Source organism: Aestuariibaculum marinum (genome assembly GCF_014596975.1).
Taxonomy (GTDB): domain Bacteria; phylum Bacteroidota; class Bacteroidia; order Flavobacteriales; family Flavobacteriaceae; genus Aestuariibaculum; species Aestuariibaculum marinum.
Genome location: NZ_JACVXD010000014.1, coordinates 1 through 55,401, shown reverse-complemented (window position 1 = coordinate 55,401; position 55,401 = coordinate 1). Strand labels below are relative to the sequence as shown.

Here is a 55,401-nt window from a genome sequence, read left to right as displayed (position 1 = left end):
TATATGCCCTTGCCTAAGGATGATATAGAAATTGAACAAGCACTACTTCAAAAGGCAGAAGCCCACCCAGAAGAAGGCTTTTGGAAAGCTTTTGACCGATTAAAAGGAGAAGGTTATTATTGGAACCATAAACGGGTACACCGTGTTTATAAAGCTTTAGGATTACCTCTAAGACGTAAGGCTAAAAAACGTTTGCCAGCGAGAGTAAAAGAACCTTTAGATATCCCTAAAACACTTAATCATACTTGGAGTATGGATTTTGTTACTGATGTGCTTGAAAATAAAAGGCGTTTTAGGGCTTTTAATATTATTGACGATTACAACAGAGAGGCATTGCATATTGAAATCGATTTTTCTTTAACCAGTAACCGAATTGTCTGGGTTTTGAACCATTTAGTAAATAAACGAGGGAAGCCTGAAAAAATACGCATGGACAACGGTCCTGAGTTTATTGCCAATATTACATCTGAATGGAGTGAGATGCATGGTATTATATTTCAATATATACAACCAGGAAAACCTACCCAAAATGCTTTTATTGAACGCTTCAATGGTTCTTACAGAAGAGGTGTGCTTAATAGATATATTTTTGAGACTATAGATCAAGTAAGAGAGCAAACTTCCTTAGAGGCTAGACGTGATTATTTCAGTAAACGATTTAAAACCGTCGTTAAAGATCATTTTGGTTTTAATCAGGATTATGGTTTATATAGCTTTAGACATACCTATATCACGAAAGTCTACAGAGCACTAGTAAAAGAATCGTCACCATTTGCAGCTAAGAGTAAACTGATGCAAATAACTGGACACACCACCATGGGAGCTCTTGAAAAGTATTTGCGAGATATTGATGCCGAACTGCCAGAGGATTATTCACAATTGTTAAATACTAAAGCATGACCCACGGCAATGATTTAGAAGTGTTGGTACAAGGTATATACCGACCAAGCCTGTTTTATATCCCCAATAATATTTTCCCGGATTTAACCCCAGAACAGGAAAAGGAATTTAACGACTATAGAGTAATAAATGCTGTAGGGGTTTTAAAAGCTAATGGTGATACCACCTATGCTAATAAATGCTCACCAACGGTTGAGCTCTTAAGCAAACCAACCCAGCTTGAAAATAATGTATATCAGTTACAGAAACTAAGAGACGAACTTTCAAAAGAGACATTTGATTATTTGCTTGGGGAATATCAAAAACATATACTTACCTGCAAGTATGTTTATGATTGGTTATTAAACAATACCAATGAAGCGATTAACGAAGTTACAAAGGAAGAATTAAGCTTGTTTAAACTACAATTAGATTGGATTAGTAGCCATATTGATAAAGTTCAGGCTGTTTTTTGTTTAGATAGAAAACAAACAGAAGAAACTCCAGAAGAATTAACAGAACTTCCCAATTCGGTTTTCAATAACAAAGCCTATAACAATATTTTAAAGAAAGAGAACTTATCGAAAGATAAACCTACTAAAGTTAAAAAGTCAAAAAAGGCAAATTTACCTAGCGAACAAGATGTTGATGCCTATCTTTTAGAAGCCGTGTTTCAAGTCAAGTTAAAATAATAAACATCAAACTAAGCACCCAAAAATTATATGAGTAAAGAATACCCCGTAAAGAATACTGATCCATCAGTAAATTTACGTCTGTCGCAAGAATTAAAAGATACCATACAAGCCGAAGCAGGGAAGAGAAATCTAACTGTTTCAAAATACTTAAGAGAGTTGTTAGAGCAGATTTATAGCGGTGATTATTGCAGGTATGAAACGCTAAAAGATAAGGTTGAAAACTTTTTGTTTTGCAAAGACTTCGTGCAGCTTGTGGTCTGGATTTACAGCAAACGCTATAATAAAGAAAAAACAGAATCCAAAGAAGAGCTAGATAGGTATATCGCCACCTTAAAACAAGTTCATACTCATGTTCCGGATTATCTTGTTAAAGAGTTTGATAAAGTACTACAAGATGTTATGAAAGTAAGGTATGAAGAAAGTGAATATTCATATCAAAGTTTTTGGTTTTTAGAGAGTGGTTTGGATAAGAGTAGATTTAATTTAAAGCTTTTAGAGCAGTTTCTTTTAGATGATGAATCATTAAGAGACTAACAAATTGGGGTAAACTACATAGTAAACCAATCAAAATTATAACTAAATTTCTTGTGATATTTTTTGTGATAAAAAATTATCACAAAATAAAATTAGGGGTGGTGTAAATTGCAATTGTAGTCAATAATTGCCATTTTAAAGTGTTTTAGGGGGATTTGAGTAGTTGCACCCATTATTGGGTGTTTTTAATTTGTGTGATACAAAAAAAAGATTTTTTTGATAATTGGAAATCGATAGCTTCCTTATTATTCAAAAGGATTGAATTCATTAATCAAATGAAAATCTTAGAACTGAGATTTTGAATTGTTCTAATTTATAAATCATTTTTTTTGTTTTTTATTGCAAATTGACTTGGAGTTATCCCAAACTCTTTTTTAAAGCTTCTTGAGAAGTAGGATTGACTTTCTATTCCTACAGAAGTCATAATTTCACGCATCGATAGATCGGTTTCTATGATAAGGTGGGCTGCTTTTCGAAGGCGGTAATTTTTTATAAACTCTATGATAGAATTTCCTGTAATACTTTTTATTTTATTATACAATTTACTACGACTCATAGATACTTCGTTGGCAATATGGTTAACATCCATTTGAGGTTTGTCTAAATTTTTATCAAGAATGGAAATGAAAGTACGCATGAATTCACTTTCGCGTTCGTTTGTCGTAAGTTCATGACTTTGAGCAAAGAAATTTTTGGAGTAATATTCACGCATTTGCATTTGTTGCTTAAAGACATTTTTAACTGATAAAAGAAGGAGTTTAAAGTCTATTGGTTTTTCGAAATATATATCTGCTCCAGAATCAGCTCCTTCTAGTTTGCTATCAATACTTACTTTGGCTGTTAACAGAAGGAAAGGAATATGAGAGTAGTTAATATCTTCTTTGACTTCTTTACAAAAAGCAATTCCATCTTTTTCGGGCATCATTATATCGCTTATTATGAGGTCTATTCTCATTTTTTTTAAAAGATTTAATGCTACTAGACCATTTTCAGCCTCAATAATTTCGAAGTTAATAGATAAATAGTCAGAAATCATATTTCTAAGATCTTCGTTATCTTCGGCCAAGAGAATGCGCCTTTTATCCTTTACATAATTATTTTCTTGTGAGATTATTTCTTCCGAGGATTTTTGGATATCATAAGACTTATTTGCTATGGTAGGCTCTTTTCTGTTTGAGTCTTCAGGATTATTTAAGAATTCTGAATCTTTATAAATTTTTGGGTCTGTAGGGAAGCAAATTAAAAAGTCAGTTCCTTTATTTTCTTCACTATAGACTATTAGTTCAGCCTTATGTAACAAAATGAGACTTTTAACCAGAAACAATCCTATTCCCGTTCCAAAAATTGTATTGAACCCTTCAGAATTGGCCGTGTAAAATCTTTCAAAAATTTTGGGAAGGTTTTCTTGCGATATGCCAATCCCTGTGTCATTAATTGAAATGCAATAGCAGTTGTTTAGTAAATTCATTTCACCTAGATTAAATTTGTTTTGGTAGGATGAGTGAAACTTACTTTTGTTACTAATAGTTTTAATAGTTACTTGTCCACCCTTATTTGTGAATTTAAAAGAATTGTTAAGTAAATTCATAACAATTTTTTCAAGGATATGCTTATCAATAAATAAGAGGCTTGATAGATTTGGATCTAGTTCAATATTAAAATATATATCATGTTGATGAGCGTAATCTTTAAATCCGAAAGCAAAAGTTTCAATTTGTTCGTTAATATTAGCTTTGGTTACTTGGAGTGGTAATTTGCCGTTTTCTATAGCTTTAAAATCCATTAACTCATTGATAAGACCAAGAAGTCGTTTCGTATTTCCATTTAAAATTCTGTAATAATACTCTTTAAGTCCTTCATTTCTAAGTTTTTCTATAGAGGCGCTAATCAAAGAGAGTGGGGTTCTGAAATCATGAGAGATGTTTGTGAATAACCTTAATTGTGATTGATGAATTTCTTCTTGTTTTTCCTGATTAAGTTTATCTAGATAAAGTTGAAGTTTTAATTTTTTTTGAAAGCGATAGTATTTGAAAATAGTAAAAATTACCGAGCAAATAATTAGAAAATAAATGGTATATGCCCACCAACTTAACCATGGCGCCGGTAACTTATTTATGCTTATTCTAAGTGGGTCGCCCCAAATACCGTCGTTATTAGCTACGATAACTTCAAAAGTATAGTTTCCGGAAGGGACTTTAGAATAAAAGGCATTACGATTAAAGGCATCTACTTCTATCCACCGGTTATCATATTTTTTAAGTCTATATTTAAATCTATTTTTTTCAGGAACTAAATAGTTGTTAGATGAAAAGGTAAAGCCAAAATTAGACTGTTTGTAATTTAGTTCTATTGACTTAGGGAAGCTTATAGAGTTTTGATTGATTGATTTGTTTTTCGTTGTTGGATTTGAAGGGGTATTATCTATGTAAAAGTTAGAAATTATAGCTTTTGGTTTTATTATATTTTGATCAATATTTCTAGGGTTTACAATCGTGAAACCTTTCGTTCCTCCAAATAATAATTTTCCAGATTTATCAACAAAAGTTGAGAGAGGGTAGAATACCTGTCCTTGAACTCCATCTTTTTTGTCGAAACGAAAAAGTGAATTTGTAGAGGTGTTGTATTTGAATAAGCCATTATCTGTTCCCAACCAGATATTGTTTTCGAAGTCTAGTGAAATACTATAAATTGAAGATACTCCGAATTTTAATATTTCATCGAAGTTTTTAAAGGTATTTGTTTTCGTATTATATCTGTATAAGCCTTTGCCAATAGTGCCAATCCATAAATTCTCATTACCATCTAAACAAAAGGTTTGACCATAAAGTAATGAGTTGTTTGGTAGTTCAATTTTTTTTGTTTTTCCACTATCCTTATCGAAGGAATATAAATTATTATGGGTAAGAATCCATAGCTGATTATTTCCATTTTCACAAATGTCATAAATATAATGATAAGGCTCTTCGTCATCAATTTGGTAGTGATGGAATATGTCGTTGTTAATGGAGTATTTTGAAATTTCTAGGTTTTTATTTTGGTAAATTATCCAAAGATTATTCTTAGAGTCTAGTAATAACTTCCTGAGATTATTAACCAATATAGAGTTGTTGTCTCTTGTGTCATGTTCAAAATGTTTAAACTTTTTGTTTTTTTGATTGTAGTAACCGAGTCCTCCTCTAAATGTTGCAAACCAGAGATTTTTATTTTGGTCTATAAGTAAAGATTTTACATTGTTAGAGGATATCGTATAATTTTCATTTGAGTTTAAATAATAGTTATAGGTGCTCGTTCTTTTGTCAATTTGGTTTATTCCTCCACCTTCGGTTGCTATCCAAAGGCTATTGTCGTCTTCAGCAAATCCACTGACAAGGTTTTGATTTAAAGGACTGTTGGATGTAGAAAATGAAGTAAAGTGGTTTTTTTTATCAAGATTTACATAACAAAGGCCACCAGAATAGGTGCCTATCCATATATTTTTCTGTAAATCTTCTTCAATTGTCCAAATAGAATTATTGGGAAGACTAAAGGGGTCTGTTTTATCGTGTATATAATTTTTGCAAGTTTTATTTTTTGTATTGTAAACGAAAAGTCCTTTTTGAGATGCAATCCAAATCTTTTCATTTTTATCGGCTAAAATCATTTTTGGAAAAATGGATTCATTTAAGGGTTGGATTTCCTCTTCATTAATTATGTTTCCAGATGGAATATCCATTTTATAAAACGAGTTTTTTGCGGAAAGTAACCATAATGTATTATGGATTTTACAGGACCCTTTGATAAAATTATCATTCTTAAATGTATAAAAGGATGAGATTTCGTCTGTTTCATTGTTATATCTAAAAATGTTTCTGCCCCATGAAATAAAGAAAAAGCCTTTATTTTCGTTAATTACGTTTTGAACATTCGATAAAGGTTTCCCATTAAAAGAGAATTCGACAAAACGTTTGGTTAACGGATCATATTTTCCAAAATGGTTTGATTTGATTGCAAGTATTATATTATTTCTTGTAACCCATAATTGAAAAAAATCACCTTCTAAAACTTTTGTAAAAGAATCGGTTAATTTGTTATAAGTATAAAGACCACTTGATAGAGATACATAAAGTTGTCCTAGATTGTCAACAACAATACTTCTAAAGTTTTTTTCAAATAGATCTTCAGAATCTTTAAAATGATTATAGTATCGTTTGTAATTATAGCCATCAAAACGATATAAATCGTTTTCCATTAATATCCATATAAAACCATTTTGATCTTGTTTGATTTGTGCAATACCATCGTAATAGAATCCGCCTTCAGGAGAAAATGTATGAAACCTAAATTGGTTTTCCTGAGAAGTAACAATAGAGGATAGTAGAAGAAAAATAGTTAAAAATATAAGGAAGCTTTTAGATTTTAAATTAAGATTTGAATGCACTTTATAAGCTTTTTAATTACTCTTCGAATATACAATTTCAATTTTCTAGAATGAACATTTTTAATCGATTAAGTCAAATAGTGCAAAAGATTAGGCGAAATGGGCAAAAGTAGAAGTATGTGAAAGAATACATTTGTCAAAAACCAAAACTTAATCTCAATGAAAATAACCAAGTATTACGTTAAATTTGTTTCCTTTCTTTTGGTAGTATTAGTGTTTTATAACTGTAATTATCAAATAAAAAATTCTCAAAAATTAGTGAAAAGTGGAGAAACAAATTTATGTATTGATACAAATGGAATAACTGATGTTGCAAATAAATTAGCTTCTTGGCAAATACAAAATTTCTCATACAGTGAAACCCGAAACTTACATGATAATGGAATTGGAGCTTGGACTAATGCAACTTTTTATTTAGGGTTATTAGAATGGGCAAAAGCAAATGACTCCAACAGCAATAATAAGACATATATAGATTGGTTAAAAAATATTGGAGAAAAAGCAAATTGGGTTGTCCCTGGGAATTTTGAAAACTATCCACAATATCAATTATACCATGCTGACGAATTTTGTATTGCCCAATTATATCTTGGGCTTTATGATTTGTCTAAAGATGAAAAGATACTTTATTCTGTATTAAATAGAGCAAATTGGGTGATTAATAACCCAGGAAATTTGAATATGCATCATAGTAACAAGCAATCTTGGACATGGAGTGATGCTCTTTTTATGGCTCCCCCTGTGTATACCCAATTGTACGCTGTAGAGAAGGATGATAAGTATTTAGATTTTATGGATAAGGAATTTAAAAGAACTTATGATCACTTATATAGTAAGAAGGATAGTTTGTTTTTTAGAGATGATAGCTATTTTTCAAAAACAGAAAGTAATGGTGAAAAGGTTTTTTGGGGTAGAGGAAATGGTTGGGTAGCTTCAGCTTTAGTAAGAATCTTGAAGCAATTACCTCAAGATTCTGAGTATCGTTTGTTTTATGAAGAATTGTTTAAAGAATTTGTACCCAAGTTGGTTTCTTTGCAGGATTCATCTGGTTTTTGGCATGCCAGTCTTTTAGATCCAAATTCTTACCCAGCACCAGAAGCTAGTGCTACTGCTCTTATAGCTTATGCTATTGCCTATGGAATAAATAACGATGTTTTAGATAAAAAGACGTACTGCCCAATTTTAAATAAAACTTGGGGGGCTTTGCAATCTATTGTTGATAAGAATGGAAAATTGGGTTGGGTTCAGCCTATTGGAGCGAATCCTAAAAAAGTAAGTTCAGAAATGACAGCTACTTATGGAGTAGGAGCTTTTTTGCTAGCAGGTAGTGAAATCTATAAAATGAAACAGAATTTATTAAAATAATATTTCTTTCTAATTAAAAAAAGGAATAAGAGTATTTCAAACTAACAAATTAACTAAATCTATTAATTTATGAAACATGATTTTAAGCAGTCGCTCATAGGTGAATTTTTATCTATGAGGGGTATTTACTTACTGGCTTTTTATTTTATTTCTGTAGCATTTATTAATGCACAAGAAATAAAAGGAAAAGTTGTAGATGAGAACAATGTTCCCGTTCTAGGTGTAAACGTTATAATAAAAAATACAATCAGAGGAGTGACTTCAGATTTTGATGGGGGTTTTAGTATTGAAGCAGAAATTGGAGATGTTTTAGAGTTTAGCTATATAGGATTTAAAACAAAAGAAATTATTGTTGAAAACAGTGACTTTATTACGGTAAGCCTTCAGGAAGATGTAGCTCAGTTAGATGAAGTTGTTGTGGTAGGGTATGGTACCATGAAGAAAAAGGATTTAACAGGGGCTTTAGGGACTGTCGATGCAAAAAAATTAGAAAAGGAACAGCCTGCTACGGTACAAGATTTACTTCGTAATAACGTACCGGGGTTATCAATGGGTATTACCAATAGTGCCAAGGGAAATGCAGGTAATATTCTGATAAGAGGTAAAAATAATTTACGTGGTAGCACCACTCCTTTATTTGTCCTAGATGGTGTAATTTACCAAGGAGAATTGACAGATATCAATCCGCAAGACATAGAACGTATTGATGTGCTTAAAGATGCAAGTTCAGCCGCGGTTTATGGTGCTAAAGCAGCGAATGGAGTTATATTAATAACAACCAAAAAGGGTAAATCAGGAAAACCAGTCATTCGATTTTCTTCAATTTTAACAACAAACTTTGCGAATTCTCTTCCTGAGGTTTATCAAGGAGAAGACTATGTGTCTTACAGACAAGCTGTAATGAAAGCTCAGAATCCAGGAAAAGAGGATGGTTATTACGATAATCCGGATACTTTAAATAACAGGGATTTAGTTGATTGGATGGCTATAACCAATTCCAGTGGTAATCCTACGGCTGCATGGTTTACAAGGTTAGGGTTTTCCGATGTAGAACTTGATAACTATATAGCTGGTAATGTGTTAGATTGGAGAGATTTAACGTATAATACAGCGTATAGTAAGGATTATTCTGTTAGCGTATCAGGTCGTTCTGATAATTCGTCATATTACACTTCTTTAAATTATGTGGATAATGAGGCTAATTTAGTTGGAACAGGATATTCTGCTATTCGTGCTCGTTTAAATTTAGAATCTAAACCAAACGATTTTATTACTTATGGTATTAATACACAATTTACAAATAGGGATGAAGCTTACGTTAATGTTGGTGGTTATCGGCCATTATCTCCTTATGGAAGTTTATATGAAGATGATGGTGTAACTTATAAGTATTATCCAAACGACAATTTGAATGGGTATAATCCATTTATCAATAGAGAATATATTGATCGAACCAACGATATTAATGTTTTAAACTCTGCTTTGTATTTAAAGATCGATTTACCATGGGGTATTACAGCTCAAACAACCTATTCACCACGTTATCAATGGCGAAATTATTTAAATCATAAATCAACAGCACACCCACTTTGGGCTGATGCAACGGATACTGCTACTCGTACTAATTCAAAACAGTTTTATTGGCAGGTGGATAATACCATAAAATGGAATAAAGAATTTGGAAAACATGCTTTTGATATTACTTTTCTTGCTAACTGGGAAAAACTTCAGACTTGGTCGAATACCATGGTAAATAGTGGATTCCAACCTAGTGATGTTTTAGGAGCCCATGGAATTGAATGGGGAACAAACCCTAGAGTTTCAAGTAATGATACATATAGTACTGGAGATGCTTTAATGGGCAGATTACATTATAGTTATGATGATCGTTACATGATAACAGGAACGGTTCGTCGCGATGGGTATTCTGCATTTGGACAAGATAACCCTAGAGCTAATTTTCCATCGATAGCAGGTGCTTGGGTGTTTTCAAATGAAAGTTTTTTCCCTAAATCAAATGTTTTTAATTATGGGAAGTTGCGTTTATCATGGGGTTTAAATGGGAATAGAGATATTGGTATGTATCAGGCTCTTATGGAGTTGGATTCAAGAAAATATCTATACATAGATTCTAGTGGTCAACCAATAAGTATTAACGCTTATTATGCTTACCGCATGGCAAATTCTAAATTACAATGGGAGAATACGGAGTCTTATAATATTGGTTTAGATTTTGGATTTATCAATAATCGAATTAATGGAAGTATAGATCTATATCAAAAGAAAACAAATGATCTTCTTATTCAGCGTGATTTGCCGGACATAATCGGGTTTTCAAATGTTTGGAGTAACATTGGAGAAGTTGAAAATACAGGAGTTGAGTTTGCTTTAAATACAATTAATATTCAAAAAGGAGATTTCAAATGGGAAACATTTTTTGGCTTTTCACATAATACAAATAAAATCAATTCTTTACATGGTTTAATGGAGGATGTTTTAGATGGAGAGGGTAATGTTGTAGGTCAAAAAGAAGCTGATGATATTGGAAACGGTTGGTTTATAGGTAAATCAATTGATGAAATTTGGGATTATAAAATATTAGGAGTATGGCAACTCGGGGAAGAAGAAGAGGCTGCTTTATATGGGCAATCTCCAGGAGACTTTAAGTTTTTAGATAAAGATGGAAACTATAAGTATACCAATGTTGATAAGGAATTTCAAGGATCTAAAGTGCCTACAACACGTTTAAGTATGCGAAATACTTTTACAATGAAAAATTTCACTTTCTCTTTTAATATGTATTCATATTTGGGGCAAAAGAAATCATTTAACAGGGCTAAAAATGATGGGGCTTTAATTAATACCACAAATCAAATTATAACAGAGTATTGGAGTGAAGATAATCCAACAAATGATTATGCCAGATTAAGTTCTAAAGCTCCGAGCGGCATTAATTATAATGTTTGGAGAAAGGCAGATTTTATGCGTTTAGATAATATTTCATTAGGATATAAGGTGCCTGAAACCTATTTGAAACCATTGAAAATTTCAGATCTTAACTTAAATATGACTGTAAAAAATGCAGCTTATTTGAGTAACTGGCCAGGTGAAGATCCTGAAAATTCAGGTAGTAATACACCTATTAGTCTTTTGTTAGGATTTAATTTAACCTTTTAAAAAAAATAAAATGAAAACTATATATAAATTAAAATCATGTTTAACATTTCTAACAGCTGTTGTTTTATCTACTGGTTGTTCAGACGATTGGTTAGAACCAAAGCCATTATCATTTTATACACCTGAAAACGCTTTTCAAGATTACAAAGGGTTGAAAACAGGAACGGATATGTTAAATCGTGATGTGCGTTATTTGGAGTTTTATCCAACTAGTCTTTCTGCAGATCCGGCATATCTTACAGAAGTGTTTTTTTCAGATATTGGTGTGAATGGACGTGTTGATGACGCTCGTTCACCTCAGGATTTAGTTAGACAAATTACGCCTAGTGCAAACTTAGCAACCGGAACAAATATGGCTAGATGTCATTTCTTTTGGCAGTCGTTGTATAAAGGAATTAAAGATGCTAATACAATTATTTCGAGAGCAGAAAGTGCAGCTTTTGATAATGAGGATCAAAAGAAAGAAGTTTTAGCTTTAGCGTATTTTCATCGTGCTTATCGCTATTATAGATTAGTACATCAATTTGGAGATGTCCCCTTTATCGCTGAAGAGGTTACTGAACCGCGTTATGATTTTTTCACAACAAAGCGAGAGGTAATTTTAAGACAAATAAAGGAGGATTTAGATGAAACAGCTTCTTTTTTACCTAAGAATGTATATGCAGGTATGGTAAGCCAGGGAGCGGCATTTCATTTATTAACTAAAATAAATTTAGCATTAGGAGAGTTCGAAGATGCAGTAAATTCGGCGTCTGCTGTTATAGATGGTGGGCAACATGCTCTTATGACGAGTCGTTTTGGTACAGCTATTGGTTTCGATGACCCTACAAAAAATGTGGTATGGGATTTACATCAAACAGAAAATAAAGCATCTGCAGAAAATAGAGAAGCCTTATATGTGGTTATCGATCGTTATGACGATGAATCAGCAACCCCGGTAGGATTAGAAATTAAGCGTCAAGTTTTGCCTTGGCATACTTCGTCGGGAATGCTTAGAACTCCAAATGGCGAAAATGGCTTTGTAGATAACAATGAGGAGAAAAACCCTTATTTATCGGAGTATGGTCGTGGAATTTTTACGCTTCGCCCAACAGATTATCAGCAGAATCAAATATGGAAATTGGATAATTCTGATTTACGTCATGATCGCGAGTCTGATAATTGGATGCATGTTGAAGAATTGAAATATAATAATCCAGGCTTGGAAGGCACAGAGTGGTTTGGTAAAACAATTAAGGAAGCTTTGGCTGCTGTAAATGGAGATGCTACCGTTATTTGTAGAGATACTATTCGAGGTTGGGGCGGATGGCCAAACTATAAAGTTAATGTTCCAGATCAAAAAGCAGCAAGTTGGAGAGGAGGTAATGCGGATTGGTATATCTTTCGTTTAGGAGAAACCTATTTGTTACGTGCAGAAGCTTATATTTGGAAAGGAGAAACAGCAAAAGCCATGGCTGATTTGAATGCCATTAGAGAAAGAGCAGGAGCAAGACCATTGATGCTTAGTGAAGTTACGATGCGTCAACTAGTAGATGAACGTGCTCGTGAGTTATTTTATGAAGAGCCTAGAAAAACAGAATTAACTCGAATTTCTTATATATACGCTCAAACAGGTATACCGGCCGATAACGGCAAGACATATTCATTAAACAATTTTTCAGAAAATAATTTCTTTTTCGATCATATTTCCTCTGTAACAGATTTTTATAATAAAGGAGTTACAAATCAAATAGGAAATGAATATACTATGGGAGCATGGCATGTGCTATGGCCAATATCGGAATCAGCAATAAGTGTAAATGTTCAAGGGCATATTAATCAAAATGACGGGTATACTGGTTCCGAAAGTAATATAGAACCAATAGAAAGTGCTAATTAATAGATAACAATCAAAAGAACATTATTTATGAAATTTAAAAATTTTAATAAGAGTTTGGTGTGGATATATGCCTTACTAATGGTATTTATTGTCAGTTTTCAGTCTTGTGAAGATGATAAAATTGTAGAAGAGCAAGAAGGGTGGCTAAGAGTTTTGCCGTTAGATTTGAATTTTGACTCTAAAGGAGGGACTAAAGATATCTATTTGGTTTTAACAGGTAATGTGAACTCAGAAGAAGTTAGTTATGATATAGCAGCTAATGGAAAGGATTGGTGTTCAGTTGTTTTGGAAGGTGAGTATTTGCATGTTACAACGATGCCCAATTATATTGAAGCTCCAAGAAATACCGTAATAACCTTAGATTATGGGATTTATAGTCGTAAAGTACCCGTAAGTCAAGAGCAAGCAGTAGGTGACCAGCTTATAGGTATAGTAAGTGCTAAAGCAACTTCAGAGGAAACTGAAATAGAAAATCGTGGTTTAGAATTTTCTTATGATAGTGATTATGAAACTTATTTTAATTCAAAATTTGGAGCAATTTCAGAATGGCCATTTCAAATAGAATATACACTCGAATCAGGTTATACTTTAAATAGAATTATTTATCATCCTCGTACAGATGCAGGAAATAAGTGGGGAGCATTTAATGAATATGAAGTTTGGGTGTCTACGGAAGCGGCACCAGAAACCTTTACAAAGGTAGGTGAGTATTCAAGAGGAGATGCTAATTTTAACGTTACCGTGATGAAGTTTGAAACTCCTTTAGAAAATATAGCAAAGGTTCGCTTCGATGTTTATTCGTCTTATCAAAATAGAATAAGTTGTGCAGAAATGGAGTTTTACCAAGATGGAACAACCAACTATGATTATTCAGGTATTTTTGTAGATGATATGTATTCTGTTTTAAAAGAAGGTGTGTCAGAAGCAGAATTAAAAGCTATTCCAGATGACCAGTTACGCAATTTGGCACTCGATCTATTCGTAGGCGAGTATAGTTCAGAATTCAGAGCTGCATCTTATCGTCCATATCAGAACCCATCAGTACAGAGTGCTATTAATAAGACATCAACTTATAGTAAGCGAGATAATCCAACAGGTATTTACGTAGAAGAAGGTGAAGAACTTTTAGTAATTGTTGGTGATACAAAGGGACAAAATATAACAATTGATGTACAGGATTTAAATGTCGGTTTTGGTAGTGCGAAAAGTTACCCACTTTTAGAAGGTGAAAATCGTTTGATGATGGAAAACAGTGGTTTAGTATATGTGCAAAACATAACAAATGATAATATCCCCTTAATTTTAGAAACAGATGAAGATAAAGAACTCGCTCAAGCAAAAACAGTAAACATACATTTTGTAAATGCTAAGGTTAATGGATATTTTGATTTAGCTAAACATAATGTTGAAGATTGGACGAGAATATTAGGAAACGCTGTTTATCAGGATCTTGATGTAATGGGTTTACGTTCACATATAACATGGACAACAGAAAATTTTAAAAGTTATAATACAGATATAGTAACTGTATTAGAGAAATATGATCGTTTAGTTTATTTGGAGGAGGAGTTTGCCGGGTTAGAGAAGTATGAAAAAATGTTTAACAACCGAATGTATTTTCATATCGATTATAACGGAGCAAGTCCTTATGCTACCAGTTACAGAACAGCATATACATCAAGCTATGCAGAAATATTTTGTAATGCCAGTCGTTTTGAAGCTAGGCTTTGGGGACCAGCACATGAGGCAGGTCATGTTAATCAGTTGCGTCCAGGTTTAAAATGGGCAGGTACGACAGAAGTAACAAATAATTTAATGTCTTTGTATGTACAAACTGAATTTGGAGAACCATGTAAGTTATTGGTTGATGGTACTTATTCTGTAGCTAAAAATAATATTATAGCAGGAAATACCCCTCATGCTACAAGTGATTTTTTATCTAAACTGGTTCCTTTTTGGCAACTAAAATTATATATGGTAGATGCTTTAGGGAAAACAGATTTTTATAGAGATATTTATGAGCATTATCGTGTAACTCCTAATTTAACGACAAATACTACTACACAAGGCATTCTTCAATTAGATTTTGTGCGTCAGGTTTGTAGAATTTCAGGATTAAATATGCTTGATTTTTTTCAAAAATGGGGATTCTTAACACCAGTCGATACTACATTAAACGATTATGGAAATAAAGCTTTTAAAATTACCCAAGCCCAAATTGATGCTTTAAAAATTGAAATTAACGCAGCAGGATATAATATGCCTCATGATAACGTTGAAGATATTCAGGATGATAATATAAGTGCTTATAATTAATTAATTATTAGATACATAATGAAAAATAAACATAAAACTATGAATATGAAACGAGGTATGTTGTTTGCGCGAATAGCTCTATTATCTCTTGCGGTATTAGTAATGTCGTGTGATTCTGATAATGATGAGAAAGATGATACTATAAAGGTTACAAGAATAGATGTTGATGGTGTTAATGATGATATTTTAGAATTGGAAGTAGCCGATGAGTACAATTTGAGTTTGTCTCTATTTCCTGATACAGCTCAAGATAAAGATGAGTATGATTATATTTTTTCGAGTACAAATGAAGAAGTCTTTAAGGTAAGTGATCAGGGTGTTATTACAGCAATAGGAGTTGGAGAAGCAGCTTTAAGAATAGATCCCGTAAATAATAACGATTTATGGACAGTGATTACAGTAAAAGTGAAAAGTAAATTGTTTTTAATTGAATCATTACAGGTAGATTCAAAGTATCAGGATTTTTATATCGGTATGAACAAGACTATAGATTTAACAGAAATAATTACCATAAATCCGGAATATGCAACAAATCAAGAGTTACTTTACTCCTCAAGTGATTTAAATGTAGCTACAGTTACAAGACGAGGAGTCATAACAACTTTAGGTCTAGGGGATACCAATATTACTGTAAAAACAGATGATGGTAGTGCCTTGGAAGCTACAATTACAATTCATGTAAGAAATACGTCTTATGAGGATTTAAGTCGTGAAGGTTGGGGTGTTACTACTTCCCATCAGTATTTTGAAGATGCAACTGTTGTTGGATCCCCTGAAAGTCTAATTGATGATCCTGATGCTTATGGAACTAAAGAAGGAGAGCCTACATGTCTTTGCCTAGTTAAACCGGGTAAATCTTTAGGAGGTATAACCGTTGGAGCATCTGAAGAGGTGTATTTTGTAATTGATATGCAAAAGGAAGAGGAGTTTAGTGCATTTCGCTTACGTCATCGACTTTTAAATACATCGGCAAATCTACGTTTGGCAGAGGCAAGTGTCTATGGCAGTAATGATGGAGAAAACTTTACTTCAATTGCAGCTGGTATAGCAGTAAATGTTGAAGAATCCGAAGTTACCGTAGATTTACCAACAACCGTACATTACAGATATTTTAAATTGGTTTATACTAAATGGGGAGCCTCAGGAAGTACAGTTCAAATATCAGATTTTAATATTGTTAAGCTTGTTTACGAGGAACTTTAATTTGAGTTAGAGTTAATTGAGTTAATTGTTGATTAAAGTCTGGGCTAATTTTAGTCCAGACTTGATTTTTATGTAAAAACCAACTTATGAATATAAAATATTATGTTTTTATCTTTTTATTGTTTTCAATGCCCAACCTTTTTTCTCAAACTTCACGGGAAGTGATTTCCTTTAATGATAATTGGGAGTTTAAAAAAGGGGAGGGTACAAATAAGGAGATTAGTATTACAGAAGCTAACTGGGAAACAGTAACAATTCCGCATACCTATAATGCAGAAGATATGCAAACCACCAAACAATTTTATACAGGTGATGCTTTTTATCGCAAAAAATTTAAAGCCCAAAAAGCCTGGCAAGGCAAACGTGTATTCTTACGTTTTGAAGGTGTTGGTAATGTAGCAAAAGTTTATGTAAATGGTAAGTTTTTAACTGAACATAAAGGAGCATATTCTGCATTTTCATTTGAGGTTACCAAAGAATTAGTTTATGGAGTAGACAATACTATTCTTGTAAAAACTAATAATGATGCACGGGCAGATGTTATTCCTGTAAACCATTTTCTTTTTCCAATCTACGGTGGAATTTATCGTCCGGTAAGTTTAATTGTTACCAATTCAGTTAACATAACAGTAACCGATTATGCATCGCCTGGTGTTTATATTACACAAGATAATGTGTCTAAAAAAAATGCCGATATTCATGTGAAAGTTAAACTTGAAAATAAAGAATCAGTCTTTAAAACGGTTGTTTTACGGACGGTTGTAAATGATCGTGACGGTAAAGTAGTAAAAACTATTCAAAGCAACGTAACGGTTAGTCCACAGGGTATGCAAATCGCTAATCAATCATTTACACTTAATAAACCGCATTTGTGGCAAGGTGTAAAAGATCCATATTTATATACTTTAACGACATCAATCCTTGAAAATGACAAAGAATTAGATGCGGTTGTTCAGCCCTTGGGAGTGAGAACTATCCAGTTAAAAGCAGGTGAGGGCGTTTTTTTAAATGGCGAAAAGTATAATATGTATGGGGTTACGCGCCACCAAGACCGTTGGGGATTCGGTAGTGCATTATCTAAAACGCAAGAAGATGAAGATATGGCTCTTATGGAAGAAATGGGAGTTACCACAGTGCGTTTAGCGCATTATCAGCAATCAGAACATATTTATAGTTTAGCCGATAAGATAGGTTTTTTGGTTTGGGCAGAAATACCTTTTGTAAATACTTACACAAAAGAGGAAAGCGAGAATGCCAAGCAACAAATGGTGGAGTTAATTCGTCAAAATTTTAATCATCCTTCAATCTATATTTGGGGGCTGCACAACGAGGTGTATGCTAAAACGTCCAACGAATATGTTGCAGTTTTAACAAAAGAGTTAAATGATATCGCAAAAACCAACGATCCAAATCGTTATACTGGTGCCGTTAGTGGTTATGGGGCTATGGATAAACCAGCTAATTTAATGAGTGATTTGCAAGGTATGAATCGTTATTATGGTTGGTACGAAGGGCAGATAGGCGATTTAAAACAGTGGGCAGAAGGCTTAGAAGAAAAGTATCCTAATTATTTGGTTATGCTTACTGAATATGGCGCCGATGGAAATATCGATCAACCTACCGAACGCTTACCTTTGGTCAAAGATATCGATCCTGTAAACGGTCAATTTTCACCCGAGGCGTATCACACCGAAACACATATTCAACAATGGGCAATTATAGAACAACATCCGTATATTTTAGCATCGTATTTATGGAATATGTTCGAGTTTGCAACACCTATGTGGAATAGAGGGGGTGTAAAAGCACGAAACCTTAAAGGGTTAATAACTTTCGATAGAAAGCAAAAAAAGGATAGCTTCTTTTGGTATAAAGCTAATTGGAATCCAGAACCTATGCTGTATATTGCTAATCGTCGAGATAGCATAAGAACGCAATCTGAAACAAGTGTCCAGGTGTTTTCAAATGCACATAAGGTAACCTTAACAGTAAATAGCAAAACATTTGAAGGGAAACAAGGTGTGAATGTGCGGCACTGGGTGTTCGATAATGTTGTATTACAAAAAGGTGATAACCATATTGAGGCTATAGGAGAGGTCAATGGAAAATTTTTAAGTGATACGATAACTTGGAAATTAAAATAAAATTAATCTTTAAAAACACAGAAATATGTAAATATGTAATTGGCTAATGTCTAACGCATGTAATACTGTCTTAAGAATGTTAAAAGTTAAAGATTTTGATGAAGAAAAGTGAATAGAGCAAATATAAAATTGATTGCGACAATAGTTAATTAGTGAATAATTCTAGATTGCTCAGGTCTAAAACACAGAAATGTTTTAGATGTTTTTTACTAATCACTAAATTTTTTTGTATGAAATTTAAACTACTAATTATTGTGTGTATTGCATTTTTGTATGGAACAAATTCACTACATGCACAACAAAAGGTTATAGTGCCTTTAACGGAAGATGGGGCTTGGTCTGTAAATTCCCAACCAAGTGCAATTTATTATAATGGTAGCTCTTACTTTGCTTGGGTAAATAGCAATAAGTCATTAGTAGCTGCTTCTTATAACCATACTACAGGTTATTACCAGGAGCAGGTAGTAGCTACAAGTTTTAGAGGAGACTTTGCATCTCCAGCCTTATTGGTAAGAGGGAATGGTCAAATTTTATTATTTTCATCAAAGAATGAAGGAGAAGCACACTATTATGTATGGGTAACAACAAATCCAGAAGATGTGTCTCAATGGTCAGCATCAAAAACAGGTACAGCTTATGGCGCGGGTGGTACTTTGCCATTTACTGTTGGTGATGATGTGTATATTTTAACCAGAAGTAAAAATAATGTTGGGGTTACCTATGCCTCAGGACTTAATGCTGACACTAGTGAAATTATAGAGGCTGATATGGGAAGTAGGACCGTACGCTCTGGACTATTTTCACCAGGGAATGGAAATGATTACACAACAAAATTGGATATTCCTTATATGACGGCATGTCAAGGTTCAGATGGGTCGATTCATATTGTATATACCCAGTTGGCAAGCGGGGGAACTCAAGGTAATTATTACGCCTATAACGAAGGGTCTATTCATTATGTGAAATTTGAGGGAACTTCAACAGCCGAGACAGGATTAAGTTATAATTTGTATAAGGCAAATGGAGAAACAATATCTAGTATTGATGCAGGAAATCCACCAGATATTATTTTTGGCGAAGCTGCTACTGGCAAGAAAGCTTGGGCTTACGATATTCAATTAGATGATGAGGGTTTACCAGTAGTCTTATTTGCTTCGTTTAATCCTGATGGTACCGAACATGTCTATAATCAGGCTCGTTGGAATAATACCTCAAATTCTTGGGAAATTTCCGAAATTACTACGGCTGGTGATGGTTTGTTAACAGATGCTTATTCTGCAAATCAATCTAAATTTCCAGCACACGCTTTGTCCTCTGGAGGAATGAATTTTGCTTCCGGAGATATTTCAACTGTATATTTGTCGAAACGTAATTCACAGGATATTTTCGAAATTTATAAATTTGGAACTAATGACGGTGGCGCAACTTGGGCTGAGACAGAGGTATTAACTACTGGTACGCCATCAAATAATGTTAATATTCGTCCAAAGCGAATCATGAATGCACCTGAAAATGCTCCAATAGATTTGATTTGGATGAAAGGGGCCTATACAAGTCCAGTCGATTTTTCGACGGCAATGGTGTCTAGAGGGAATGCCGTAGAACCCTTATCTATGAAATTTGAAGAGGATATCTATAATTTTGTGGTTAACGATTTAGAAACTTTAAATGTTAGTTTTTTTCCAATTTTTGTAGCGAATAGAGATTTTGCTTTAGAGTCCTCTAATCCTTCAATTGTTACAATAACTTCTGATAACAAGGTGAAATGTTTAGCTATTGGGGAAGCTACAATTACAGCAAAGGCTATTTCGAATCCATCAATAACCACAACATGTAAAGTTGTGGTACAAGATAGGTTAGTTTTTGATGTGTTTAAAGAACGCATAATTCAAGATTTAGTAAAGGATAATATAATAACTAGTACTGATTTAGATGCAGATGTGGCAGATTATTTGTCGCAAATTCAGGGAGATGGGGCTTTCTTAGATGTAGATTATAGTTCTACAGTTAGAACCAAATGGCCTCCAATGGTACATTTAGATAGGTTGCTTATAATGAGTTTAGCATATACTTTACAATCAAGTACGTATTATTCTAGTTCCGATTTGAAAGCTAAAATAGATAGCCTTCTTGAATTTTGGCAAAATACTAAACCAAGATCTAATAACTGGTGGTATAATGAAATAGCGGAGCCACAACGCATGGGGCAAATTTTAATTCTAATAGATTATTTGGGTAGTGAAAAGTTAACAAGTTCTCTTTTAGATCAATGTATAGCTCGTTTAAGAGACAATGGTGGGAATCCTGCAGCTCAAGCTGGAGCTAATAGGGTAGATGTTGCTTTACATTATATGTATCGGGCCTGTTTAACTAAGGATTATAACCTATTGAGAGAAGCGATGGATTTTATTTATTCTCCTTTAGTTTATACCCTTGGAAGTGAAGGTATACAGTATGACAATTCTTATACGCAACATGGTCGACAGTTGTATACCGGGCATTATGGTATTGTGTTTATGGAAGGTATAACCAAGGCTTGTATGTATGCGGTCAACACAGATTATCAAATTCCTGTAAAGAATTTAAAGGTGTTGAGTGGTTTGATTAAGGATTCTTATGCTTCTATTTTTAGGGGAGAATATATTTATTTTAACCCTATGGGAAGAGGCTCTACTAGACCTCAAGAGGTTAAGAAAACACAAGATACTGGGGTTTTTCAAAGGATGAAAATACTTGACCCAGGATATGAAGAGGAATATAATAATATAATTTTAAGAATATCAGGCGTTGAAGCACCTAATTATAATTTAACCCCAAGAAGTATACATTATTATAAAACCGATTATTCAGTCCATAATCGTAATGATTTTTCAATAGATCTTAGAATGGTATCAAATCGAACTGCCAGAAATGAAATTTTGGCAGATAATGGTGAAGGGTTAAAACAATATTTTTTATCTGATGGAGCAACCGGTGTTTATGTTGATGGAGATGAGTATTTTGATATTTTTCCGGTCTGGGACTGGGCTAAAATACCTGGAGTTACTTGTCCTGAATATACAACAATTCCGAAAGCTTCTAGTTATATAAAAATGGGAGAGTCGGATTTTGTGGGAGGTGTTACAGATAGTGTAAACATAGTGTCTACATATCAGTATAAAGATACCTACAGCGGCATTAACTCATCGGCAAAAAAGTCATGGTTCTTTTTTAATAACGAGGTGGTTTGCTTAGGAAATGATATTAAATCTACCTCAGGGTTAACAGTTAATACTACCGTTAACCAGTGTGCCCTTGATGGTGAGGTTGTGGTTTCTTCAAATGGAAATCAATCTAGTGTAAGTGAAGGTGATTATACTTATACTGATTTAGATTGGGTTTATCATGACCAAGTTGGTTATTTCTTTCCAAGTCAAGGAAGTATTGATTTATCAGCGAAGGAAAAAACCGGAGACTGGGGTAGTATTAACACCAACTATTTGGATAATCCTTATGTAACAAAAGGTGTTTTTACTTTAAATTTTGATCATGGAGTAGATCCGTCAGAGGCTAATTATGCTTATATAATGCTACCAGGAGTTTCGAAATCAGAAGTTCAAACTTATGATGTTTCAAAAATTGAAATATTAGTAAATTCAGATTCATTACAAGCGGTTTATCATCAGCAACAAAAGGTTTATGGTCTTGTGTTTCACAAAGCTGCATCCTTTACTCATAACGGATTTAGTATTGAGGCAGGAGCAGGCTGCACATTATTGTTGAAAGATGTAGATCAAGCAGAGCCTGTTTTATATGTTTCAGATCCACAAAATGGAACATCGGCAATTAATTTGGGAGTAGTAACGCCTTTAATTGCACAACCTCGATTAATAACTTACCAAGCAGAAAGCCCATATTTAGGGAAATCTATGAAGTTTGTTATAAATAAAGATTTGCCTGATTATACAGGGCGTGATACCTTGTTAAATAAATTAGGGTGGATTATTAAAACATCCATTGAAGGGCCAGAAGATGCCACTATAGGGGGGGATGAACCTGAATATATTATTGATGGAGATAATCAAACGGCTTTTGCTTTCGTAAAGCCAGGAAAATCGTTTGGAGGAATTGATGCCGCTATTAATTATGAGCCTTCATTTACTATAGATATGTTATCTGTTCAAAACTTTAGTTTTTTCACGTTCAGACATCGTACGGATCATAGCTCTTCGTTTTTGAGAGCATCATCTGTTGCATTTTATGGAAGTAACTCAGAAGAAGGTCCTTTTTTACCAATAGTAGAAGACGTTGTTTTGGCTACGGATGTATCAGAAATAAAAGTAGATTTTCCTCAAGTAAGTTACAGGTATGTTAAATTAGTTATTACTGGTTGGGATGAGGTTTCTGGTAGTACAATACAAGTTTCTGAGTTTAATATTGGAACTCTTGATAATACAACTTTAGATATTGAAGACTTTGATAAATATTATGATAAAAAAGTAAAGGTATATGGGTTTCCTAATCCAGTAAAATTGGGGCAAGATTTAACTTTAAAGTTATCGGTACCTCTATCAGATGTTAATATAGAAATGTATGATATAATGGGGAGAAGTTATAAAATAGATAATGAGGATTCTATTTCTACAAAGAATTTAACTCCTGGAATATATGTTTTGAAAATTTCAAATAAAAGAACTTTTAATCAAGTTTTGTTTAAATTTATAGTAAAATAATTTAGAATAGTATATATGTTATATTTAATCGTGCTTGATTTCAATCATGATAAGTTATTTTTCTTATAAATAATTATCTTTATTGAAAGAGATTTAAAAAAGTATAATTAATTTACATTTGTGAAAATTTAAATAACAAAGTGAACACAAAACTGAACACGTTTTGGAACACGAATTTAAAATATAGCATCTGGGAAGCCTTTATTTTGTGTTATGAATTTGTCAAGTGATGAACTCATAACCCGAAGGTCACAGGTTCGAGTCCTGTTCCCGCTACGAAGCTTAAGTCAAGCAAAATCAACGGTTTAGTTTTCACTAAACCGTTTTTTTATGGCTATAATTAAAGAAATTCTTACCTTAGCATACGTTTGTGAATACGAAAGTGCATACGATTTGTCCCAACAGAAGAAATTTTCTAACCCCAAAATATTTACGGCTAAAGGCGATTTAAGTAAACGCTGGTACGTCTATTTTTCTTATCGAAATCCTAAAACAGGAAAACTAAAACGGGTGACTCCCGTTTATGGCGAAGCCAATAGGTATAAAACAAAAGAAGAGCGACTTTTTGTTTTAACGAAATACCAGAAAGTGCTTCTTAAATTACTTAAAGAAGGATTTAATCCGTTTGAAGATAACAGTGAACTAATAGAGCAGCGTAAGGCTAAACAGGAAGATCTTCAGAATGAAACTAAGAATACTAATCCCAAAGAAGAAGAAAAGGAATTAGAAGCTCCTAAAATGACTATCAAGGAAGCATTCGACTTTGGCTTAAAATTAAAAGAGAAGTTACTTAGCAAAACGACCAAGCGAGCCTACGAGAATCGCTTAAAAAACTTTTTACTGTGGTTGGAATCAGATAAGCCAGATTTGAAAACCATTGATCAACTTGACGAGAGGGTTGTAAGCGAGTTTTTGAATAATGTATTAACCAAAACAAGTGCGCGTAACAGGAACAATTATCGAGTTGATTTAAGCAGCTTAGTTCAGGTGCTGGTTGATAATTATATCATAAGTCAAAACTATGTCAAGAAAATACCTGTACTTAAAACTATACCACAGCGTAACAAGACCTATACAGCAGAAAAACAGGAGGAAATTTATAGCTATTTAGAAAAGGAAGATCCAAGCTTATTGCTGTTTATTAAGTTTATATCTTATAATTTTTTAAGACCGATAGAAGTCTGTAGACTGAAGGTAGAAGATGTCGATTTGAATAATAAAACCGTTCGGTTTTTGGCTAAAAGCGGCGTGGTGAAAACGAAGATTATTCCAGACTTATTAATACAAGATTTACCGGATCTATCTCATTTAGATAAGAAACTGGATGTGTTTACACCCGATGGGATAGGTGGTAACTGGGATATCGATGAAGATAACAAGCGGGATTACTTTACGAAGCGTTTTAAACGAGTGGTAAAGGACCATTTTAAACTGGGAACTGATTACGGATTGTATAGTTTCAGGCATACGTTTATAACGAAACTTTATCGAGCTTTAGTTAAGGCCTCGTCGCCTTTTGAAGCGAAAAGTAGATTAATGTTAATAACAGGACATAGCTCCATGGCGGCTCTTGAAAAATACTTAAGAGATATAGACGCCGAACTTCCAGCAGACTATTCAGCGTTATTAAAGTGATATGAAGTGTAATTTAAAGCAAAACTTATGGAATTAGAGGAATTGTTTGAAGAACTTCAAATGAAGCTGTATAAGCCGTTTATTTTTTATATTCCTAGCTCTATTATACCTAAGGAAAAGAACCTCGAATTTCAAGATGCTAAGTATGCCGTTTATTTTAACAATGTCGTTTTAATAGATAGTAAGGGATTTGATAAGGAGCTTAAAGCTGAACCTTCGTACTATGAAATGATGACTAAAAAGGCTTCTCTGGATAAAAATCTTTTTAAGTTATTAGAAAAGAAGGAAGCATTAGAGGTAAACCAATTTGAATTTCTGTTAGAAAAGTATCTAGAGCATTTAAACTTTTGTGTGTATGTGTCGGAATGGTTATCTACAAACCTGGTGAATCATATTACTGGCAATAGTGAAGAAACTAAAAATACATTTAAGCTACAATCGGATACATTTGCCAATCATTTTAGGGATGTTAAAAGCAAATTGTTAATAACTGACCGTTTTGAAAACAAGCCCATTGATGTGCTTAAATTTGTTCAAAATAAAGTGCCTGTTGTTAATAACACATTGAAAACTATAATACCTGAAGACCAAGAGTTGAAACCAGAAAAGGAAGTCAAGAAAAGGTCTAAAAAGCAAATGCCTTCATTAGTGGATGAACAGGTTGAAGATTTTTTGTTGAAGACTGTTTTTAATGTAGATTAGCCTTATTTTCGAACGGGTCACAATATTGTTGGCAACGTGTTAGTATATGAATAGTGCGGTTTTGTGTCCGAGGATTTTCCGTAGGAAAATCAGAGGGACCAAATGCGTACTAACTTTGGTTTAGCTAAAACTAGCAATTTTTTTATACAGCTTAAGTTTACAATCTGTTAATTTTTGGTGAATCCAATATTTTCTAGTAACATTTCCCCCAGTGTCGTAATTCTAGTATATCTGACCTTTGGTAAACCTGTTGTACGCTCAAATTCAGGTTGACCTGTTTTACGATTTATTTCTAATTTGTTTACAATAAGCCCCAATCTTTCTAAATGTGTCCTGTAATTTTTTTGAATAGCAGATTGGTTTAAAGTTTCTTTATCCGCACCTATATATGGGTAAATAGACTTTAATACATTCTCGTGTTTTTTTCTAAATTCTTTATCCCCATTAACTGTAGGATCTAGATAGTATCTTAACCATATTATTTCAATGTCATTTAATTCTTGTAATATTTTTAAAAGGACTTTGGCGTTTTCCTGTTTAAGACCATCATCGGAAATTCCATTTATTACTATATTAATAATATAACTTCTCCTGTCACTTGATAAAGCTCTTGAAGCTTGATAAAAACTTTCTTCAATTAAATCTATACTTCTTGGATTTGTAGATAAATTTTCAAATTTATCTGTTGGGATTCTTGATATTCTTTCATCAAGTTCTTTAACATATTTTATAAGCCTATCAAAACGTTGGTTTGGTATTGTATTCTCAATTATTTCAGATAGTAAACTTCCTGCAAAAGGAACAGCACCTGCAACTGACTTAGTAATAGAAGTAATAATATCAGCCTTATTAATGCCGAGGTTTTTATTTTTGGGATTATCAGTCATTTTATTTTGCCTAACGAGTGTATAAACACAGTGGTGTTTTTGTTTTATAATGTACACACTCAAATATACATATTATTCTTACATTTAGTAAAAAGGAGTAGTATTAATTGTCTAACGGTAAAAAGGAATATTTTATGGTATTGGTATGCAGGTCAAAATAGGGTAGGGCACCATCTTGTCTTGGTGGGTGGTTTAATATTTTATGATAGCGCTTTGTTAGGTGTTTAGCCAATTCTACTAAGTCTCCTTTGGTAGCAGGTAGATTAACATCTTTCGTAAGTCCCAGTCTTATCCAATCTGCAAGTAGAGTTCCAAGAGTTGCATTTGCAACGCCCTGGTACGCTCATAGCTTCTACTTTCGTTTTGGTTTGTTCAGGATTAATATTTTTGGGAACAATGGTATCTTCAATTTCCTTAGTCGGTAATTTTGACTGTTTTGATTTCTTCGCATTGTGTGCTTTAGATCTGCAGGAGTTACAGCAAAATTTTTGAACGCGTCGTCTTGTAGGTTCAAATTCTTTATAGCAATAGTTACAAATGTAATATCTCATTTAAATAAATTTAGCGTCAATCTAACGTTAGATTGACGCTAAAATAGCATTTTTATGTGTGTTTAGAGTAATATTATCACATTGAAATGGGTTAGTTTATCTTTTTACAATTTTAAATGTACTAGTTTCTTGAGACGTTAGGTCTCTTACTTTTATAATATAAATACCAGCTGCTACATTATCGAAATCTATAGACTTAGAAAATGATTCCGTTACTTTTTCCCCCAGGATGTTATAAACAGTTGTGTTTATTTCTCCTTTATAGTTAATATCTAGTACCGATCGTACCGGGTTAGGAGCAAAGCTTATTTCAGAAGGATTTATCGTTTTTGTAGATAAGGTACTATTAACCAAAGATAGCAATGCGTTTTTAGTAAATAGTTTAACATTATCGTTAAAGTTTGCCGGGCTTCCATCAGCATACCAATCATACGATCCACCACCGTTTATGATAATGGTTCCATGACCAGTCGTTCTTGGGTTAAATCTAGCGGCTTGAATCTCATTTTCATTACAATTGGTTAGCAGTATCTCGGCATTTAAAATGGTTTCAAACTCACTTTGTTTTTGAGCTAAAGTTGCAGAACCTCCATTTTTTGTGTTGGCATCATCATTTATGCGACCAAAATCAAGATTGTATTGGCATGTTCTATTTTTTTTACCTGATCCAGAAGCTAAAAACTCAATATAAATACCATTGTTACAACCAGCGTCTGGAGTGCCCAACACAAAATCATTCATAATAGGGTCATTAGTTTCACCATGGTATAAATTGCCCCAGGCATTATCTACGGCCCAAGAATCTGTAATTGGAGCAGTTTCTCCAAAGGTTTGATTAGGTCTGTATTCCCATGGATTACTAAGACCATCAAAAACCCCAAAGACTTCCAATCCTTTGGCAGCGAAATTCCCTAGAAAAATGTTTCCTCCGGCTTCATAAAAACTTCGAATACTTGATATAAAGCTGTCTTCGAGTGAAATGCAATTGGCATCTCCGCCATTCCATTCAAAACCAACTTCTGTAATAATACAATGTCTTTCGCCACCGCCTTCAGAGGTGCCTCTTGGCCATTCTTCAAGTCTACCAGGCCAGGTGGCGCCATCGCTTTGTATCCAAAGAACATCGAAATTACTTAGGTCAGCTCCTTCGGCAATATCTTGAAAGGAAAAATAGCTACCATTAATGTTAGAATTTGCAGGAACAAAATCTTCCATAAACCATGTTGCTGCTGCACGGTCATCATCATACGTAAAGCCATCAGCTGCAGCTGGAATATTATCATTATAAGCGGGAGCTTGCCCTATAAATGCTATGTTTTTTGTCTGTGCGTTGAGATTCACAAAAGACATGATTAACGATAGGGTAATCAGTTGTTTTGTAATTTTTTTCATTATTAACTTAGTTTAGTGGTTATCGTTGTGTTTATATTTTGCAATGATTATTTAGAAACTTCATAATATCTTCTGTTAATATTTTAGGGTTTGCTCCTTTGTTTTGGGCAACTATAGAGCCAACAGCACAGGCAAAATCAATGGCTTCCTGCGGAGCCCCATTACTTAATAATTTTGAAATTAGTGAAGCTAAAAATGAGTCGCCTGCACCAACAGTATCTACAACATTGATTAAAAAACCGGCATTATGATACAGTTTACCTTTCCACAGTAGGACCGCGCCATGCTTTCCTTTTGTAACACATATAGCATTAGTTTTGGTTACTTGGGCTATGAAATGAATGTTTTCCTCAATAGATTTTGATGAAGAACCCAGTTCTTCTGAAATTTCAAGGAGTTCTTCATCGTTGAATTTTATAAAATCTGATTTGTCCATCAGATTTTTTAGCGTTTCTATATTGTAATGAGGTGGCCTTAAATTAATATCGAAAACCTTGAATGTGTTGTTGTATTCCAGAAGTTCGAATAGGGTGTTTTTAGAAACGAGGTCTCTACAGGCTAAACTACCGAAAAGCAAAACATCTGAGGTCTCAACTATTTTGCGAATAGTAGGAGTGATTTCAATTTTATCCCAAGCTACTGGATGTTGAATGGAATAGGTAGCAGAGCCTTTACAATCTAAAGTTACATTAACAATACCAGTAGCATAGTTTTCGGTAGTCGAGATTCCATTTATATCAATATTTTCATTTTTGATGTAGTTTGTTAATGATACACCATTGTCGTCATTACCAATGGCACTTATCATAGAAACAGGAAATCCGAAGGACTTTATTCTTAAAGCCAGGTTTAAAGGGGCTCCACCAATTTTTTTTCGGTCGTTAAAAACATCAAAAAGAATCTCTCCGTAGCTAGCAAATTTTATGTTTGTGTTTTCGAACATATTAGTAAGGGTTTTTTAAACTGATATTAGAAAATTCAACCTTGGCATTATTTGAGTAAATAGCCCATTGTTTTCCACTAGTATTGTAAAGTCTGTTACTAAAGGCTATTGTGTCATTTACATAAATCACACATACATCTTCATTTGTGGTTATCGTAATGTTATAACTTTCATCTGTTGAAAAACTAAATGGAATATGGTTGACATACTGATTAATACCATCAATAACATTATAAGCGGTGATTCTATTATTTTCTGGTTCGAAAGCTATATTGAAAGCAGAAAATCCTTCATTCTCATAATTTAAAAGTATCCCGGATTCACCTAAGGAATCGTATGAGAAATCAAATGCGATTTCATTTGATTTTTTGATACTATTGAAGACAACGCTAGCTTCATTAGAGGATCCATCAAGTGCGAATGTATTATTGGTTTGGTTAATAGAACCTGATGTTTCTACTGTTTCAAGAGGTACATCATTAGTGAATATTGAACTGATGGATTCTGGTTGTTGAACTCGCAATGAACCATCTGTGTTTTGAACAAGTTCATGTATTACTAAATTACCGGCCCATTCTTTATTGCCTGTATTGTTTTCTGGTGCTTTTCTTGCAGTCCAACCGAAAAGATAACGTTGGTTTCCATTGGTAGCAGTCTTTGCTGCATATAAATATTCACCATCAAATCGATCGGTTTCAGGAGTTGTCCATGGTCCGTAAGGAGAGTTGGCTATACGGTATCTAGTGCCCTTATAGTTACTCCAGTTTTCAGAGAAAACCAAGTACCAATAAGATCCCATTTTAAACATATCGGCACACTCAAGCATTAAATAATTTTCTTCAGAAGTTGTAGTGTAAACAGGATTTTGAACTTCCCAGTTATTTGTTGAAGGATCGCTAGTTGTAAATAGAGCTACCACAGCCTTTCTTCCAGGGTTTGTTTGAGTAGACATTAGCATCCAATATTTACCTTCTTCTTCGTTGTAGAACACATGAGGATCTCTAAAATCGAAATCGTAGTATCCAGCAGGTGCAGTTAATTTAAAATCTTCAACTTTTGTCCAGGTTTTAAGGTCTGTACTTGTAGCACAAAGAACACTTTCTCTTGGGTTATTTTGAAGGAATGATGGAATACCATTATGTCCCGTATAGTAGAAATAATAAAGGTTTCCGACTTTTACAACTGATCCGGTTCCTACACCAAAATCAGGTTCATCAGTTGTTCCATAGGGAATCATTCTGCCATTGTAATCAAACTCAGTAAAGTTTGATGTTTCAAAACTGTGGATATCATGAAATCCTTCACCGGCAGGTTTTGTTTTTGCATCATGTAAAAAGAAAAGGTTGAATTTACCATTATCAAAATAAGGCATAACATCTCCAACATACCCCGAAGTATAATACGGGTTTGTTTCACCCATCCATTGTTCAGGAGGGAGTGGATATATAGCGGTTTGATTACCTGTATCGATTGGTGTTTGCGAATATGTTTCACCATCGTTTGAACACGACATGAAAAGGCAGATATATAATCCGATTATAAAATTTTGTTTTAAGTACATTGTGTTTAGTTTTAGTTGTCAGCTAAATAGGCTAAGCTGTTTGCTGTTAGTATTTTTATATTATCTAAAAAGCCGTTGTTGCCATTTGTATCATTTTCATTAAACCAATCGTAGGCTCCCATGGAAATAACAACTGTATTTATGTTAGTAGCTCCTCCAGGGAATTCAGCAATAGTTACTCGTCCATTAAGGCCATCATCCCAAGCTTCACTTGCAAGGTTGTTTCCACCGGTTTGATCTCTCCAGCCTTGTCCGTCTCCATAACCACCCCATTCCGGTAAGAACCACCAGGCAGTATGGTTTAATCTAAAGGTTCCTTTTTCTAATAAATTAGCTTTTCCAGGAGCAAAAGTTTCAAGGCCTAAGAAAATAGGATGGTCTTCATGTCCTACAAATGACATTCCCCAATCGTTACCATCGATAAATCCATTCGGTAAAAAGTCTCCAAATACATTGTTAGGACCTTTTCCGCTAGGAATAATATTTAAAGCCTCTAAATATTGAGAAGCAAAGGTTGTTAGCAATAGGTTTCCGCCATTTGCTTGATAATTCATTAATGCAGATGTAACGCTGGCATCTAAGGCAATGGTAGGTAGGTTTATTGCACTATCATAATGCCACCAAATGATATCTATATCTGCTAATGAAGTTCCATTTGAGATGTCTGTGAACGATAAATATTGAGCTCCAGGATAGTTTTCAAATAACCAATCTGAAGCTGCTATTTCATCTGGATTAGTAATGCTTTGTAAAGAAGCTGAGGTTCCTAAAAATGCGATTACAGGACCATCAACAGGGGTCGTTACAATAGCTGTATATTCTTCAGTTAATGTAGCAGAACTAACAGTATAAATTACTGGATTTGAAAAATCGGTTACTGTACCTGAAGCAGGGGTAATGCTTACACCTTCAGTTACTTCAATTGTTGGTTCAAGCGAGGTGAGATCTGTGCCTTCAGGCAGAGTAAGAGATATAATTTTTGAATTATGGTTAATGCTTGCATTTAAATCATTGATTTTAAAACTGTTTATTGGTTTTTGAGTTTGAATTTTTACATTGTAAGTTTTGTAGATGTTTCCATTTGAAACTCTATATTGAACTGTATTTGAGAAATCTATGGATTGTCCCTTTTCAGGTAGAATGGAAGACCCGTTTGGTATTTCTAATTCAGGTGTTAAAGCAGAAATGTCGGTACCATAAGGCAAAGTAACAGTAATCAGATTTTCTTGATTATTGATTTCGCCTTCTATATCATTAACAGCAAACGATTCCATGTTTACAGAAACATTGGTTACAAAAGCTGATTCATCAAAATTATCTTCGCAAGACCATATCAGGCAAGCGAATAGCGTTATTGTACTTACAATAACACTTATGTTTTTAGTTAGTATGTTTTTCATCGTTTTGTCTTGTTTAGTTTCTTTTTAATATCCTGTATTTTGCTGGTATAACCCTTGACTAAAGTTTATTTGAGCAAGAGGAATAGGGCAGTATTCTTCTTTGTTTTTATCAAATCCAGCTTCTAAGTAGTATGAGATTTTTGTTTTTTCTTCGGCGTAGAAGGAGTTCAAGGTTTCAGAAGCAATTCCCCATCTTACTAAATCAAAAAATCTACTACCTTCCATCGCAAATTCTAATCGACGTTCCCAGCGTAAAGCCTGACGCGCAAAGTCCTGTGTCCAATTACAGTTTACTCCGTCTTCATATTGTTTAATGAAGTTATTGGATGTGTAGCTTGAAGTTAAAGTCGTACTTACTGAAGCTCTGCTTCTAATTTCATTTATAATTGGAAGAGCGTCATTATGTTTGCCCAATTCAATTAGTGCTTCAGCACGCATAAGAAGCACATCTGCATATCGAATTATAATTCTGTTTTTAGAATTTCCATAGAACGGATCAATGTTAACAAAGCATTCGCAATCTGGTTGAACGTTTTCTTTTAAAGAAGCATAATAGAAATAGGTGCCAGGAGAACGGTTCCAGTTTTCTTCGTAAGTATAATCTGGATGATATTTAAACGGCAAACCAGGTATGGCCACCGTGTGATATAATCTGGGGTCTACGTCGTAGTTGTTTAATTGATGATAATCTAGATCTGTATCATTATAGGTGTCAAACATAGGTAGCCCATCAGAGTTTGTTTTGAAGGCATTTACCAGGTTTTGACTTGGTTTATGAAAATCACAACAACCCAGACCTTGAGGTACTGATAGTACATCACCAAAATTTAACCTTCCGTATAGTGTTCCATCGTTATCAGAATATTGAATAGCGAAAATGGATTCCGGACCATTTTCATAACTTCCTGATAAAAAATTAAAGGCATAATCAGGCTCTAACGAAAAAGCTCCTAAAATTTCGTCTGTAGCGTCAACTACTTTTTGTAATGTTTGTTGGTTAATGTTTGTCACATTATAGTTTTCATCTTGCTCATAGGCTTGATATAATCTCGTTTTTGCCAAATAAGCATATGCAGCATATTTGTTGATTCGACCAACTTGAGCTTGACTATCAGGTGTATGATTTGCAGCATATTCAAAATCTGAAGCAATGGCTTCCCATAGCTCATTATCGGATAAATCTCTATTTGATATAAGATTGTATTCCTCTGGTAAAGTTTCTTCTGTTACATAAGGAACATGTTTAAACATCACTTTTAGCATGAAGTAAAAATGTGCTCTAACGAAATGCATTTCGCCTAGTCTGGTTGATTTTAACGGAAAGTCGTTATCATCAATTTTGTTTAATGCTCCAATGGCCTTATTTGCTCTTGAAATACCAACATAGCAGTTATACCATAACCTGTCTAATTCCCCAAAATCTGTTCGAATATTATTAGAAACTTCAAAAAAGTGAAAAGCTTGAATATCGTTTGTTCCGCTTCCTCCTTTGTATGCGTCGTCAGATCTCACGTTACCATAAGGCCAAAGGCTAAAAGGAGTATCGTAATGATCGTTGCCTAAAGCTGCATATGCCGATGTAATAAAGCCTTCTACATTTTCTGGAGTTACAAGGCTTTCTTCAAAAAGAACACTTTTTGGAGTGTTGTCTAGGAAGTCTTCGCAAGAAGTTGTTAATGTTAAAGCCAGACAGCTAAAAATATATATAATCTTTTTCATGATTTATAAGTTTTGTTAAAGTGAAATGTTTAGACCAAAGGTGAATGTAAGCGGTAGGGGATAACCAAATCCTGGATTCTCAGGATCTACACCCGTAAAGTCTGATGAAGAAATTGTTAATAGGTTTTGTGCATTAACATACATTCTAAAATTACTAATACTGTAATTACTTAAGAGGTCTTGAGGAAGCGAGTATCCTAACTGTAATACTCGAAGTTTTAGATAACTTCCATTTTCAATATAGTAGGTAGAAAAACGAGATTCTGCATTGTTATCAATTGTGGTCAATGCTGGAATATTCGTATTTAAGTTTTGTGGAGACCAGGCATTTAATAATCGAGCCCCTTTGTTAGATCCTACATCATCAACACTCCAAAAATCTGTTTGATATTTAGTTTGATTAATTACGTCTACGTTTCCAACACCCTGCCAGAAGGTTGTTAGGTCAAAGTTTTTGTATTCTAAAGAAAGGTTGAAACCATAGGTGAATCCAGGGTTAGGGTTACCTATCCAAGTTCTGTCTTTATCATCAATTAATCCATCCTCATTTAAATCTTTATATCTTATGCGACCAAGATCCTTACCTGGTTGGATGGCTGAGTTTTCAACTTCTTGGTTGGATCTGAATAATCCATCAGCTACATAACCATACATAGAGTTGATAGGCCTGCCAAGTATGTTGTCATCCTGACCATTACCACCATAATTGTTTTTTACTTCATCAGGAAGTATTGTAATTTTATTTTGATTAGCTGCGATGTTTCCGGAGATTTCATATCTAAAACCATAATCGGTTAAATGCTTGTATTGTAAAGCGAATTCAATTCCTTCATTTTCCATTGAAGCTCCATTTACCCAACGGTTACCGCCTTCGCCAATAATTGCTAAGTATGGAGGTAAAACCAAGATGTCTTCCGTGTTCTTTTTGTATACATCTATACTACCTGTTAAGGCATTGTTTAAGAATCCAAAATCCAGACCTAAATTGGTTTGTGTTGTAGTTTCCCATTTTAAATCATCGTTTCCTGTTTGAATAGCAATAAAACCTGAATTTAGAAGGCCACTTCCTGCACCCGAAAGGTCATATGCCGTGCCATAAGATGTATTCCATGTAGGGTCTCCTCCAGCGTAATTGGCAAGGTAAAGTGAATATATGGCCTCATTACTAATTTCTTGATTACCTGTTTGCCCCCATCCGGCTCTAAGTTTTAAATCGGAAAAGAATTTAAGATGTTTCTCAGCGAAGGCTTCGTTGCTAATTCTCCATCCCGCTGAAAATGCAGGGAAAGTACCAAAGCGATTGTTTTTTCCAAATCGTGAAGAACCATCATGTCTTAGTGTTGCAGAAAATAAATATCTTCCGTCGTAATCATATGAGGCTTTACCAAAATAGGAAAGTAAACTGTATGTAGTCGCAGAACCTCCTGTGTAAGACTCTCCTGTTCCTGCATCAGGGTAGAAATAGTCAGGGTCTTCAATTAAAAAGTCTTCTTTTCTTAACCATGTGTTTTCAAAGTCTTCTTTGTACATTTCTGTACCTGCAAGGATGTTGATGTTATGGTTGTTTTTCTTAATGTCGTATTGAGCTGTATTTGTCCAAGTCCATTTTACGGTGTTCGATTTATCTATATTAACAGCATTTTGATCATTCTTTAAATACCCTGAAACATAGCTGCGTTGTATGGCTCTTTTATAATAATTATTGTAATCTATACCAAAACTGGTTCTAAGGCTCAGGTTTTTAATAGGGGTTAATTCTGCAAAGGTGTTGCCAAAAAGACGTAAATATTTATAACCATTATCTTTGTTGTAATCTAGAACTCTAACAGGGTTTTGTCTATCGTTCATACCACCTACAGGACCACCCCAACCTTGTCCGTCTACAGTTCGAACTGGTATAATTGGTAATGCTCTTAGTGCAGGGTCAAGTACACCTGGGTCAGTTACTTCATTAGTTCTGTTAATAGTGAAGTTCTCACCAATTTTTAATTTGTTGTCAAAGAAATTATAAGACGAATTCATTCTGGCCGATATTCTTTTGAATTCAGTTGTTTTTACAATTCCGTTATTGTCGTAATAGCCTAAAGAAAACATGTATGCTCCTTTGTCGGAACCATTGGACATTGATAAATCTAAGGAGTTGGCTCTACCTTGTTGTGAAATTTCATTATACCAATCGGTATTCGATGCTTTTATTGTTTGTGCATCATTTAAATATTCAGGAACTAGAACATTAAATAGTGTTGGTTGCCCATCAATTACTCCCCAATCAAATTGGTAACTTAAGTTGTTAGAATTCGGATTTATACCATCGTTAATATTGGCTTGCCATAAAACTTGTCCGTATTCATATGCATTTAATACATTCAGTTTGTTGGCATAGTCAGAGAATGAAGTGTAATAATTTAAGTTGATTTTTGTTTTACCTTCTTTTCCTTGTTTTGTTGTTATTATAATAACACCGTTAGAAGCACGAGAACCATAAATACTTGCAGACGAAGCGTCTTTAAGCACTTGTATCGATGCAATGTCGTTTGGATTAAGTTCGTGCATTCCTGCTTTGGTAGGGACACCATCAATAACATAAAGCGGGTCAGTGTTATTCAAAGTACCAATACCACGAATGTTAATTCTAGTATTTCCACCACTAGGAGACCCATCTGTGGAGATGTTAACCCCTGCAAGGCGACCTTGTAAAGCTTTAATGGGGTTTGGTTCAGTTTGTTTCTTTAGTTCGTCGACATCAACCACCGCAACAGCTCCTGTAATGTCTGCCTTTTTTTGTTTTGTATAACCTGTTACAACGATTTCTTCTAATTGTTGATTATCCGGTTTCATAGCGATATTCATTGTCAAATTATCACCAACCGTTACCTCTTGAGTAATAAAACCAAGGTAACTGAATTGAAGTACATCTCCTTTTGATGCGCCATTTAGAATAAAGTCTCCATCAAAATCGGTTACAGCTCCTTTTGAAGTACCAGTTATAATAACCGCAACACCAGGTAAAGGCATATTGTCTTCAGCAGATACTACCTTTCCCTTAATATCCAGATCTTGAGCCATAAGGACTGAGAACTGTAGAAAGAATAAAATAATTAATTTATACTTCATGATTTAGTTTTTAATAGTTAGTTGTTATTTATGTTTAGTTTATTCGCGTTTAAAGTTGAAATTTTAGCTTCTTTTCTTGAAGATTCTATTGTTAACTTGTCGAAAGGTTCATTTGGAAAGAATATTTCAGTTAACACCTCTTGACCATTGTTAAAGAAAAGCTCTATCGATGTTTTGTCTAATATGATTTTTATCCTGGCTTCTTGATATTCTTTGGTAAGAGGGGCCTTCGTAACGTGTTTTCCAAATGCTTCAGAGAAATTTGTTAGCCCTGATGATTGACGATCTATAAAAAGATGTTTTTCAACATTATCTAGTCCGAATTTCAGGTTGTTTCCAATAGTATTATAAAGCGTGAAAGTATATACGTCAGTAGTTAAATCGGTTAGTTTTATATCTATTACAGACTTTGTTAAGTCTATAGTTTTACTGTCGATTAAAATTGTTTTTTCATTAAATTCGATGTTTTCTTTGGTGATTTTATCGGAAAAATAATTTTCTAATTGATCAACAGGTTCAGAGCTAATAAAAAATCCATTTTCTGTTTTATTTAGTTTTAGTTCTCTTGGGATAGTCATACTGCTTCTCCAGGTTTCGGTGGGCACATCTTGTGCATACAACCAGTTAGACATCCATCCTATTGATATTGGGTTTTTACCGTTAGTGTTATTCCAAGTAACACTAGCATAATTATCCATTCCATGATCTAGCCAGATCGCCTTTTTTAAGTCTAACTGTTTTTTAAAGTCTTCATCAAGTTTAAATGTTTTACCATCAAAATCACCAATGAAATATTGGGTTGCAGAGCCTCCATTTGGACCACCAGGATTTAAACTTTGAAGAAGAATCCATTTGGTTTCATTAGAATTTTCGGATTGCATAGGAAAAAAATCAGGACATTCCCAAACTCCGCCATGGGCACCAAGGTCATTTCCAAAATCAGAGATGAACGCCCATTCCTTTAAATTTTTCGAGCTATAAAATTTGGTTCTGTCATCTGCAGCAAGAGCCATAACCCATTGTTGATGGTTTTCGTCCCAAACCACTTTAGGATCTCTAAAGTTTTTAATTCCTGGGTTTTTTAAGACAGGGTTATTTGCATACTTAATCCAGGTTTTTCCTTCGTCAATTGAATAGGCTATACTTTGATTTTCGATGTCAATAAGACCTTCCTTTTCTTTAATTGGATCATGATGGGTAAAAATAGCCACTATAGGAGGAGTTGTACCATCTCCAAATCCAGAAGTGTTCTTTAGGTCTACTACTGCACTACCAGAAAAAATATAACCTAGTTCATCGGGATATAGAGCTATAGGATTTTCTGTCCATGTTATCAAATCTTTACTTGTAGCATGGCCCCAGTGCATAGGACCCCATTTATTTCCTTCTGGATAGTATTGAAAAAACAGGTGATAAGTGTCATTTAAAAAAAACATACCGTTAGGATCATTCATCCAGTTTTCTTTGGGGGTAAAATGGAAGTTTGGACGGTATAAAGTTTCTTCTGTATAAACTATATTCTCGGAGGTGGTTTCGTTATCTAAGCTAGATTTTGTAATTTCTTTACATGAGAAAGTCAAAAACATTATTACAGCAACACTAGCTACTTTTTTGAGTGTTTTTGATTTACCTGAATTACTTAAAGTTTTACCTAATTGTTCTAAAGAAATACCTTTGGTTTCCGGCATCATAAAAATTACAAATAGAAGTTGGAATACCATCATTATAGCGAAAAACAAGAAAACCATTCCGGCTCCAATGGTTGAAAACAACACAGGAACTAAAGAAGGAACTACCGCAGCCAATACCCAGTGTACAGAGCTGCCAAAGGATTGACCGTATCCTCTTAAATGGTTCGGGAAAATTTCAGAAATAAATACCCAAATTACAGTTCCTTGACCGATAGCATGAGCTGCTATGAATAAGAATAAAAATATTGGAACAGCTCCACCTTCCCAATTGAAGAAAAATGCTGCAGACACAAGGGATAATGATATAATGTATCCAAAAGACCCGATGTACATAAGCTGTTTTCTGCCTAGTTTATCAATAAGTGTAATTCCTAGGAGTGTGAAGAGTAAATTGGTAATGCCGACACCAATACTACTTAAAAGGGCTGAACTTTCTTCTAATCCTGCTTCGGTTAGTATTCTAGGCGCGTAATAAAGCAACGCATTGATACCTGATAATTGATTGAAAAAAGCAATTAGAAAAGCTAAGATTAAAGGAAGTCTATACTTCTTCATGAAAATATTTTCGTTAGGAATGGTGTTTTTCATTTCATCTTTAATCTCCATCATTAATTGTTCTGGATCTACTCCCGGGTTAATAACTCGAAGAACATTTTTAGCCTCACTGTTTCTTAATTTGGTTAATAACCATCTTGGGCTTTTTGGAATACTTAGAGCTATGATTGTGTAAAGGGCAGCAGGTATAGCTTCAATTCCAACCATCCATCTCCAAGCGTTTTCTCCAATACCGTTTAGGAGGTAATTTGATAGGAAGGCTATTAAAATGCCAAATACAATATTAAACTGATATAAACCTACCAGTTTCCCTCTGTCTTTTGCGGGTGCTATTTCAGAGATATATGCAGGAGCAGCAATAGTAGAAGCCCCAACACCCAAGCCACCTAAAAATCTAAATAAAGCAAAGGTATATGGGTCATTGGCTAAACCAGAGCCAATAGCAGAAACCGTATAAAATACACCTATCCAAATTAAGGTTTTTTTACGTCCTAATTTATTTGTTGGAAAGCTACCAAGTAAAGCTCCTATAACAGTTCCCCACAAAGCCATACCTATTACTACGGTTCCATGAAAAACATCAGATGAGTTCCATATGTGTTGTAATGTTTTTTCGGCACCAGATATAACAACTGTATCAAAGCCAAATAGGAAACCAGCAAGTGCGGCCGTGATAGACCAGATCAATATTTTCTTATTCATAATTTAGTTGGAAAATTAATTTCTATAAAACTAGATATCCAACATAGTAAACCGTATAAGAATTGTTACATAATTGTAAATTAACTTAATTTGATTTTATTAACCTGGTTTTCAGTTATTTGAGGTTGTGTTTTTTTGTTCTTTTTTAGTTGGAATTATAAAAATAGTTACATTTTACTATGGTAAAATACTTGTATTTTGGGATAAAATACTGGTATTAATATGATAGTACAATCAATATGATATTAAGAAACTGTTATTTTTTTCTGTGCATTTTTGGAGATTTACCAAATTTGTTTTTGAAGGTTAGAGAGAAATAACTTGGGGATGAAAATCCTACCGAATAAGCTATTTCAGATATTGAAAGCGCCGATTCTTGAAGTAATATTTTTGCTTTTTCTAATCGTAGATTTTGGATATAGTCACTGACGTTAATATTTAATATAGCCTTTATTTTTCTATAAAGCTGTACTCTCGATATACCTAGGTCCGAAGCTAATTGTTCTACATTGTAACTGGAATCATCAATGTTTTCATGAACATGTTTATTCATGTCATTAATAAATTCTTGCTCAGAATTAGAAAGGTCATTTGTAGGTTCTGTTTTATAAATGTTTTTTATGTGATGCCTACGCAACTTTTCTCTGTTAAAAAGTAAGTTTTTAATGGATCTGTAAAGTATGGTAAAACTGAAAGGTTTTGTCAGGAACAAATCTGCACCCGAATCTAACCCTTGAATGTATGATTCTTTACTATCGTATGCGGTTAAAATAATAGAAGGAATATGTGATGTTCTTAAATCCTTTTTTAGAATGTCGCATATTTCGAATCCATTTTTATCAGGTAAGTTAACATCGCAAATAATTATATCGGGGATCAGTTCAAAAGCCTTTTCAATGGCTCCATGCCCATCGCATGTTTCAATAATAAATTCAGCAGAAAGTTTATTGTTCAGGTATCTTATGAGATCAGGATTGTCTTCTATTATTAATAAGGTGTTTTTGTTGTCTTCATCTATATCATTTTTAAGAATAAAAGCGTCATCTTCGTAGTCAGTCTCAAAACTTAAAGTAGGGTTTTCTATTATGTCAGGCTCATAAATTATTTCATCAGAACTTAAGTGTACATCGCCTTTATATAATGATATAATGAATTCCGCTCCATTTTTAGAATTTACTTCAATAGTACCTTTATGCAATTCAATAAATTCTTTAGAAAGGTGTAAACCAATGCCTGAGCTAGATTTTTTATTATTTGAACCTTGAAAGAAGGGCATGAAAACCTTATCCATTTCTGTATCAGGAATACCAATACCAGAATCGCTAAAATGGATCTTTACAAAATTAGTTTCTTCATCTATGATATCAATGCTAATTGTACCATTGTTAGGAGTGAACTTAAACGCATTAGATAAAATGTTAAAGTATACCTTATCCATTAAATTTCTATCGATGAAAACTTTTAAAAATTCATTGTTTGTGTTAATAGAAAATTTAATATTCCTTTTCTGAGCTTCACGTTCAAAATCTTTAAAAATAGATTTTGAAAATTGATACAAGTTGGTTTCTGATGCTTTCAAAATGAATTTTCTGTCTTCTATTTTTCGAAAGTCAATGAGTTGATTTATAAGTCTTAATAATCTTTTAGAATTGTTAAATATTAAACCTACCTCTCTAATTAATTTATTATCTCTAATTGATTTATTGTCTGAAATTGATTCAATAGAAGAGAGGATTAGAGTAATAGGTGTTTTAAATTCATGTGAGAGACCGGTGAAAAAGTTAGTTTTAGCTTCACTTATTTTTTGAATATGTTCCTGTTGGATTGTGATTTTATTATTTCTTAGTTCTAACTCACGCTTTTTTTTACGAAGTTTAAAACCAGAATATATACTAAAGGAACCAAGTAGAATACTGGTAATTAAAAGACCTAGAACAAGTTTTAATATGTTCGTTTGAGTAGAATATGTTTTTTCTTGTTCATTGATTTTGTTTTGTTGGGCGACAATGTCTTCTTGATGTTGATTTATCTTGTCTAATTGATTCTTCATGATTTCCGCATTTTTAGAATCAATCACAGTTGTTCGTAAAATATTATTTTTTTGAACCTTTTCTCCGTTCAATATTCTTAAAGCAAGTCTAATAGCTTCATCACCACCAGTGGGGTATAAAATTGTTGCATTTAGAATATTGTTTTGGACCAATCCTATGCCTCCATCAGGAATGTTTAATCCATCGACTCCAATGAATTTTAGTTTTTTTTCAAATTGTAATTTATTGGTTAAGTCCCAAACTTGTTTGGCTAATTGATCATTAAAGGCATAAATGTAATCAATACCTCTAGGTCCTAAAGAATCTAAAGTTTTTACTATTTCGGTAGGATTGACTCCTTCAATAGTTTTAACAATGTTAATATTTGGGTTGTTTTGAATTTCATGATGAAAACCTAAGCTTCTTTCTTCTACAGGAGATGAATTTCCAATACCTTTTATTTCTAAAACATGTATGTTTTTTTGTTGAGAGTTAGATAAAATGTATTTGGCAGCTGTTTGTCCTACTTCCAAGTTGTCAGCCCCAACAAAAGCAGTGTATTTGTCAGAATTAATTTTTCGGTCTAAAAGAATAATTGGAATTCCGGCATCGTATGCTTTTTCTATAACCGGAACAATACTGTCTTGAACTAGAGGAGAAACGATAATTAAATCATATTTATTCTTAATCATTTCCTCTATTTGTGCTATTTGTACTTTAGTACTACCATGAGCTTCAAACTTTGTAAGATCAATTTCATTATGATTTAGTGAAGCTTGAATTTGCATAGAATGATTCATGGCATTTCTCCACATATGATCGCTTAGGCATTGAGAAAATCCTATATTGTGTTTTTTAACCTGTGTGTTTTGACAGTTAAAAAGTATTATTGTGAAAAAAAATATCAGAATAAGTTGGCTATTTCTCATGATAGTAAAGGTAAACGATATGAAAATTACAGTAAGAAAGAGTTTAGTAAATTTGGTTAATCCCAAAACTACCACATTATATTAATTAAAAGTGGGATTAATAGAAATTTGACTCATTTCTTCCAAGAGTATTTTGTTATTGAAGGTAGATTTTTAAAATTGTTTTAATAAGAATATAGATATTATTTTTAATTAAATGCTTTTTTTAAAAGAGACTCATAACATTTAAAAAATGAATGAAAATAAATACCATGATTTTTAAATCCTTTTCTTATGTGTTTAAAAGCTGTTCTCATATGAGATTCTACAGTTTTTACGGATATGTTTAGTTTTTCTGCTATTTCGCTATATTTTAAACCTTGAAATTTATTCAGTTTAAGCACTTCTTTAGATGTTGGAGGTAATGTTTCTATAAGCTGCTTTAATCTTTTAATTTTTAATTCGGTATAAAATTGGTCTTCGGAAATCACATCCTTCAAAGCTGATAATTTCAGTTCATCTAAAATATCAGAACGCCGCTTAGTTTTTCTATAAATATCTAAATATTCGGTATAAGAAACCCAATAGAGGTAAGCCTTTACTGTGTTACTTATTTTTAACTCCTGACGTTCCAGCCAGAGATTAATAAAAACTTGTTGAACAATATCTTCAGCTTGCTGTAAATCGTGAGTATAAGATCTTATATAATTTACTAACAGACGATAATATTTTTTATATAAAGTATCAAATGCCTCTCTATTGTTTGCAGATATTTTGGTGATAAGATCCCAATCCTCCATTGTAGCTATTAATAGGTCTTTAGTTAAGATTTGCGAGTTTGAATTTGAAAGATACACACAAAAAAACAAAAAAAAATAAATTATAACTAAGGGTTTTTAAAAAGTTGTAACGATATAATAAAAAGAAATAGAAAACAATCATTTTTTAATAATGAAGAATTTAATAGTAAAATATTTAACAGATACAATTTCTAAAGAAGAATTAGAAATACTACTTGATTGGCTTGAGAAAGATAAAAACAAGAAAAAGTTTGAAAAATTTGTTCGTGAAAATTACAACATTAACATGTTGTGTAATGACATTGATGAAGTAGGAAGTTTAGAGCGAGTTAAGCAAGTAATTAGTGATCAAAATAAAGTATTTAAAATAAAAAGATGGTATTATGTAGCAGCCGCTGTGTTAGTTGGAGTCATGATGTCTGGGTATTTATTTAAAAATGTATTGTTTGATAATGAATTAGATGAAAGTCCAATAATATCATCTAGTAACATAAAAATAGGTAGTGATAGAGCTATTTTAACCTTAGAGACTGGGGAAACTATTCAATTAGAAGAGGGAGTCGCTTTTAATGCAAAGAATGCTTCTAGTGATGGAAAACAAATAGCATATAACAAGAATGCTTCTGAAGAATTGGTATATAATATCTTAACTATTCCTAGAGGTGGTCAGTTTTTTATAAAATTATCTGATGGAACTCAAGTTTGGCTGAATTCAGATTCAAAATTACGCTATCCTGTTAAGTTTATTGAAGGTAAAAGTCGTGAAGTAGAATTACTTTATGGAGAGGCTTATTTTGATGTTACTCCTAGTTCTGAAAATAAGGGCGCTAGATTTAAAGTGATTAATCGATCGCAAGAAGTCGAGGTATTGGGTACAGAGTTTAACATTAAGGCTTATAACGATGAGTCTAATATTTACACAACATTAGTAGAAGGTAAGGTAGAAGTTAGTTCAGGACTGCAAAAACAAAACTTACTTCCTAATCAGCAGGCAAATCTTAATGTAGAAAGGAAGACAATTGAAGTTCAGCAAGTGTTAACATATAACGAAGTGTCATGGAAAGATGGCGTATTTTCTTTTGAAGGTAAATCTTTAAAGGAAATTACTAAAGTAATGTCGAGATGGTATGATGTAGATTTTGTTTTTGAAAATCAACTAGCCGAGGGTAAAAGATTTAATGGAGCTTTAAAGAAAAACGTAAAGATTGATGAAATACTTGAAATTATTCGCGGTTTTGGAATAATTGAAAATTATGAAGTCATTAATAAGACTATAGTATTAAAATAAAAGGGATGAAGTATTGAAATTTCGCCGTTTCGCTTCATCCCTAAATCATGTATTAATTTAATGTTTAACTAAACCAACACACGTCAAATTTATGGAAATTAAATTTAATTATCTCAGGCTGCTTATAACAAAGCGGCTACTTCAAACTATTATGAAAGTATTTGTTTTTTTGATTTGCACTACGGTCTTTGGATTTAGCTCCATCGACGGTTTTTCCCAGGAAAAAATAATTATTGAAAAAGACATTGAAATTCCAGTCGATGAGGTATTCAAAATTATTTTAAAACAAACGGAATACAGTTTTCTGTATCCAGAAGAATTATTCAAGAAAGCTCCTTCGGTACAATTAAAAAAAGGAGAAATAGAATTGAAGTCACTTTTGGAGGATATTTTTTCAAAAAGCAAGGTGAGTTATAGATTGTCTCAGGATGATGTAATTATTGTTGAGAAAATTAGTAGTCCAGACTTGATTAAACCAGATGGTCAGGGCATTGAAATTACAGGACGAATAACCGATGAAAATGGACAGCCTTTGCCTGGAGCGAATATTTTGGAAAAGGGAACTGCAAACGGGGTTCAGTCTGATTTTGATGGAAACTTTTCTTTAAAAGTCACTAATCAAGGTGCCGTTTTGGTTGTTTCATTTTTGGGGTATGTAACTCAAGAAATACAAATTACAGAAGCATCGTTTTTAGATATTGGTTTAAAAGTAGACAATAACAGTTTAGAAGAAGTTGTTCTTGTGGGGTATGGTACACAAAGAAAAAAGGATGTGGCCGGTGCGATTTCAACTGTTAAAGGGGAAGATCTTGTTTTATCTTCGTCGCCTTCGGTAGGAGATGCTTTAAGAGGAAAAGCAGCTGGATTACAAATTGTTCAAAATAGTGCTCAACCTGGCGGTGGATTAGATTTTTTAATTCGTGGTGCAGGTTCAGTAAATGCAAGTAACCAACCATTAATTGTTATAGATGGTTTTCCTATAACCGAATTTCAGCAGCCAGATTCAGGAAATAGATATGACGGAGGAACTCAAAGTATTTTAAATTCATTTAACCCTAATGATATAGAATCGATATCAGTATTAAAAGATGCGAGTGCAACTTCTATTTATGGTGCAAGAGCTGCAAATGGTGTTATTTTAATTACTAGTAAAAAAGGAAAAGAGGGGAAGGTACAAGTTGCTTATTCTGCATCGTACTCTTTTCAAGCCTATAATGATAGCTATAAATTGTTAGGATTGAAGGACTGGATGCAATTAAGAAATGAAGCTGCTTTTGAAAATTGGGCTTTTTTAAATAGAATTTACCCTTATAGTGATAAAACTTTGGAAGAAGCTATTTCAAATCCTGTTAATGGGATTCCTTTTACCAGATTTTATTCAGACGAGCAAATTAATAATGCAGGTCAAGGTACAGATTGGTTGTCGTTAGTTACAAGAGATGGAAGTACTCAGCAACATAATTTGTCTTTAAGTGGGGGAACAAATTCAACAAAATATTATTTGTCTGGTAACTTATATAAGCAAGACGGGGTTCTTAAAAATTCGGCTTTCGATAGAACGTCTTTACGCTTCAATTTAGACCAGAAAATAACCAACTTTTTAAGTTTTGGTATGAATCTTTCTATGAGTAGAATTAATAATTCTAATAGCCAGTTGGGAGGAGACCAATTTGAAAATTCCGGAATTATACGATCAGCATTGCAGTATGGTCCTCATATACAAGCTATAGATGAAGAAGGGAATTATCCTATTAACCCAGATAATGCCTTAGAACCCAATCCTTACTCTCTTTTAACAATAACAGATGAAGGTGTAATTGACAGAACTCTTACTAATTTCTTCGCAGAATTGAAACCTATAAAAGGATTAACTGCAAGGGTGCAAATGGGAATAGATCAAGGTTATAGTGGAAGAAATACTTATTTACCAAGAACAACACTGTGGGGTGCTTTAGAAAACGGAAAAGCATCAATTGCAAGTCAAAAAAAGAATGATGAGTTATTAGATATGACTCTAAATTATTCTACAATTTTTGATGAAGAACATAATTTGAGTTTTTTAGTAGGGTACTCTCGTCAAAAATATAGATCGGAAAGTGCTAATTCAGGAAATAGTGATTTTATAACTGATGCTTTTTTATGGAATAATCTAAATGCAGGAGCAGGTACAAAAGTGCTTGGCTCAACCAAAAGGGAAGACAATTTAGTCTCTTTCTTTGGACGTGTAAATTATGTTTATAAAGACAAATATATCTTATCGTCTACTATTCGTCGTGATGGATCAAGTGTTTTTTCAAGAAATAATAGATTCGCTATATTTCCATCTTTAGCATTGGGTTGGGATATAGCCGAGGAGTCATTCATGAAGAATATTCAAGATCAGATTTCTCAGTTAAAATTAAGAATTGGTTATGGAGAAACAGGTAACGCAGATATTGGTTCTAATGCTTTTGCTGCTTACTATGCACAGCCTGCTTATTTAAATCCTGATGAGTCTATATTAATTGGAGTTTTCCCGTCAAGATTAGAAAACCCAGACTTAAAATGGGAAACAACTAAAGAGTTAAATTTCGGATTAGATTTTCAGCTTTTTAAAGGTATCGTTTCTGGTTCCGTTGAAGTTTATAACAAGGAGATTTCAGACCTACTTCAAGTAAAGCCTATTAATTCATATAACGAAATTAATTCTGTTTGGGCAAATATAGGAAGTACTCAAAGTAAAGGAGTAGAGGTTACTTTAAATACTGTAAATGTTGATAGTGGAGATTTTAGATGGGAAAGCACGTTGACATTTTCAAAATTTAAAGATAGCTGGAAAGAAAGAGCTGAAGATTGGAAACCGGCGATTTATCAACAAGATAATGATCCAATAAGAGCTCGGTACTCTTATTTGTCTGATGGGGTTATGCAAATTGGAGAGGTTGTGCCTGCACAACCAGATTTATTTCCAGGTCAAATTAAACTTAAAGATATTAATGGATATTCCAGAGATGAATTTGGAAATCCTATAGTTGATGAGCAAGGGAAATTTATTCCAACAGGAGAGCCGGACGGAAGAATTGATGATGCCGATATTGTTTTAATGGGGGCTACAGATCCAGATTTTATTGCAGGCTTTAGTAATAGAATTACCTATAAAAATTTCGATCTTAAATTTCATTTCAATGGGATGTTTGGTAGAAAACTGGTAGATCCAACAGACTTCGCCATGGGAGTAAGCGCTTTGGGAGTAGCTACCAATGGAAGAAATGCTCTTACTAGTGTATTTGATAGATGGACTCCAGACAATCCAACTAATACGCGACCTGCCTCTCATTTTGGATTTACACAATACGATTCAGGAGACTTCTTCTTGCAGGATGCCTGGTTTATCAGGCTTCAAAATTTATCCTTAGCATATAATTTACCAAGTAAGTGGATGGGGCAATTGTTAACTAGTGCTGCTATTCGATTTGATGCGCAAAATCTTTTTGTTATAACACCTTACAACGGAGTTGACCCTGAAACAGATTCTTATGTAGCAGCTTATCCAAATGTTAAAACCTATTCAATAGGGATAGATTTAAAATTTTAAAAATTAGATTATGAAAAGCATTATAAAATATTTAATAGCCAGTATAATTATATTTTCTGTAGCCTGTAGTCCGGAATTAGAATCGGTAAATTATGATGAAATTAATCCGGCTATATTTCCTTCATCAGAAGCAGATGTGGAAGCTTTAGTGGCTGCTGCATATTATCCGTTAAGAGGTTCCTGGGCCGATGGCATTCATTCTACATCTGAGCGTGGACTTATGTTTACATTAGATGCAACTACTGAGATTTTGCAAGGCGCTTTTGGTCAGCAGCAAGAAGCAACGTTACATAGTTATAATCAAACCTCTTCAACGTTTACGAGGTACTACGATGATTTTTACAATAAGATAAGTAGTATGACTTTAAGTATTGACAGGATAGAAAACTCTAGCGTTAATGATAACTTGAAAAAGAGAGGAATCGCCGAAATTAAATGTGCTCGAGGATTTTTAAGCTATGAATTATTCGATATGTATGGTGCTTTAGTAGTAGCACCCCTAGAAGTACTTAAAAATCCATTAACAGAAACGCCTTTAGCAAGACTTAGCCATGATGATATGGTGAGTTTTATTGAGAAAGATTTATTAGATGCAGTACAGGATTTGCCGTTACCTAGTGAAGCAAATTATGGACGTTTCAGTCAAGGTTTGGCAAGAATGTTATTAATCAGATTATATCTACATGAAAAAAGATGGAGTGATGTAGAAACTCAAGCGAATGCTATTATGAATATGAACTATTATGAATTAGCCCCTGATTATGTTGGTATGTTTGGGAAAGAAGCTCAGATTGATAATAAAGAAATAATGTTTGTTGTACCTGCCGATTATGCTGGAACAAGTGAAAATCAATGGCAATTAATGGTATTGCCATCAAATTACCCAGAAAGAGGGGGATGGTCTACAATTCAAAGTTCATGGAAATTTTACGATTCATTTGAAAGTAATGATGTTAGAAAAACCAATTTAATAGCTGAATATGTGGGTACTGATGGAATTACTTATAACAGGTCAAATCCGGGTACTGTAATGCAACTAGGTCCTATTCCATTAAAAATTGATGCCGATGCAGATAGAAATTCAGGGCTAACAACAGTCGATATTATAGTATACCGTTATGCTGATGTGCTTTTATCTAAAGCAGAAGCATTAGCTAATAAAAATGGAACTCCTAATCAAGAAGCAATAGATCTAGTTAATGAGATAAGGGAACGGGCTCAATTAGATCCAATTCAATTATCTGATTACTCAGATATCGATAGTTTTAATGATATGATTCTTCTTGAAAGATCTCATGAATACTGGTGTGAAAATGGACAATATCGTTCTGATTTAATTAGGCATGGTAAGTATGTAGAGCATGCTAACGAATTAAACGGAGACGCTAGTCAAAGTGCAGATTATAAGGTGTTATTTCCTTTTTCTTTAGCACGAATTAGTGAGGGTAAAGGTGCCTTTTTACAAAACCCAGGGTATAATTAGTTTAGTTTGATTGTTAGGGAGCTGGAGCAACTATTTTTCAGCTCTCTATTTAAAAACTATGTGAAAAAATATTAAAAGAGAATGGACTCAAGGAGAAATTTTATAAAAAAAACAGCTATTGTAAGCGCAGGATTAACCTTATTGCCAAGTTTAACTTTTGGACAAGGAAATGCTTCTGATAAATTAAAAGTTGGTATGATAGGGGTTGGCTTAAGAGGAACCAATCACCTTAATAACCTGTTATTTAGAGATGATATAGAAATTACAGCAATTTGCGATATAGATCCCAAAAGGATAGAAATAGCTACTGAAAAAATTGCAGGTAAGGGAAACAAGAAACCTCTTGTTTTTGGAAAGAATGAGTTGGATTATTTGAATCTTTTAGCTTTAAGTGAAGTCGATGCGGTAGTTATTTCTACACCGTGGTTGTGGCATACTCGTATGGCTAAAGATGCTATGAAAGCAGGGAAATATACTGGATTGGAAGTTTCTGCAGCTAATACTTTAGAAGAGTGTTGGGATCTCGTAAATACACACGAACAAACCGGAACACATTTAATGATTTTAGAAAATGTTAATTACCGTCGCGATATTTTGGCTGTTTTAAACATGGTAAAGAAAAATGTGTTTGGTGATTTAGTTCATTTTCGATGTGGATACCAACATGATCTACGAACCATTAAGTTTAATAATGGTAAATCACCAGATGGCATTGGAGCTGAATTTGGAAAAAAGGGGATTTCCGAATCGGTTTGGAGAACACAACATTCTTTATTAAGAAATGGAGATGTTTACCCTACACACGGTGTAGGTCCTGTGGCAACCATGTGCGACATTAACAGAGGAAATAGATTTATGTCTATTACATCTAGCGCTACAAAAAGTATTGGGCTCCATAATTATATAGAAAATATAGGAGGCAAAGATCATCCCAATGCTAAGTTAAACTTCAAATTAGGAGATGTGGTTACTTCAACCATTGAAACTTCAAATGGCGAAACTATTATAGTAACTCACGATACCAATTTGCCAAGACCATATTCTTTAGGTTTTAGAGTACAAGGAGCTAATGGTTTATGGGAAGTAGATGGTAACCGCATGTATATTGAGGGGGTGAGTAAATATGATGAATGGGATGATGCGGGAGAATGGTTAAAAAAGTATGACCACCCATTATGGAAAACATATGGAGATTTAGCAGAAGGATCTGGGCATGGCGGAATGGACTTTTTTGTGATTAATGCCTTTGTGGAATCGGCTAAACAAAATGTAGCTCCTCCTCTTGATGCATACGATGCTGCAGCTTGGAGTGCAATTACGCCATTGTCTGAAGCCTCAATTGAAAATAATGGTGCTCCACAAGATTTTCCGGATTTTACAAGAGGAAAGTGGGTGAGCAGAAAACCATACAATTGGATTAAGAATGACTATTAATAAACATAAAGACTAAACGATGAAATATAAATTTATAATAATATTGTTTTTTAATGCGATTATTAGTTGTGGGGGTAATAGCGATGATGATATTGAAAAACAAAATGATAGCAGTGTAATTTATACACCGTCAAATGAAGTGATCTCAAACCCAGAAAGAGGTTTTATGCACCTTTGGAGTGTAAAGTCTGAAGGGCAGCCCATTACTGAAGCTGTATTAAATGATTTGAAGAGTGAGAATGTCACAATCATTAATCGGTTATATTATTTAGAAGCTTTTAAGAACTCCGATTTGAGTGCTGCTCAATTGAATTTAATAAAAACAGATTTTGAAAGATTTCGTAATGCAGGCGTGAAGTGCATATTGCGATTTGCATACACTGATGATATAGATGGGGAAGATGCTTCACTTAATATTATAGAGTCGCATTTAGATCAATTAAAATCTTTGGTTTCTGAAAATTCAGATGTTATAGCATTTGTTCAGGCAGGTTTTATAGGTGCGTGGGGAGAATGGTACTATTCAAGTAATGGTTTGGCTAATACCGAAGGTAGGAGAGCTGTATTAACAAAAATGTTGGAAGTATTTCCAAAGGAAATAAAAATACAAGTTAGGGCACCATTATATAAGCAAAACATTTTTAATTATTCTGAGGCGATTGGAGCAGATGTGGGATATGGCACCTCTGATCTTGCCAGGGTAGGTTTTCATAACGACTGCTTTTTGGCTAGCGCAGATGATTATGGTACATATCAAAATGTGAGTGCCGAAAAGACTTATATAAGTAAAGAAGCTTTTTTTGTCCCAACAGGAGGTGAAACTTGTCCTCCAACCGATGTTCCCATTGCCAGTTGCTCGAAATCAGAAATAGAAATGTCTTTATTAAAGTGGTCATATTTAAACCTTGACTATTATGGACCGGTTCTGGATGAATGGAGAGCCAATAATTGTTTTAATGACTTTCAAAGGAAATTAGGGTATCGCCTTTCATTAAAAACAGGAAACTTTAAAAATGAGGTGAGTGAAAACAGCAATTATCAACTTAACCTAGTTATAAAAAATGTTGGTTTTGCTCCTGTTTACAATGTGAAAAAATCTTTTTTAGTTTTTAAATCAAAAGATGGTACTACATATAAAAGGGAATTGAATCTAGACATAAGAAAGGTTTTGCCGAATGTAGATTACAATTTAACAGAATCTGTAAATCTTTCAGGCATACCTGCTGGTGAATATCAACTGTTTTTAAAAATAGAAGATAGTTCAGAGGCACTTAAAGAAAGATCTGAATATGCAATTCGGTTGGCAAATACAGGTACTTGGGAGTCTTCTGATGGTATGAACAACCTATTACATACTTTAAAGATAAACTAATCTTAAAACTTATTTTAATTAAAAACTAATCATGAAAAATATAAAATTTTTATTCTACGTTATTTCCTTTTCATTCCTTGTGGGTTGTGGATCGGATGATTCAGCTAGTTCAGAATCAGATATAATTGCTGATTTTTCTTTTGAAAATGATGGAAGCTTATTCTCGTTTACAAACTTGTCTCAGGGAGCTACAACCTACAGGTGGGACTTTGGAGATTTGAGTTTTTATTGTGAAAAGGAAAATCCAAAATATAGATATGTAACTGTTGGAGGAGAAATTGAAGTTACTTTAACAGCAATTAATCAAGAAGGTCAGGAGGCTTATGTTACCAAAACAATAGTAGCTCCAGAGGTTTTAGATGTTGAAATTGCGATAGATGGTAGTTTTGAGGACTGGTCAGATATAGATTATCTGTATGAAGAGTTAGATGGAGTGTCTGTACAAAAGATTAAAGTTTGGGGAAAAGGGGATAATATAAATGTGTATTTAGAAGGTAACACAAATATGAAAATGGAATTAGTAGATATATTTATTAATTCTGATGGAGATTCAGCTTCTGGATTTTTAAGTTGGCAATGGCCTAATGGTTCTGGAGCTGATTATTTATTTGAAGGTCCTCTTCTAAGCAATTCTTGGGGAGCTTTTTATGAGCATACAGATCCAAATGGTGGATGGGCATGGAATTGGCTAGGACAAAGTCAAAACATGATTTCATCCGGTATAATAAGTTTAAATGCTCAAAATAATGCTGTAGAGTTTAGTATACCTAAAACACAGTTAGGTTCCCTTGGTTCTACTATTGGGTTCGCTTTTACAGAAATGACTAGTGGTTGGGCAGGAGTTGGAAGCTTTCCAAAAGTAACGGCAACAAGTAGTTTTGTTGTTTACGAAATTCCTATTGAAGAAATAAGTCTTTGTGAGTAAAATACATTAATCCCGGAAGCTTTTCATTTAATAAGGTTCCGGGATTTTTTGTTAAATTTTAAAATATGGAGAACAAGCGCTTAATGTCTATCGACGTCTTAAGAGGATTTGATATGTTAATGATCATTTTTGCAGATCGTTTTTTTTATAGTTTAAATGAAGCCTCACAAACAAAATTTACTCAATCCATGGCGAATCAATTTTCTCATCCAGAATGGTTTGGTTTTCATTTTTACGATATAATAATGCCACTCTTTTTGTTTGTTGTAGGAGTTGTTATTCCTTTTTCTTTAGGTAGACGTGTAGATGAGGTTGGCAGTAAATTGCAATTGTACCCACATTTAATTAAAAGGTTTACTATTCTTTTTGCATTAGGGTGGATTGTTCAGGGAAATTTACTGCATTTTGATATAAATAAGTTTCAGATATTTAGTAATACGCTTCAGGCCATAGCCGTCGGATATTTGTTTGCATGTATAGCTTATATTCATTTGAATAAAACGGCAAGATATGTTTTTTTTGTTCTATGTTTAATTGTTTACAGTGTCCTACTTGAGTATGCACCAGTACCAGGATTAGGTAAGAGTTTGGTTCTGCCAGATAAAAATATAGCCCTTTATATTGATCACTATGTCTTTGGGCAATTTGATGATGGTTATCAATATACATGGCTTTTAAGTGGATTAGGTTTTACAGCAACAACGCTTTCAGGCCTTTTTGCAGGAGAGATTCTTCGTTCAGGTTTGTCATCAAAAACGATTTTAAAACAATTAATGCTTTGTGGATTGTTAGCAATAGTTGTAGCCTTGTTATTAAATATTTGGCATCCAGTGGTAAAAAAAATATGGACCAGTACTTTTGTTTTATTAACGTCTGGAATTTCGTTTATTTTTCTGGCTGGCTTCTATTGGATTATTGATGTAAAAGGACATACAAAGTGGGCCTTTTTACTAAAAGTTATAGGTGTAAATGCCATTACGGCATATGTTTTATCTCACATTATTGATTTTTCAGACATATCAAAACAAGTATTATTTGGCTTAGAACAGTTTACAGGTAGATATTATGAGCCTTTAACGGTTGTTGCAGGATCAGGTTTACTATATTTAATTTTGTGGTATATGTATAAAAATCAGACTTATATAAAAATATAATATGCAATATCAATTCTAAATTGGCATTGCTTGCAAAGAGGAAAAACAATTTTTATTATATCATTAAATTTGTATATTAGATTGAATAATCAGAAAACTAAAGCTGCATACGTTTTAGCATACGATTTAAGTAAATTAACAGCGGAAAACCCCAGTAAAATGGTTTTTTAAATGGAAGTCTTGGGGCTCATAACCCGAAGGTCACAGGTTCGAGTCCTGTTCCCGCTACTAAGATTAAATTCTTTCAAAATCAACGGTTT

The 55,401-nt window shown here is 33.6% G+C and carries 30 protein-coding genes and 1 pseudogene; 19 read left to right on the top strand and 12 right to left on the bottom strand.

The window, feature by feature from the left end:
• The 3 genes from ICJ85_RS15405 to ICJ85_RS15395 all read left to right on the top strand — a co-directional run.
• Positions 1-900, top strand: a 900-nt coding sequence (locus ICJ85_RS15405) for a DDE-type integrase/transposase/recombinase (protein WP_241739565.1), incomplete at its 5' end; no start/stop codon positions are given.
• Complete coding sequence (locus ICJ85_RS15400) at positions 897-1,571, top strand: hypothetical protein (RefSeq protein ID WP_188224695.1); 675 nt, start codon at positions 897-899, stop codon at positions 1,569-1,571. The genes ICJ85_RS15405 and ICJ85_RS15400, both read left to right, overlap by 4 nt.
• Positions 1,572-1,601: 30 nt before the next feature.
• Positions 1,602-2,108 (top strand): hypothetical protein, encoded by a 507-nt coding sequence (locus tag ICJ85_RS15395; protein ID WP_188224694.1) that lies wholly within the window; start codon positions 1,602-1,604, stop codon positions 2,106-2,108.
• 313 nt (positions 2,109-2,421) lie between these two features.
• Here the strand turns inward: ICJ85_RS15395 and ICJ85_RS15390 are convergent, their stop codons facing one another.
• A complete protein-coding gene (locus tag ICJ85_RS15390) occupies positions 2,422-6,525 on the bottom strand; it encodes a two-component regulator propeller domain-containing protein (RefSeq protein WP_188224693.1) in 4,104 nt (1,367 codons plus the stop codon).
• Between the two features lie 159 nt (positions 6,526-6,684).
• Here ICJ85_RS15390 and ICJ85_RS15385 point away from each other — a divergent pair, with 159 nt between their 5' ends.
• The 9 genes from ICJ85_RS15385 to ICJ85_RS15345 all read left to right on the top strand — a co-directional run bounded on the left by ICJ85_RS15385 (position 6,685) and on the right by ICJ85_RS15345 (position 25,658).
• Positions 6,685-7,890 carry a glycoside hydrolase family 88/105 protein gene (locus tag ICJ85_RS15385; RefSeq protein WP_188224692.1) on the top strand — a complete coding sequence of 402 codons (1,206 nt, stop codon included), beginning with the start codon at positions 6,685-6,687 and terminating at the stop codon, positions 7,888-7,890.
• Positions 7,891-7,959: 69 nt separating this feature from the next.
• Entirely contained in the window at positions 7,960-11,067 is a 3,108-nt protein-coding gene (locus ICJ85_RS15380) for a SusC/RagA family TonB-linked outer membrane protein (RefSeq protein ID WP_188224691.1), read from the top strand.
• A 10-nt stretch (positions 11,068-11,077) separates the two neighbouring features.
• Entirely contained in the window at positions 11,078-12,946 is a 1,869-nt protein-coding gene (locus ICJ85_RS15375) for a RagB/SusD family nutrient uptake outer membrane protein (RefSeq protein WP_188224690.1), read from the top strand.
• Between the two features lie 27 nt (positions 12,947-12,973).
• Positions 12,974-15,262 (top strand): M60 family metallopeptidase, encoded by a 2,289-nt coding sequence (locus ICJ85_RS15370; protein ID WP_188224689.1) that lies wholly within the window; start codon positions 12,974-12,976, stop codon positions 15,260-15,262.
• Positions 15,263-15,301: 39 nt separating this feature from the next.
• Positions 15,302-16,465 carry a discoidin domain-containing protein gene (locus ICJ85_RS15365; RefSeq protein ID WP_188224688.1) on the top strand — a complete coding sequence of 388 codons (1,164 nt, stop codon included), beginning with the start codon at positions 15,302-15,304 and terminating at the stop codon, positions 16,463-16,465.
• 86 nt (positions 16,466-16,551) lie between these two features.
• A complete protein-coding gene (locus tag ICJ85_RS15360; RefSeq protein WP_188224687.1) occupies positions 16,552-18,609 on the top strand; it encodes a glycoside hydrolase family 2 protein in 2,058 nt (685 codons plus the stop codon).
• Between the two features lie 230 nt (positions 18,610-18,839).
• Positions 18,840-23,321 carry a polysaccharide lyase family 8 super-sandwich domain-containing protein gene (locus ICJ85_RS15355; protein ID WP_188224686.1) on the top strand — a complete coding sequence of 1,494 codons (4,482 nt, stop codon included), beginning with the start codon at positions 18,840-18,842 and terminating at the stop codon, positions 23,319-23,321.
• 330 nt (positions 23,322-23,651) lie between these two features.
• Positions 23,652-24,956, top strand: coding sequence for a tyrosine-type recombinase/integrase (locus ICJ85_RS15350; RefSeq protein WP_188224685.1), 1,305 nt, complete (start codon positions 23,652-23,654; stop codon positions 24,954-24,956).
• Between the two features lie 27 nt (positions 24,957-24,983).
• Positions 24,984-25,658: a hypothetical protein gene (locus ICJ85_RS15345; protein ID WP_188224684.1), complete on the top strand. Its 675-nt coding sequence runs from the start codon at positions 24,984-24,986 to the stop codon at positions 25,656-25,658.
• A gap of 167 nt (positions 25,659-25,825) precedes the next feature.
• On the opposite strand, the gene ICJ85_RS15340 is transcribed toward ICJ85_RS15345, so the two are convergent.
• From ICJ85_RS15340 to ICJ85_RS15290, 11 genes and pseudogenes are all read right to left on the bottom strand, one after another.
• Positions 25,826-26,545, bottom strand: coding sequence for a hypothetical protein (locus ICJ85_RS15340; RefSeq protein ID WP_194420867.1), 720 nt, complete (start codon positions 26,543-26,545; stop codon positions 25,826-25,828).
• A 647-nt stretch (positions 26,546-27,192) separates the two neighbouring features.
• Positions 27,193-28,488: a DUF4960 domain-containing protein gene (locus ICJ85_RS15335; protein ID WP_188224683.1), complete on the bottom strand. Its 1,296-nt coding sequence runs from the start codon at positions 28,486-28,488 to the stop codon at positions 27,193-27,195.
• Between the two features lie 31 nt (positions 28,489-28,519).
• Positions 28,520-29,431, bottom strand: a complete 912-nt coding sequence (locus ICJ85_RS15330) for a carbohydrate kinase family protein (RefSeq protein ID WP_188224682.1) — start codon at positions 29,429-29,431, stop codon at positions 28,520-28,522.
• 1 nt (position 29,432) lies between these two features.
• The gene (locus ICJ85_RS15325) at positions 29,433-30,992 is read right to left on the bottom strand and encodes a glycoside hydrolase family 32 protein (RefSeq protein ID WP_188224681.1); all 1,560 of its coding nucleotides are present in this window, start codon (positions 30,990-30,992) and stop codon (positions 29,433-29,435) included.
• 11 nt (positions 30,993-31,003) lie between these two features.
• The gene (locus ICJ85_RS15320; protein ID WP_188224680.1) at positions 31,004-32,392 is read right to left on the bottom strand and encodes a DUF4960 domain-containing protein; all 1,389 of its coding nucleotides are present in this window, start codon (positions 32,390-32,392) and stop codon (positions 31,004-31,006) included.
• A 24-nt stretch (positions 32,393-32,416) separates the two neighbouring features.
• Positions 32,417-34,111, bottom strand: a complete 1,695-nt coding sequence (locus ICJ85_RS15315) for a RagB/SusD family nutrient uptake outer membrane protein (protein WP_188224679.1) — start codon at positions 34,109-34,111, stop codon at positions 32,417-32,419.
• A gap of 15 nt (positions 34,112-34,126) precedes the next feature.
• The gene (locus tag ICJ85_RS15310; protein ID WP_188224678.1) at positions 34,127-37,225 is read right to left on the bottom strand and encodes a SusC/RagA family TonB-linked outer membrane protein; all 3,099 of its coding nucleotides are present in this window, start codon (positions 37,223-37,225) and stop codon (positions 34,127-34,129) included.
• A gap of 17 nt (positions 37,226-37,242) precedes the next feature.
• Entirely contained in the window at positions 37,243-38,811 is a 1,569-nt protein-coding gene (locus ICJ85_RS15305) for a glycoside hydrolase family 32 protein (protein ID WP_188224696.1), read from the bottom strand.
• Positions 38,812-38,862: 51 nt separating this feature from the next.
• Positions 38,863-40,173: pseudogene (locus ICJ85_RS15300) on the bottom strand (sugar porter family MFS transporter); the annotation flags it as partial.
• Between the two features lie 256 nt (positions 40,174-40,429).
• Entirely contained in the window at positions 40,430-43,132 is a 2,703-nt protein-coding gene (locus ICJ85_RS15295) for a hybrid sensor histidine kinase/response regulator transcription factor (protein WP_188224677.1), read from the bottom strand.
• A gap of 188 nt (positions 43,133-43,320) precedes the next feature.
• Positions 43,321-43,911 carry an RNA polymerase sigma factor gene (locus ICJ85_RS15290; RefSeq protein WP_188224676.1) on the bottom strand — a complete coding sequence of 197 codons (591 nt, stop codon included), beginning with the start codon at positions 43,909-43,911 and terminating at the stop codon, positions 43,321-43,323.
• A gap of 151 nt (positions 43,912-44,062) precedes the next feature.
• Here ICJ85_RS15290 and ICJ85_RS15285 point away from each other — a divergent pair, with 151 nt between their 5' ends.
• The 7 genes from ICJ85_RS15285 (at position 44,063) to ICJ85_RS15255 (ending at position 55,141) form a co-directional block, all read left to right on the top strand.
• Positions 44,063-45,199, top strand: coding sequence for a FecR family protein (locus tag ICJ85_RS15285; RefSeq protein WP_188224675.1), 1,137 nt, complete (start codon positions 44,063-44,065; stop codon positions 45,197-45,199).
• A gap of 151 nt (positions 45,200-45,350) precedes the next feature.
• Positions 45,351-48,773: a SusC/RagA family TonB-linked outer membrane protein gene (locus ICJ85_RS15280; protein ID WP_188224674.1), complete on the top strand. Its 3,423-nt coding sequence runs from the start codon at positions 45,351-45,353 to the stop codon at positions 48,771-48,773.
• Between the two features lie 10 nt (positions 48,774-48,783).
• The gene (locus ICJ85_RS15275; RefSeq protein ID WP_188224673.1) at positions 48,784-50,256 is read left to right on the top strand and encodes a RagB/SusD family nutrient uptake outer membrane protein; all 1,473 of its coding nucleotides are present in this window, start codon (positions 48,784-48,786) and stop codon (positions 50,254-50,256) included.
• Positions 50,257-50,337: 81 nt separating this feature from the next.
• Positions 50,338-51,690, top strand: coding sequence for a Gfo/Idh/MocA family protein (locus tag ICJ85_RS15270; protein WP_188224672.1), 1,353 nt, complete (start codon positions 50,338-50,340; stop codon positions 51,688-51,690).
• A 19-nt stretch (positions 51,691-51,709) separates the two neighbouring features.
• Positions 51,710-53,062 (top strand): DUF4832 domain-containing protein, encoded by a 1,353-nt coding sequence (locus ICJ85_RS15265; protein ID WP_188224671.1) that lies wholly within the window; start codon positions 51,710-51,712, stop codon positions 53,060-53,062.
• Positions 53,063-53,093: 31 nt separating this feature from the next.
• Positions 53,094-53,987 (top strand): PKD domain-containing protein, encoded by an 894-nt coding sequence (locus tag ICJ85_RS15260; protein ID WP_188224670.1) that lies wholly within the window; start codon positions 53,094-53,096, stop codon positions 53,985-53,987.
• Positions 53,988-54,052: 65 nt separating this feature from the next.
• Positions 54,053-55,141, top strand: a complete 1,089-nt coding sequence (locus ICJ85_RS15255) for an acyltransferase family protein (protein ID WP_188224669.1) — start codon at positions 54,053-54,055, stop codon at positions 55,139-55,141.
• Positions 55,142-55,401: the final 260 nt, after the last annotated feature.

Excerpts from the sequence above, each read along its gene's own strand:
- ICJ85_RS15305 (WP_188224696.1), bottom strand. The coding sequence starts at position 38,811 with ATGTTTTTGACTTTCTCATGTAAAGAAATTACAAAATCTAGCTTAGAT.
- ICJ85_RS15310 (WP_188224678.1), bottom strand. The coding sequence starts at position 37,225 with ATGAAGTATAAATTAATTATTTTATTCTTTCTACAGTTCTCAGTCCTT.
- ICJ85_RS15325 (WP_188224681.1), bottom strand. The coding sequence starts at position 30,992 with ATGTACTTAAAACAAAATTTTATAATCGGATTATATATCTGCCTTTTC.
- ICJ85_RS15400 (WP_188224695.1), top strand. The coding sequence starts at position 897 with ATGACCCACGGCAATGATTTAGAAGTGTTGGTACAAGGTATATACCGA.
- ICJ85_RS15340 (WP_194420867.1), bottom strand. The coding sequence starts at position 26,545 with ATGACTGATAATCCCAAAAATAAAAACCTCGGCATTAATAAGGCTGAT.
- ICJ85_RS15275 (WP_188224673.1), top strand. The coding sequence starts at position 48,784 with ATGAAAAGCATTATAAAATATTTAATAGCCAGTATAATTATATTTTCT.
- ICJ85_RS15280 (WP_188224674.1), top strand. The coding sequence starts at position 45,351 with ATGAAAGTATTTGTTTTTTTGATTTGCACTACGGTCTTTGGATTTAGC.
- ICJ85_RS15385 (WP_188224692.1), top strand. The coding sequence starts at position 6,685 with ATGAAAATAACCAAGTATTACGTTAAATTTGTTTCCTTTCTTTTGGTA.
- ICJ85_RS15330 (WP_188224682.1), bottom strand. The coding sequence starts at position 29,431 with ATGTTCGAAAACACAAACATAAAATTTGCTAGCTACGGAGAGATTCTT.
- ICJ85_RS15270 (WP_188224672.1), top strand. The coding sequence starts at position 50,338 with ATGGACTCAAGGAGAAATTTTATAAAAAAAACAGCTATTGTAAGCGCA.
- ICJ85_RS15350 (WP_188224685.1), top strand. The coding sequence starts at position 23,652 with ATGGCTATAATTAAAGAAATTCTTACCTTAGCATACGTTTGTGAATAC.
- ICJ85_RS15335 (WP_188224683.1), bottom strand. The coding sequence starts at position 28,488 with ATGAAAAAAATTACAAAACAACTGATTACCCTATCGTTAATCATGTCT.
- ICJ85_RS15375 (WP_188224690.1), top strand. The coding sequence starts at position 11,078 with ATGAAAACTATATATAAATTAAAATCATGTTTAACATTTCTAACAGCT.
- ICJ85_RS15260 (WP_188224670.1), top strand. The coding sequence starts at position 53,094 with ATGAAAAATATAAAATTTTTATTCTACGTTATTTCCTTTTCATTCCTT.
- ICJ85_RS15355 (WP_188224686.1), top strand. The coding sequence starts at position 18,840 with ATGAAATTTAAACTACTAATTATTGTGTGTATTGCATTTTTGTATGGA.
- ICJ85_RS15360 (WP_188224687.1), top strand. The coding sequence starts at position 16,552 with ATGAATATAAAATATTATGTTTTTATCTTTTTATTGTTTTCAATGCCC.
- ICJ85_RS15380 (WP_188224691.1), top strand. The coding sequence starts at position 7,960 with ATGAAACATGATTTTAAGCAGTCGCTCATAGGTGAATTTTTATCTATG.
- ICJ85_RS15290 (WP_188224676.1), bottom strand. The coding sequence starts at position 43,911 with ATGGAGGATTGGGATCTTATCACCAAAATATCTGCAAACAATAGAGAG.
- ICJ85_RS15370 (WP_188224689.1), top strand. The coding sequence starts at position 12,974 with ATGAAATTTAAAAATTTTAATAAGAGTTTGGTGTGGATATATGCCTTA.
- ICJ85_RS15320 (WP_188224680.1), bottom strand. The coding sequence starts at position 32,392 with ATGAAAAACATACTAACTAAAAACATAAGTGTTATTGTAAGTACAATA.
- ICJ85_RS15315 (WP_188224679.1), bottom strand. The coding sequence starts at position 34,111 with ATGAAAAAGATTATATATATTTTTAGCTGTCTGGCTTTAACATTAACA.
- ICJ85_RS15365 (WP_188224688.1), top strand. The coding sequence starts at position 15,302 with ATGAATATGAAACGAGGTATGTTGTTTGCGCGAATAGCTCTATTATCT.
- ICJ85_RS15285 (WP_188224675.1), top strand. The coding sequence starts at position 44,063 with ATGAAGAATTTAATAGTAAAATATTTAACAGATACAATTTCTAAAGAA.
- ICJ85_RS15265 (WP_188224671.1), top strand. The coding sequence starts at position 51,710 with ATGAAATATAAATTTATAATAATATTGTTTTTTAATGCGATTATTAGT.
- ICJ85_RS15395 (WP_188224694.1), top strand. The coding sequence starts at position 1,602 with ATGAGTAAAGAATACCCCGTAAAGAATACTGATCCATCAGTAAATTTA.
- ICJ85_RS15255 (WP_188224669.1), top strand. The coding sequence starts at position 54,053 with ATGGAGAACAAGCGCTTAATGTCTATCGACGTCTTAAGAGGATTTGAT.
- ICJ85_RS15345 (WP_188224684.1), top strand. The coding sequence starts at position 24,984 with ATGGAATTAGAGGAATTGTTTGAAGAACTTCAAATGAAGCTGTATAAG.
- ICJ85_RS15295 (WP_188224677.1), bottom strand. The coding sequence starts at position 43,132 with ATGAGAAATAGCCAACTTATTCTGATATTTTTTTTCACAATAATACTT.